The sequence below is a fragment of the Acinetobacter sp. 24-47-62 genome, from assembly GCF_056779765.1.
On the sequence record NZ_JBWYIN010000001.1, the window covers coordinates 57,672 to 112,576 of the forward strand.

Annotated in this window: 73 protein-coding genes (1 of these 73 only partly in view); 20 read left to right on the forward strand and 53 right to left on the reverse strand. The window is 40.0% G+C overall.

Annotated features, from left to right (window positions below):
- Both fumC and AC1M87_RS00255 read right to left on the reverse strand, forming a co-directional pair.
- Positions 1-785: the 5' portion of a class II fumarate hydratase gene (gene fumC / locus AC1M87_RS00250; RefSeq protein ID WP_481592606.1), read on the reverse strand. It extends 610 nt beyond the left edge of the window; only the first 785 of its 1,395 coding nucleotides appear in the window; the start codon lies at positions 783-785; the stop codon falls past the left edge of the window.
- Positions 786-895: 110 nt separating this feature from the next.
- Positions 896-1,897, reverse strand: a complete 1,002-nt coding sequence (locus AC1M87_RS00255; RefSeq protein ID WP_180027829.1) for an NAD-dependent epimerase/dehydratase family protein — start codon at positions 1,895-1,897, stop codon at positions 896-898.
- A gap of 71 nt (positions 1,898-1,968) precedes the next feature.
- Here AC1M87_RS00255 and tusD point away from each other — a divergent pair, with 71 nt between their 5' ends.
- From tusD to AC1M87_RS00275, 4 genes are read left to right on the forward strand one after another with little or no spacing between them, the layout of a single operon-like run.
- The gene (tusD, locus tag AC1M87_RS00260; protein ID WP_481592607.1) at positions 1,969-2,337 is read left to right on the forward strand and encodes a sulfurtransferase complex subunit TusD; all 369 of its coding nucleotides are present in this window, start codon (positions 1,969-1,971) and stop codon (positions 2,335-2,337) included.
- Between the two features lie 44 nt (positions 2,338-2,381).
- Entirely contained in the window at positions 2,382-2,732 is a 351-nt protein-coding gene (locus AC1M87_RS00265) for a hypothetical protein (protein WP_035267809.1), read from the forward strand.
- 5 nt (positions 2,733-2,737) lie between these two features.
- Positions 2,738-3,037: a DsrH/TusB family sulfur metabolism protein gene (locus AC1M87_RS00270; protein WP_035267811.1), complete on the forward strand. Its 300-nt coding sequence runs from the start codon at positions 2,738-2,740 to the stop codon at positions 3,035-3,037.
- A gap of 27 nt (positions 3,038-3,064) precedes the next feature.
- On the forward strand, positions 3,065-3,388 hold the full coding sequence (locus AC1M87_RS00275; protein ID WP_035267814.1) for a TusE/DsrC/DsvC family sulfur relay protein: 324 nt from the start codon (positions 3,065-3,067) through the stop codon (positions 3,386-3,388).
- 247 nt (positions 3,389-3,635) lie between these two features.
- Here the strand turns inward: AC1M87_RS00275 and AC1M87_RS00280 are convergent, their stop codons facing one another.
- Positions 3,636-4,007: a hypothetical protein gene (locus AC1M87_RS00280; RefSeq protein WP_481592608.1), complete on the reverse strand. Its 372-nt coding sequence runs from the start codon at positions 4,005-4,007 to the stop codon at positions 3,636-3,638.
- Complete coding sequence (locus AC1M87_RS00285; protein WP_035267817.1) at positions 4,007-4,357, reverse strand: immunity protein Imm33 domain-containing protein; 351 nt, start codon at positions 4,355-4,357, stop codon at positions 4,007-4,009. The genes AC1M87_RS00280 and AC1M87_RS00285 overlap by 1 nt, the downstream gene beginning before the upstream one ends.
- A 151-nt stretch (positions 4,358-4,508) precedes the next feature.
- Here AC1M87_RS00285 and AC1M87_RS00290 point away from each other — a divergent pair, with 151 nt between their 5' ends.
- From AC1M87_RS00290 to accC, 5 genes are all read left to right on the forward strand, one after another.
- Entirely contained in the window at positions 4,509-5,126 is a 618-nt protein-coding gene (locus AC1M87_RS00290; RefSeq protein ID WP_481592609.1) for a LexA family protein, read from the forward strand.
- Between the two features lie 28 nt (positions 5,127-5,154).
- Positions 5,155-6,486, forward strand: a complete 1,332-nt coding sequence (locus AC1M87_RS00295; protein WP_481592610.1) for a Y-family DNA polymerase — start codon at positions 5,155-5,157, stop codon at positions 6,484-6,486.
- 236 nt (positions 6,487-6,722) lie between these two features.
- On the forward strand, positions 6,723-7,178 hold the full coding sequence (gene aroQ / locus AC1M87_RS00300; RefSeq protein WP_035267826.1) for a type II 3-dehydroquinate dehydratase: 456 nt from the start codon (positions 6,723-6,725) through the stop codon (positions 7,176-7,178).
- A gap of 18 nt (positions 7,179-7,196) precedes the next feature.
- Positions 7,197-7,616, forward strand: a complete 420-nt coding sequence (gene accB / locus AC1M87_RS00305) for an acetyl-CoA carboxylase biotin carboxyl carrier protein (protein WP_035267829.1) — start codon at positions 7,197-7,199, stop codon at positions 7,614-7,616.
- A 15-nt stretch (positions 7,617-7,631) separates the two neighbouring features.
- Entirely contained in the window at positions 7,632-8,996 is a 1,365-nt protein-coding gene (gene accC / locus AC1M87_RS00310; protein ID WP_035267832.1) for an acetyl-CoA carboxylase biotin carboxylase subunit, read from the forward strand.
- Between the two features lie 82 nt (positions 8,997-9,078).
- On the opposite strand, the gene AC1M87_RS00315 is transcribed toward accC, so the two are convergent.
- On the reverse strand, positions 9,079-9,561 hold the full coding sequence (locus AC1M87_RS00315) for a hypothetical protein (RefSeq protein WP_035270703.1): 483 nt from the start codon (positions 9,559-9,561) through the stop codon (positions 9,079-9,081).
- A 252-nt stretch (positions 9,562-9,813) separates the two neighbouring features.
- Between AC1M87_RS00315 and AC1M87_RS00320 the strand changes: the two genes are divergently transcribed.
- Positions 9,814-11,280, forward strand: coding sequence for a GGDEF domain-containing protein (locus AC1M87_RS00320; protein WP_481592611.1), 1,467 nt, complete (start codon positions 9,814-9,816; stop codon positions 11,278-11,280).
- A gap of 4 nt (positions 11,281-11,284) precedes the next feature.
- On the opposite strand, the gene AC1M87_RS00325 is transcribed toward AC1M87_RS00320, so the two are convergent.
- Positions 11,285-12,448 carry an MFS transporter gene (locus tag AC1M87_RS00325; RefSeq protein ID WP_481592752.1) on the reverse strand — a complete coding sequence of 388 codons (1,164 nt, stop codon included), beginning with the start codon at positions 12,446-12,448 and terminating at the stop codon, positions 11,285-11,287.
- Positions 12,449-12,661: 213 nt separating this feature from the next.
- Between AC1M87_RS00325 and AC1M87_RS00330 the strand changes: the two genes are divergently transcribed.
- From AC1M87_RS00330 to AC1M87_RS00340, 3 genes are all read left to right on the forward strand, one after another.
- The gene (locus AC1M87_RS00330) at positions 12,662-13,315 is read left to right on the forward strand and encodes an SOS response-associated peptidase (protein ID WP_481592612.1); all 654 of its coding nucleotides are present in this window, start codon (positions 12,662-12,664) and stop codon (positions 13,313-13,315) included.
- 94 nt (positions 13,316-13,409) lie between these two features.
- Positions 13,410-13,979: a LexA family protein gene (locus AC1M87_RS00335; protein WP_481592613.1), complete on the forward strand. Its 570-nt coding sequence runs from the start codon at positions 13,410-13,412 to the stop codon at positions 13,977-13,979.
- Positions 13,976-15,274: a Y-family DNA polymerase gene (locus tag AC1M87_RS00340; protein ID WP_481592614.1), complete on the forward strand. Its 1,299-nt coding sequence runs from the start codon at positions 13,976-13,978 to the stop codon at positions 15,272-15,274. Before AC1M87_RS00335 ends, AC1M87_RS00340 begins: the two co-directional genes overlap by 4 nt.
- A 24-nt stretch (positions 15,275-15,298) precedes the next feature.
- Here AC1M87_RS00340 and AC1M87_RS00345 read toward each other — a convergent pair whose 3' ends face one another.
- The 47 genes from AC1M87_RS00345 to AC1M87_RS00575 form a co-directional block, all read right to left on the reverse strand.
- Positions 15,299-16,063: an N-acetylmuramoyl-L-alanine amidase gene (locus AC1M87_RS00345; protein WP_481592615.1), complete on the reverse strand. Its 765-nt coding sequence runs from the start codon at positions 16,061-16,063 to the stop codon at positions 15,299-15,301.
- The gene (locus AC1M87_RS00350; protein WP_481592616.1) at positions 16,060-16,374 is read right to left on the reverse strand and encodes a hypothetical protein; all 315 of its coding nucleotides are present in this window, start codon (positions 16,372-16,374) and stop codon (positions 16,060-16,062) included. Before AC1M87_RS00350 ends, AC1M87_RS00345 begins: the two co-directional genes overlap by 4 nt.
- 45 nt (positions 16,375-16,419) lie before the next feature.
- Positions 16,420-16,632 (reverse strand): hypothetical protein, encoded by a 213-nt coding sequence (locus tag AC1M87_RS00355; RefSeq protein WP_481590983.1) that lies wholly within the window; start codon positions 16,630-16,632, stop codon positions 16,420-16,422.
- A complete protein-coding gene (locus AC1M87_RS00360; RefSeq protein WP_481592617.1) occupies positions 16,616-17,095 on the reverse strand; it encodes a hypothetical protein in 480 nt (159 codons plus the stop codon). Before AC1M87_RS00360 ends, AC1M87_RS00355 begins: the two co-directional genes overlap by 17 nt.
- Positions 17,061-17,570 carry a hypothetical protein gene (locus AC1M87_RS00365; RefSeq protein ID WP_481592618.1) on the reverse strand — a complete coding sequence of 170 codons (510 nt, stop codon included), beginning with the start codon at positions 17,568-17,570 and terminating at the stop codon, positions 17,061-17,063. The genes AC1M87_RS00360 and AC1M87_RS00365 overlap by 35 nt, the downstream gene beginning before the upstream one ends.
- A complete protein-coding gene (locus tag AC1M87_RS00370) occupies positions 17,554-17,805 on the reverse strand; it encodes a hypothetical protein (RefSeq protein ID WP_481592619.1) in 252 nt (83 codons plus the stop codon). The genes AC1M87_RS00365 and AC1M87_RS00370 overlap by 17 nt, the downstream gene beginning before the upstream one ends.
- Positions 17,806-17,819: 14 nt before the next feature.
- On the reverse strand, positions 17,820-18,143 hold the full coding sequence (locus AC1M87_RS00375) for a hypothetical protein (RefSeq protein WP_481592620.1): 324 nt from the start codon (positions 18,141-18,143) through the stop codon (positions 17,820-17,822).
- A 45-nt stretch (positions 18,144-18,188) separates the two neighbouring features.
- Positions 18,189-20,675, reverse strand: coding sequence for a phage tail protein (locus tag AC1M87_RS00380; protein ID WP_481592621.1), 2,487 nt, complete (start codon positions 20,673-20,675; stop codon positions 18,189-18,191).
- Position 20,676: 1 nt separating this feature from the next.
- On the reverse strand, positions 20,677-21,099 hold the full coding sequence (locus AC1M87_RS00385) for an NlpC/P60 family protein (protein ID WP_481592622.1): 423 nt from the start codon (positions 21,097-21,099) through the stop codon (positions 20,677-20,679).
- Complete coding sequence (locus tag AC1M87_RS00390; protein WP_481592623.1) at positions 21,092-22,267, reverse strand: hypothetical protein; 1,176 nt, start codon at positions 22,265-22,267, stop codon at positions 21,092-21,094. Before AC1M87_RS00390 ends, AC1M87_RS00385 begins: the two co-directional genes overlap by 8 nt.
- A gap of 17 nt (positions 22,268-22,284) precedes the next feature.
- Positions 22,285-24,018 carry a beta propeller repeat protein gene (locus tag AC1M87_RS00395; protein WP_481592624.1) on the reverse strand — a complete coding sequence of 578 codons (1,734 nt, stop codon included), beginning with the start codon at positions 24,016-24,018 and terminating at the stop codon, positions 22,285-22,287.
- 58 nt (positions 24,019-24,076) lie between these two features.
- Positions 24,077-24,934 carry a DUF2163 domain-containing protein gene (locus tag AC1M87_RS00400; protein ID WP_481592625.1) on the reverse strand — a complete coding sequence of 286 codons (858 nt, stop codon included), beginning with the start codon at positions 24,932-24,934 and terminating at the stop codon, positions 24,077-24,079.
- Positions 24,931-25,584 (reverse strand): DUF2460 domain-containing protein, encoded by a 654-nt coding sequence (locus AC1M87_RS00405; protein ID WP_481592626.1) that lies wholly within the window; start codon positions 25,582-25,584, stop codon positions 24,931-24,933. Before AC1M87_RS00405 ends, AC1M87_RS00400 begins: the two co-directional genes overlap by 4 nt.
- Before the next feature lie 10 nt (positions 25,585-25,594).
- The gene (locus tag AC1M87_RS00410; RefSeq protein WP_481592627.1) at positions 25,595-29,290 is read right to left on the reverse strand and encodes a lytic transglycosylase domain-containing protein; all 3,696 of its coding nucleotides are present in this window, start codon (positions 29,288-29,290) and stop codon (positions 25,595-25,597) included.
- 111 nt (positions 29,291-29,401) lie between these two features.
- Positions 29,402-30,169: a hypothetical protein gene (locus tag AC1M87_RS00415; protein ID WP_481592628.1), complete on the reverse strand. Its 768-nt coding sequence runs from the start codon at positions 30,167-30,169 to the stop codon at positions 29,402-29,404.
- Positions 30,170-30,235: 66 nt separating this feature from the next.
- A complete protein-coding gene (locus AC1M87_RS00420; RefSeq protein WP_481592629.1) occupies positions 30,236-30,553 on the reverse strand; it encodes a DUF4236 domain-containing protein in 318 nt (105 codons plus the stop codon).
- Positions 30,554-30,568: 15 nt separating this feature from the next.
- Positions 30,569-30,712, reverse strand: coding sequence for a YdcA family protein (locus AC1M87_RS00425; RefSeq protein WP_458773076.1), 144 nt, complete (start codon positions 30,710-30,712; stop codon positions 30,569-30,571).
- 106 nt (positions 30,713-30,818) lie between these two features.
- On the reverse strand, positions 30,819-31,055 hold the full coding sequence (locus tag AC1M87_RS00430; RefSeq protein WP_481592753.1) for a hypothetical protein: 237 nt from the start codon (positions 31,053-31,055) through the stop codon (positions 30,819-30,821).
- Positions 31,056-31,081: 26 nt separating this feature from the next.
- On the reverse strand, positions 31,082-31,402 hold the full coding sequence (locus AC1M87_RS00435) for a hypothetical protein (RefSeq protein ID WP_481590000.1): 321 nt from the start codon (positions 31,400-31,402) through the stop codon (positions 31,082-31,084).
- A gap of 6 nt (positions 31,403-31,408) precedes the next feature.
- Positions 31,409-32,170 (reverse strand): hypothetical protein, encoded by a 762-nt coding sequence (locus AC1M87_RS00440; RefSeq protein WP_481592630.1) that lies wholly within the window; start codon positions 32,168-32,170, stop codon positions 31,409-31,411.
- Positions 32,171-32,229: 59 nt separating this feature from the next.
- The gene (locus AC1M87_RS00445; RefSeq protein ID WP_481592631.1) at positions 32,230-32,670 is read right to left on the reverse strand and encodes a hypothetical protein; all 441 of its coding nucleotides are present in this window, start codon (positions 32,668-32,670) and stop codon (positions 32,230-32,232) included.
- Positions 32,663-33,145 (reverse strand): hypothetical protein, encoded by a 483-nt coding sequence (locus AC1M87_RS00450; RefSeq protein WP_481592632.1) that lies wholly within the window; start codon positions 33,143-33,145, stop codon positions 32,663-32,665. Before AC1M87_RS00450 ends, AC1M87_RS00445 begins: the two co-directional genes overlap by 8 nt.
- Before the next feature lie 7 nt (positions 33,146-33,152).
- Positions 33,153-33,341: a hypothetical protein gene (locus AC1M87_RS00455; protein ID WP_481592633.1), complete on the reverse strand. Its 189-nt coding sequence runs from the start codon at positions 33,339-33,341 to the stop codon at positions 33,153-33,155.
- Between the two features lie 9 nt (positions 33,342-33,350).
- A complete protein-coding gene (locus tag AC1M87_RS00460) occupies positions 33,351-33,734 on the reverse strand; it encodes a DUF4054 domain-containing protein (protein ID WP_179998030.1) in 384 nt (127 codons plus the stop codon).
- A gap of 8 nt (positions 33,735-33,742) precedes the next feature.
- Complete coding sequence (locus tag AC1M87_RS00465; protein WP_481592634.1) at positions 33,743-34,126, reverse strand: hypothetical protein; 384 nt, start codon at positions 34,124-34,126, stop codon at positions 33,743-33,745.
- A 13-nt stretch (positions 34,127-34,139) separates the two neighbouring features.
- The gene (locus tag AC1M87_RS00470; RefSeq protein ID WP_481592635.1) at positions 34,140-35,135 is read right to left on the reverse strand and encodes a DUF2184 domain-containing protein; all 996 of its coding nucleotides are present in this window, start codon (positions 35,133-35,135) and stop codon (positions 34,140-34,142) included.
- A gap of 6 nt (positions 35,136-35,141) precedes the next feature.
- Positions 35,142-35,612, reverse strand: a complete 471-nt coding sequence (locus tag AC1M87_RS00475) for a structural cement protein Gp24 (RefSeq protein ID WP_481592636.1) — start codon at positions 35,610-35,612, stop codon at positions 35,142-35,144.
- Positions 35,613-35,626: 14 nt separating this feature from the next.
- The gene (locus AC1M87_RS00480; RefSeq protein ID WP_481592637.1) at positions 35,627-36,811 is read right to left on the reverse strand and encodes a DUF2213 domain-containing protein; all 1,185 of its coding nucleotides are present in this window, start codon (positions 36,809-36,811) and stop codon (positions 35,627-35,629) included.
- A gap of 3 nt (positions 36,812-36,814) precedes the next feature.
- Entirely contained in the window at positions 36,815-37,231 is a 417-nt protein-coding gene (locus AC1M87_RS00485) for a hypothetical protein (protein WP_481592638.1), read from the reverse strand.
- Positions 37,232-37,304: 73 nt separating this feature from the next.
- A complete protein-coding gene (locus tag AC1M87_RS00490; RefSeq protein WP_481589990.1) occupies positions 37,305-37,601 on the reverse strand; it encodes a hypothetical protein in 297 nt (98 codons plus the stop codon).
- A gap of 47 nt (positions 37,602-37,648) precedes the next feature.
- A complete protein-coding gene (locus AC1M87_RS00495) occupies positions 37,649-38,458 on the reverse strand; it encodes a phage head morphogenesis protein (RefSeq protein WP_481592639.1) in 810 nt (269 codons plus the stop codon).
- On the reverse strand, positions 38,433-39,791 hold the full coding sequence (locus AC1M87_RS00500; protein ID WP_481592640.1) for a DUF1073 domain-containing protein: 1,359 nt from the start codon (positions 39,789-39,791) through the stop codon (positions 38,433-38,435). The genes AC1M87_RS00495 and AC1M87_RS00500 overlap by 26 nt, the downstream gene beginning before the upstream one ends.
- Before the next feature lie 8 nt (positions 39,792-39,799).
- On the reverse strand, positions 39,800-41,326 hold the full coding sequence (gene terL / locus AC1M87_RS00505; RefSeq protein WP_481592641.1) for a phage terminase large subunit: 1,527 nt from the start codon (positions 41,324-41,326) through the stop codon (positions 39,800-39,802).
- Positions 41,304-41,786, reverse strand: a complete 483-nt coding sequence (locus tag AC1M87_RS00510; RefSeq protein ID WP_168396906.1) for a DUF2280 domain-containing protein — start codon at positions 41,784-41,786, stop codon at positions 41,304-41,306. Before AC1M87_RS00510 ends, terL begins: the two co-directional genes overlap by 23 nt.
- A 46-nt stretch (positions 41,787-41,832) precedes the next feature.
- Positions 41,833-42,477, reverse strand: a complete 645-nt coding sequence (locus AC1M87_RS00515) for a putative metallopeptidase (protein WP_481592642.1) — start codon at positions 42,475-42,477, stop codon at positions 41,833-41,835.
- Positions 42,478-42,529: 52 nt separating this feature from the next.
- A complete protein-coding gene (locus AC1M87_RS00520) occupies positions 42,530-42,934 on the reverse strand; it encodes a type II toxin-antitoxin system HicB family antitoxin (protein WP_481592643.1) in 405 nt (134 codons plus the stop codon).
- A gap of 47 nt (positions 42,935-42,981) precedes the next feature.
- Positions 42,982-43,164 (reverse strand): type II toxin-antitoxin system HicA family toxin, encoded by a 183-nt coding sequence (locus AC1M87_RS00525; RefSeq protein WP_481592644.1) that lies wholly within the window; start codon positions 43,162-43,164, stop codon positions 42,982-42,984.
- Positions 43,165-43,251: 87 nt separating this feature from the next.
- Positions 43,252-43,425, reverse strand: a complete 174-nt coding sequence (locus tag AC1M87_RS00530) for a hypothetical protein (RefSeq protein ID WP_481592645.1) — start codon at positions 43,423-43,425, stop codon at positions 43,252-43,254.
- Positions 43,426-43,544: 119 nt separating this feature from the next.
- Positions 43,545-44,423, reverse strand: a complete 879-nt coding sequence (locus AC1M87_RS00535; protein WP_481592646.1) for a hypothetical protein — start codon at positions 44,421-44,423, stop codon at positions 43,545-43,547.
- Positions 44,424-44,583: 160 nt separating this feature from the next.
- The gene (locus AC1M87_RS00540; protein WP_346792894.1) at positions 44,584-45,084 is read right to left on the reverse strand and encodes a hypothetical protein; all 501 of its coding nucleotides are present in this window, start codon (positions 45,082-45,084) and stop codon (positions 44,584-44,586) included.
- The gene (locus tag AC1M87_RS00545; protein ID WP_481592647.1) at positions 45,081-45,488 is read right to left on the reverse strand and encodes a DUF559 domain-containing protein; all 408 of its coding nucleotides are present in this window, start codon (positions 45,486-45,488) and stop codon (positions 45,081-45,083) included. Before AC1M87_RS00545 ends, AC1M87_RS00540 begins: the two co-directional genes overlap by 4 nt.
- Positions 45,488-45,784: a hypothetical protein gene (locus AC1M87_RS00550; protein WP_481592648.1), complete on the reverse strand. Its 297-nt coding sequence runs from the start codon at positions 45,782-45,784 to the stop codon at positions 45,488-45,490. The genes AC1M87_RS00545 and AC1M87_RS00550 overlap by 1 nt, the downstream gene beginning before the upstream one ends.
- A complete protein-coding gene (locus AC1M87_RS00555; RefSeq protein WP_481592649.1) occupies positions 45,766-46,035 on the reverse strand; it encodes a hypothetical protein in 270 nt (89 codons plus the stop codon). Before AC1M87_RS00555 ends, AC1M87_RS00550 begins: the two co-directional genes overlap by 19 nt.
- 3 nt (positions 46,036-46,038) lie before the next feature.
- Positions 46,039-46,797, reverse strand: a complete 759-nt coding sequence (locus AC1M87_RS00560; RefSeq protein WP_481592650.1) for an ATP-binding protein — start codon at positions 46,795-46,797, stop codon at positions 46,039-46,041.
- Positions 46,794-47,696: a replication protein gene (locus AC1M87_RS00565; RefSeq protein WP_481592651.1), complete on the reverse strand. Its 903-nt coding sequence runs from the start codon at positions 47,694-47,696 to the stop codon at positions 46,794-46,796. The genes AC1M87_RS00560 and AC1M87_RS00565 overlap by 4 nt, the downstream gene beginning before the upstream one ends.
- A 49-nt stretch (positions 47,697-47,745) precedes the next feature.
- Positions 47,746-48,198, reverse strand: a complete 453-nt coding sequence (locus AC1M87_RS00570; RefSeq protein WP_481587469.1) for a phage regulatory CII family protein — start codon at positions 48,196-48,198, stop codon at positions 47,746-47,748.
- Positions 48,199-48,221: 23 nt separating this feature from the next.
- Positions 48,222-48,473: a hypothetical protein gene (locus AC1M87_RS00575; protein ID WP_481587470.1), complete on the reverse strand. Its 252-nt coding sequence runs from the start codon at positions 48,471-48,473 to the stop codon at positions 48,222-48,224.
- A 132-nt stretch (positions 48,474-48,605) separates the two neighbouring features.
- Here AC1M87_RS00575 and AC1M87_RS00580 point away from each other — a divergent pair, with 132 nt between their 5' ends.
- The 7 genes from AC1M87_RS00580 to AC1M87_RS00610 all read left to right on the forward strand — a co-directional run bounded on the left by AC1M87_RS00580 (position 48,606) and on the right by AC1M87_RS00610 (position 54,880).
- Positions 48,606-49,271, forward strand: a complete 666-nt coding sequence (locus tag AC1M87_RS00580) for a LexA family protein (RefSeq protein WP_481592652.1) — start codon at positions 48,606-48,608, stop codon at positions 49,269-49,271.
- A gap of 51 nt (positions 49,272-49,322) precedes the next feature.
- Positions 49,323-50,819 carry a DGQHR domain-containing protein gene (locus tag AC1M87_RS00585; protein ID WP_481592653.1) on the forward strand — a complete coding sequence of 499 codons (1,497 nt, stop codon included), beginning with the start codon at positions 49,323-49,325 and terminating at the stop codon, positions 50,817-50,819.
- Between the two features lie 2 nt (positions 50,820-50,821).
- Complete coding sequence (locus AC1M87_RS00590; protein WP_481592654.1) at positions 50,822-52,171, forward strand: hypothetical protein; 1,350 nt, start codon at positions 50,822-50,824, stop codon at positions 52,169-52,171.
- Complete coding sequence (locus AC1M87_RS00595; protein WP_481592655.1) at positions 52,168-52,995, forward strand: DNA adenine methylase; 828 nt, start codon at positions 52,168-52,170, stop codon at positions 52,993-52,995. Before AC1M87_RS00590 ends, AC1M87_RS00595 begins: the two co-directional genes overlap by 4 nt.
- Positions 52,996-53,190: 195 nt before the next feature.
- Complete coding sequence (locus tag AC1M87_RS00600) at positions 53,191-53,619, forward strand: hypothetical protein (RefSeq protein ID WP_481592656.1); 429 nt, start codon at positions 53,191-53,193, stop codon at positions 53,617-53,619.
- Positions 53,619-54,740, forward strand: coding sequence for an ATP-binding protein (locus tag AC1M87_RS00605; RefSeq protein ID WP_481592657.1), 1,122 nt, complete (start codon positions 53,619-53,621; stop codon positions 54,738-54,740). Before AC1M87_RS00600 ends, AC1M87_RS00605 begins: the two co-directional genes overlap by 1 nt.
- Complete coding sequence (locus AC1M87_RS00610; RefSeq protein ID WP_481588176.1) at positions 54,737-54,880, forward strand: hypothetical protein; 144 nt, start codon at positions 54,737-54,739, stop codon at positions 54,878-54,880. Before AC1M87_RS00605 ends, AC1M87_RS00610 begins: the two co-directional genes overlap by 4 nt.
- The last annotated feature ends 25 nt before the right edge of the window (positions 54,881-54,905 follow it).

The following is a 54,905-nucleotide window of genomic DNA, read 5'->3' on the forward strand; positions in this document are numbered from 1 at the left end:
TTTGGTGCAGTCACAAAAGGTAAACCCGTAAGCTCAGCCATTTTTTTTGCTGCATTTATAGCATAATCAGGATGAGCATTTAGACCTGTACCGACAGCTGTACCACCTAATGGCAATTCATATAACCCTTCTAAAGCTTGCTCTAGACGCTTTAATCCATGATCGAGTTGGGATACGTAACCACTGAATTCCTGGCCTAAAGTTAACGGCGTTGCATCTTGTAAATGTGTACGCCCAATCTTAACGATATTTGAAAATTCTTGAGACTTCTGATGTAAAGTTTCACGTAAAGCTTGAACTGCTGGAATCAGTAACTCATTGATCTGTAAACTAGCAGCGACATGAATCGCTGTTGGAAACGAATCATTTGTAGATTGAGCTCGATTAACATGATCATTTGGATGAACGGGTTTCTGTGCTCCAAGCGGATTACCCAGTTTTTGATTCGCAATATTTGCAATGACTTCATTACAGTTCATATTACTTTGAGTACCAGAACCTGTTTGCCATACTACTAATGGAAATTGACTGTCCCATTGCCCCGTAATCACTTCTTCTGCAGCACCCACAATATAATTCGCCAATTCAGCAGGAATCTGATTTAACTCAGCATTAGTAAGTGCAGCCGCTTTTTTGACCAGCCCCATACCACGGATCATCGCACGAGGAAGTCGCTCACCACCAATTTTGAAATTTTGCAAACTGCGCTGGGTTTGAGCCCCCCACATCGCATCACTTGGTACTTCTACATCACCCATCGTGTCGTGTTCTATACGTGTTTGCATATCAGCCTCAAATATTTCGCTATTTCTTGGAAGAATCATGTTTGATTCGGATTCATCCACCGTTGATTTGATGCTAATCAAAAAAACCATAAATGTAAATGATTATCATTTTAATTATTAAAGGTGCTTTGATAGTATCGCCATTGATCTTCAATCATTTGTTCTAGTGATCGATGTGCTTTCCATTTCAATAATTCAAATGCTTTTAAACTATTCGAACCAATTTGATCTAATTCTTGGAAAACATAATCAGTTTCCTCAATTCGAATTTTTGTTTCAGTCACTTTTTCTACCGTATTAATCAAGTTTTGAATTGAAGTTGGCTGACCTGCGATATCAAATGCTTCGCACGTTGATCTTTGATTAAATAACCACTTTAAAGTTGCAATGACTGCCTCACACACATCAATGACATGCACAAAACTTCGTTCAACCGTTTGGTCTTTTGTCTTGGCATTCTTTTGTAATTGAATGGAATCGCGCTGCATGGCTGCGACTTGTAACACCAAAGGCAAAATATTTTTAGGTAAAGGGGCAACCACTTCACCCAAAACTCCATGTTCAAAAGCACCAGCTACATTTGCTAGTCTCAGGATCGCAATACTCCATTCTTCGTCCGTTTTAGAGGTATCACGGATGATCTCTTCAATCATTTGCTGGGATTTAATATAAGGGTTTGGATTGGCAAAATTGAGAGGATGTTCTTCATTTAGATTCAAACTCGAAGTGCCATAAACCGCCATACTTGAAAGATGCAATAATGTTCGTACACCAGTTCGTTGCATTGCACGCATCAGACTCATAATGCAACTGACATTATCATTATAATATTCAAGCGGTTTTAAGCGAGACTCCTCTAAAGACTTAAATCCTGCAGTATGTATAACAGCACGGATTGAGTACTGCTCAAAAACTTTATTCAGAGCAGGCGTATTTCTAACATCTAGCTTTACAAAAGGTACATACATTCCAGAAATGTATTCAAGACGTTCAAGTGTTTGTAAATTCGCATTGGCAAGATTATCTACAATGACGACTTCTTGACCATGTGCCAATAAGCTTAAAACAACGTGTGAACCTATAAAGCCTAATCCACCTGTCACTAAAATCATTGTATACTACCTTTTTGTTTAAAAGCCTGAACAAGCTATTTTCAGTTTGATCACCCTATGCGAAGTTTTAAATGAGTATGTTATTACTAATTACCTCGGCACCTAGCTCAATCCATGCTTGGCATGCATTAGGACTCGCACAATCATTGCAAGCGAAAGGCGAAATTTTTCGAGTTTTCTTTTATCAAGACGGCGTTCAAGTTGCAAACAACTTACAGTGGTCGCCAGATGATCAAAGAAGTCTCACACAAGAGTGGCAAAAATTAAATATCAAACTTCCTGTTTGCGTAAGTGCTGCCCTAGCACGTGGAATCACTGATGCTGAAAATGCTCAACGCCATCACATTGAGTCCCATAATCTGGCTGAAGGTTTTCAGCTGGTAGGACTCGGTGAATTGGCAGATGCTGTCTCATCTTCAGCACGTCTAGTTCAATTCTAAATTATTCATTTTTCATTGATTGTTGCAATTGAAAGGTAAATTGTGTGAAATCTGTACTGGTTATATTAACCCAATCAAATCTCAACTCGCTACAAGTTCATGAGAGCCTTTCTGCAACCATGGTTTTAGCAACTTTTGGCGCTGAAGTAAAAGTTTTATTGCAAGGCGCAGCCTTAAGTTTACTCCGTTCCGAATTAAGCTTCGAACCCATTAAACATGCGTTTAAACTGGCTTCCAACCTCGTCGATAGCTTTGAGTTTTATGATCTAAGCCCTATTTTGGTTGAATCAAATCAACAAGATAATCCCTTTGTTCAACATACTACGCATGAAATTAAATTTATTGAATTTAATAAAGAGTTAATTCAAAGCTTTGACCATGTGCTGTATTGGTAACTCATATGACCGATAAAACGCTTTATTTAATACAATCTCAATTTGCAAATACTGAACATTGTATTCAACAGGTTCAAAAAACACTGGATACCAATGATGCTTTAGTGCTTATGGGGGATGCGGTGTTGGCATTGTTTACACCATCTGTACTTACGATTCAAAACAAGGTCTACGTTTTAGATCGAGATGCTGAGTTATTACCTTCGCATCTATTGAACGGCGAGTATTTTCAAATTGAAGTGATTGATTACACCACTTTTGCAGATATCATTCTGGGCTTTACACGCTGTATTAGCCTTAAATAAAACAAATTTATTGACTTAGGTTTTACCATGACCACTGAATTATCCCTTGAACTCGATCAAGATGGTCATTTAGTTGACTATACCATTTGGAATGAAAATGTAGCGCAAGTACTCGCGAATACGCTCGAGCTTGAGCTAACAGCTTGGCATTTCGAAGTATTGCATGCGGTGCGTCAGTTCTACGCTCAATTTGGTCATTCTCCTGCAACTCGTCCCTTAATCAAATTTTTAATGAAACACGTCAGCGCTGACATTGATAATGCAGTATTGCAAGAAAAGTTTAAAACAGGCCTAGTTGCTCGCCATCTAAGTCGATTAGCCGGAATACCAAAGCCTGCCAATTGTTTGTAAACCAAAACTACTTTTTGATTTACATAGCATATCGAGTCAGTTCGTAGCTTTAAAAAATGAATTAATCAGTGAAATAGACATTAAAAAACCCGCTATTCAGCGGGTTTAGACATCACCTAGACTAATGATGGTTAAGATGTCGCGTGTCAATCAGGGAAATTGGAATACGTCAACTCAACGCAAAAAATTATAATAAAGTTCGAGTTATCAATTCAGTCCAAATTCATATCAATATCTGACAAATTTGCTAGTTTGCGCTACACCAATCATCAATTGTCATGCCCGATTGTTGAAAACTCGTAGATTGTTGATTTAAATAAAATTGCGCAATACGTTTCATTACATGTGCTTGTTCAACTTGAATAAACTCGTCTGCTAAACCAACAATGTTTTGATAGGCCTTTAACCTTCCACATAAAGCAAGTTGTTGCTCCATCGCTGTGGCTGTACTGTGTTCATCATCTAAAATCTGCTTGGTTTGTTCGATCAGCAGCATTTCATGATCCAGTTTTTGCTGATACGACACTTGTTGTGCATCAATCAAATCATTCGCTACAACCTGTTGTGATATAAAAAAACTTAAACCTAAAAAAATCAACCTCACCCATAACATGCGCATTAGATTCCTAAATCAGGCTCAGCTTTCCAAACATCCTCATAATCATCTCGATCAATCATAAAACGGAAACCTGTTTCCAATGCAAGAAATGGAATGGCATCGGGTAAAATTTCTTCAAGCTCTTTCACCGTCATCGTCTCAAAAAAATCTTCGCCCTCGCCTAATTCACCACCATAAATAAACCATGCCACTTTCTCACCTGGTTCAGGCTTATTACGCAAACCGACGATTGGCTCTTGATCTAAAGTATGCTTAGCCACAGCAACAACATCATCTTCATTCACTTTGATGTAAGCAGAATCAAACTCCTCACAGACTAATTTTTGCTCTTCAATAAAATCTTGCAACATGGATGATTCCATTTTCATCATAAATTCAGACCTAATTTTAAGCATAGTGTCGTATAAGCACAATCAATCCGACGAAACAATCTGTTTTTACAATGTTTTTTTGCTATCTTGATTTTGTTACATATTCAAGATTAAATGGGGGGAATTTCATATGAGCAGCAATTCAAATATTTCAGCAACAAATACCGCTTCTCTACATGGTGGTAAACGTGCCAATGCAGGTCGAAAATCACAGTTTTCAGAAAAAACAGTAGTAATGCGTGTTCCTGAATCAAAAGTGATTCAAATTAAAGAATGGTTAAAAATACGACCTGAAGATGATTTCAATCAACAAATTGAAATTTCACCAATCCAATTTAGAACACGTTTAAAAATCGCCTATCCTATTGAATCTGTGGCAGCAGGCTTCCCTTCCCCAGCACAAGATTATGTAGAAGGACATATTGATCTAAATGAATACTTGGTTCACAACGTAGCTTCTACTTTTATACTACGCGTAAATTCGTTATCAATGAAAAATGCAGGGATTGAAGTTGGTGATCAAATCTTGATTGACCGGAGTTTGAATGCAGAACATGGTGATATCGTCTTGGCGCTGATTAATAATGAATTCACAGTAAAAAGATTAATGTTAGAAAAACAAAATGATAGAACGATCCTTTTATGGTTAAAAGCCGAGAATCCAGACTACCCTGACATCTATCCTCGTAGCGAAGAACAAATCATGGTCTGGGGTGTAGTGACTTGTATTTTAAAAAAACTGAAATAAATTGATCTAAGCAGTTCACCCTACTCCTATGCAAAATATTTATCATCAAGAGATTTTTGCGCTCATTGATATTAATAACTGCTATGTCAGTTGTGAGCGTGTATTTAATCCAAGTTTAAATGGTCAACCGGTCGTTGTTTTAAGTAATAACGATGGTTGTGTCGTATCCCGTAGTGAGGAAGCGAAAGCTCTCAATATTGGCATGGCCGTGCCATGGTATGAAATTGAAAAAGATATGCTTAAAGCTGGTGTTAAAGTATTCTCAAGCAACTATGCCCTCTACGGCGATATGTCTAGTCGTTTTTTCACTATTTTAGAGCAACACTTTCATGCAGATTCAGATCTAGAGCCCTATTCAATTGATGAATGTTTTATTCGTCTAACACATTATCAAAGTCTTTTTGATTTAGAAAAATTTTGTCGAGAATTAGTCGACCGTATTCAACAATGGATCGGTTTACCTTGTTGTATCGGGATTGGTTACAGTAAAACACAAGCTAAACTCGCCAATCACTTTGCCAAAAAACGTTCTGGTTTTAACCGAGTGTGTTCTTTATTGGATTTGGATCCATGCAGTTTTGATCAATTACTTATAGAAACCTCAGCATCGGAAATTTGGGGCGTAGGTCGAAAAATTAGTAAACAACTTGAAAGTTACGGTATTTATAATTGCTATGACTTAACTTTTGCCAATGAACACTATTTGATGAAGCAGTTTTCAGTGCTCATGGGGCGTACCATTCGTGAGCTAAAAGGTCAGTCCTGTATTTCACTAGAAGATCCTGATTTACCGTCTAAACGAATCTTAGCATCACGAAGTTTTGCATCAGCATTAAAGGATAAAGCATTAATCAAGCAAGCCATGATTTTTCATTTAAGTCGGGCTCATGAGCGTTTAACCAAGCAAGAACAATTATGCGCCTGTGTCCATGTGTCTCTTTATGAAAAAATTCCAGTAAAACCATTCAAGAAATCACATTCTCATGTAATTGGTTTGGAATATCCGACGGATGATTTATTAATCCTGACGCATGCAGCACAACAGCAAATTGATGTTTTATTTAAAGAAAATATACGTTATGTAAAAGTTTCCGTCATGTTTTCTGCTTTGAGTGCTAAAAAAACACATACACACGACCTTTGGCAGCCTCATGATTTAATCCAGCAGCGAGATTCACTCATGACAACAATTGGCGCTATGAAAAACCGCTTTGGAAAGCATTGTATTCAAGTGGGCTATCATACCAATCAACAACAATGGAAAATGAAGCAATTGCACCACTCTCCACGCTATACCACCTCATGGTCAGAAATGCTGAATATTGATGACTCACATATGGCGGTTACACAAAACAAATGAATACTTTTGGTCAATTCGGTTTAAAATAGCAGACTCGAAGAATTAAAAGAAAAATGTAATTTTTTAACATTGCCAATTGACTGCAAAATTCTCAAAATACAGCTCATTGACGACATTGTTTTTTTGCTATTTTTGAAACAAAATATAAATGAAAAGCTTAAAAACATGCCATAATATGCAAACTTTGCAGACATCTCGCAAGGTTATATTGCAACTTTCATATTGGAGCTGTCTTCATGAGTTCGACCATTTTGGTCATACATGGACCAAATTTAAATTTGCTAGGAAAGCGAGAACCTGAAGTTTACGGACATTTAACTTTAGACGATATCAATCATCAACTCATACAGCAAGCTCAAGAAAGTTCAATTCAACTTGAAACCTTCCAAAGCAATTGGGAAGGTGCCATTGTCGACCGAATTCATCAAGCCCAAATTGATGGTATAAAATTTATCATCATCAATCCTGCTGCACTGACCCACACCTCAGTAGCAGTACGTGATGCCCTATTAGGTGTTGCGATCCCATTTATTGAAGTTCACCTTTCAAATGTTCACGCACGTGAAGCATTTAGACACCACTCTTATCTCTCAGATAAAGCTGTCGGTGTCATTTGTGGACTAGGCGCACAGGGTTATTCATTTGCATTAACTCATGCCGTGCAAAAAATTCAAACTTCTACACATCTTTAACCTTAGGAATACGAATTCATGGATATTCGCAAAATTAAAAAGCTCATCGACTTAATGATTGAATCGGATCTTCAATCTATTGAAGTAAAAGAAGGTGATCAATCCATTGCTTTAGCGCGTCGTAATCCTATCGTAGCCGCTGGTGTTGCACCAATACAATCTGCTGCGCCAGAAGCTCCAGTTGTGAAACCAGCTTCTCGTGGTGCTGTTGAAACCTCACCAATGGTTGGCGTGTTCTATGCTGCACCAAGTCCAGGCGAAGCACCATTTGTAAATGTAGGACAAACTGTTTCAGCAGGCGAAACGCTTGGAATTATTGAAGCAATGAAAATCATGAACCCAATTGAGGCAACTCAAAGTGGTGTGATTGAAGAAATTTTAGTTAAAAATGGTGATGTAATCCAATTCGGTCAACCTTTATTCCGCTACCGCGCGTAATCGTTGGGGGTTGGTATGTTGCAAAAAGTTCTCATTGCCAACCGAGGTGAAATTGCACTGCGTATTACACGTGCTTGCAAAACACTCGGTATTAAAACAGTCGGTATCTACTCGGATGCCGATAAAGATCTCATGCATTTACGCTTTGTTGATGAAGCCGTTTGTATTGGTCCTGGTGCAAGTAGCGAAAGTTATCTAAATATTCCTGCAATTATTACAGCAGCGGAAGTGACTGGTGCAGATGCAATTCATCCAGGTTATGGCTTTTTATCAGAAAATGCTGAATTTGCTGAGATTGTAGAAAGTTCTGGTTTTATCTTTATTGGTCCACGTCCTGAACATATTCGCCTTATGGGGAATAAAGTGTCAGCGATTATGGCGATGCGTAAAGCTGGTGTACCAACCGTTCCAGGTTCAGCTCATGCTGTAACACCAAACAATGCCTTGGCCGAAGCAAAAGAGATTGGCTTCCCACTTATCGTTAAAGCTGCTGCTGGTGGTGGCGGTCGCGGTATGCGAATTGTTGAACGTGTTGATACACTGTTGGAGTCTGTACAAGCAGCTCAACGTGATGCTGAAATGTGGTTCGGTGATGATACGGTTTACATGGAACGTTTCCTTCAAAAGCCACGCCATGTTGAAGTACAGGTGATTGGCGATGGTAATGGTCACGCCGTACATTTATATGATCGTGACTGTTCATTACAACGTCGTCATCAAAAAGTTCTTGAGGAAGCTCCTGCTCCGAACCTTCCAGAAGAAGCTCGTGCTGAAATTTTAGCAGCTTGCGTAAAAGCATGCGAATTAATGCAGTATCGTGGCGCAGGCACGTTCGAATTCTTATTTGAAGATGGTGAGTTCTTCTTTATTGAGATGAATACACGTGTTCAAGTAGAACATCCTGTGACAGAAATGGTAACGGGTGTCGATATTATTGAACAACAGCTTCGTGTAGCCGCTGGTCTTGGTTTAAATCTAGAACAAGATCAAATCAAAGTACACGGTCATGCAATTGAATGCCGTATTAATGCAGAAGATCCAACCACCTTCCTCCCATCACCAGGTAAAATCGAGCAATTCTACACACCAGGTGGTGCAGGCATCCGTTTAGATTCTCATATCTATCCAGGTTATAGCATTCCACCTTACTATGATTCGATGATTGCTAAATTAATCGCACATGGTAAAGATCGCGAAACCGCTTTGGCTCGTATGAAACAAGCCTTAGATGAAATGATCTTAACTGGAATCAAAACCAATATTCCGCTACACAAAGATCTCATCCTTGAAGATAAGAACTTTGCAGAACAGGCTATGGATATTCACTACTTAGAGAAACATTTGTTGAAACAGGTACAAGGACATAGCGAAGCTGAGTAATTACAGCTTTACAAGATGAATAAAAAAGCCTCTTTTTCAGGAGGCTTTTTTTTATTGAAGAATACGCTGCAAAGATTTTAGCTCATGGCAATATACGATTAAGTTTTGCAAAACATTGTCCACCCTTTTCAGATGCACAGAAATTGATTTGATTCGGATTGTCCCATTTTACAAAATATTGAGACAAATCTCCTGCCTGATCTACTTGATTACCAGAGCAGTCTTTTTCGTTGTTCTCATAATTGACTTGCATGACCAAGGTAGGCAACAAACCCGAAGAGCTGTCTTGAGATGGTTGATACTCAAATAAACCGACCGACCACTCTTTAGCACTATTCACGACCACCTCATTGTTACCACGGAAATTATAATACTCAACACATTTTTTATTATTTGGAATTTCCATTCCCCATAAACCTAAAATTTCTGGGCGCATGTTGATTCGAATATTATTTTCAGGCTGTTGTAAATCAGCACCTTTAGCTTGCGCTTGGACATTTTGATCGGCAGAAGAAAAAGACGTCATTAATAAAAGTAAAGGTGCAAAAAAAACTGTTTTTTTCATACAACATCTATAGGTCAACGTTTAGAGCTAAATTAGCACATTTCAGCAAGAAAACTTATAGAATTAACGTGATAAGAACAATTTTATATAAGAAAATGAATTCCCTATTGATGAACTTTAAATCATCAGCAGTTTAATGCGATCTATTGATTTATTAGTGCAAAAATATATTCTTATCAGAATAATATTCATTCTATACCTCACAGAAAGCTTAAAAATATAAGATTTTATGCAAGGGAATATACGTTAAGTATGACCATATGGATACGAACAGAGCTGATTAAAAACAATGCACAATCTTTTTTGATTGTCATGCTCATCATTACACTTTGTGCTTTGGCTGGAATACTTGGTCGACCTCTCTCATTTCTTGCAATTTTCTGGCCTGCAAATGCCGTACTACTAGGTCTTTTTTTAAGATTTAGTTATCTCAATAATCTTGGTGGCTGGCTTGGGGCCTTTTCTGGGTATATGCTTGCAGACCTAGGTACTGGCAACACTTTACAACTTACTTGGTTGTTAACTCTTGCTAACTTGCTAAACCCATTAGTGACCTTATACCTACTGAACCGGTTAAAAATCAATTATCAAGAATTCAATAAAGGTCTTACATTTGTTTACTTATTTTTAATTAGTGCTTTTGGAGGGTGCCTAGCGAGCCCAACCTTTGCGATTTTAACCATCCCTTATGTTCCTAACAGCTTTATGGAGCTCAGCCGTATTTGGGTTGATTTTGGCATGTGGTGGAGTGGTGAAATTCTTAACTTTGTCGCTTTTTTGCCTATTGTTCTCGCATTACCAAGCAAAACTACAGTTCAACAATATTTTGTAAATCAAAAAAATCAACGTTTAAGTTTACCCCTTGTCTTACCCTTCGTATTTGTCGTTGTATCTGTAATTCTAACTCACTTTTTTATTGGCCCTGGCGCCATCATGTTCCCGATTGGAGCACTCATCTGGGCAGCATTAACCTACAATTTATTGTTGGTTGCAATCATCAACTGCTTTGTATGTATGTTCTTATACAACAGCTTAAGTGCATATTATCTAACAGAATCTCCAGAGGCATTTATTTCGACAACACTGTCTGTTCGCATCGGTCTTTTCATGCTGGCTTTAGGCCCACTAACATTATCAATTATTAGTTTGAATCGCCAAAAGCTATATCACCAAATATTATATTTAGCGAACCATGACAGTTTAACAACGACTATGAATCGCCGATATTTTTATGAAGAAAGCGAAAAGACGATAGACTCAACTCATAGGGAGGTGAAATCCAATATTCACAGCGTGTCTATTCTACTACTCGATATTGACCACTTTAAAAAAATTAATGATCAATATGGACATGAAATAGGTGATATTGTTCTCAAAGACTTTAGCAATATCGTCAGATCTCAAATTAGATCAAATGATTTATTCGGTAGAGTTGGCGGTGAAGAATTTGCCATCTTAATTAAAGATAGTAACCTACCAGCCTGCATTGAAATCGCACAGCGTATATGCGACCGCGTGGCAGAAACACCGATTATGATCAGGCAAAATCAACATCTCAATATTAGTGTAAGCATAGGTTTAAGTTATCAACAACTTCCGTCTAGCACCCCATTCCAACAATTGATTAATCGTGCAGACGTTGCCCTTTATCAAGCGAAATCTGCAGGACGAAATAGATTATGCGTGGATCCGCAATTACTATTTACTCAAACATCATAAGTCACTATCTTGCTTCAGTGGGCTTGAGATTTGGTAAAGCGGATAAAAATATGAAACCAATCAACGTTGAAGCTCCTGCAATGATAAAAATATAGCTGCCAGAAATCAGCTCCCAATATTGTCCTGCCAATACGCTTCCAGATGCCACACCCAAGCCCCACATCGTACTATACAAAGCTTGAGCTCTACCCTGCTGCCCAGCAGAAAAGTGCTCAAAAATAATGCGCATCGCCAATAAGTGAAATAAACCGAAACTGAATGCATGCATTGTCTGGGAGAGAAATTGGAGAACAAAACTTTCAGGAAATAAACCAACAATCAAAAACCTAAGCCCAGTCATCCATAAACAGATCGCAACCAACTGACGCCATGTAAAACGATTTAAAAAAAATGATGCATAGGCAAACATCATGATTTCAGCAATAACACCTGTTGACCAAAGAAATCCTGTTGCTGTGGTACTAAATCCAGATGACTGTAAGTAATTGCTATAAAAACTATAGAATGGTGCTTGAGCAAACAACATAATGAACTCAATTAAGAAAATTACTTTCACAACTGGTTGTTTTAAAACTGGAATAATGGATTCAAGTGTTTTTTGGGCTTTTGGTGCGCCCTTCGGTTCTTTTACTGTAAATGACCATAAGAACGCTAGAAATGAAATACTCAGTAATAAAATCGGGAGATACTGAATATCGATGATTTCAAGAATTAGACCAATAAAGAAAACACCAACAATAAACCCAATCGATCCCCATTTTCTCACTTTGCCATAAAGTTCATTTCGATTTTCGCCTAACCAAAATAATGTAACGCCTTCAAATTGAGCAAGTATCGCATTTTGAAAAAAGCTGAAGATCAACATTAACAAGGCAATTGATTGAAAATTATTGGGTATAATAAAAATGAGGAACCATATACTCGCTTCCATCCATGTTGCGATTCGCACCAATAGCATTCTTTTACCCGTTTTATCCGCCACCCAACCCCAAATAAACGGCGCAAAAAAACGTGTCATGATTGCAATTGCACTAAGCCACCCAATCTCTAAAAAGCTAAATCCCTGATCTTGCAGATATAGACTCCAATACGGCATGAAGGTACCGACAATCGCATAGTAGAAAAAGTAGAATCCACCTAATTTTGTTTTAATTGGCAACGCTTGTATCATATTGCAATTACCAGTATTTTCAATAAGTTAATATCATTCAATAGTTGCATACATTTGTTACCACTTAGGTGTAATTGCACTTCATCAGTCTACAAATCAGTCTACAAATTTATTTTTTTGTAGACTCTTCATTTTTTGTAGACTGCTCTAAACTCTAATTCTGATATTCTAACAACACACAATCAACTAAACCTATTTAAGGTCCAAAAAATGTGTTCAAACTATCAATTTCCATCACGTAAGCAATTGTCGCTCTTAGACATTCACAATGAACAACTTGAATTAGATTTAAAAGATCATGTGTATCCACTATATGACGCACCAATCATGTTGAATGGCGCAGATCATTTTGAACTCGATGTAGGTAAATTCGGTTTATTACCACATTGGTCCAAAGAGCTTAAATTTGGTCGGCATACATACAATGCACGCACAGAGACAATTGCAGAAAAGCCCTCTTTCCGCAGCGCTTGGAAGAACGACAAGTTTTGTCTAGTGCCTGTACAAGAGTTCTACGAGCCAAAGTACATCGATGGGAAGCCACATTGGTACGGTATATCACGCGAAGATGGTAACCCTTTTACTGTTGCTGCCTTATATGAGGATGCAAATATCAATGGGCAAAGAATCCGCTCTTTCTCGATGCTGACTGTCAATGCTGAGCATCACCCCTTTATGAAACAGTTTCATGGTCCAGATGATGAAAAGCGATCTATAATTGTTATTCCAGAGAAGTATAGAAAAGACTGGTTAACAGTTTCCCATTTAGATGCTCATGAACTTTTTTTTGAAATGGATGATGAATATATAACCAAACCTTTCGACCGTTCATCAGAAAATAAACAGCAAGACTCTCTATTTTAAAGCCTTTTTAGCATTGGCTAATTTTTATATGTTGAAATAATTTAAAGCATGAATACAATCTTGATTATGTAACACAATCAAGGGGAAATTAATCATGTCAGAAATTATATCAGGTCACGGTGGAAAGCGCGAAGGTGCTGGTCGAAAATCTAAGTTTGATGAACCAACAAAAGTTATTCGTGTACCAGAGTCTCGAGTTGTAGAAATTAAAAATTATTTAAAAAAATCACCTAATCATGAAATTTCTGATATTCGATTATTAGATCCATTAAGCCGTATAGAAATTCCTGTAGCTACAGAGCGTGTCCAAGCTGGCTTCCCTTCTCCCGCTCAAGATTACATCGATAAAAAACTAGATTTAAATGAATATTTGATTAGTAATGATCACGCAACTTTCATTGTAAAGGTTAACTCTTTATCTATGCTCAATGCTGGCTTAGATATTAACGACTCTTTGATTGTTGATCGTAGTATTGAGCCTCAACATCGAGATATTGTTATCGCATTGATTGATAATGAGTTCACTGTGAAGCGCCTCATTAAAGATGCATTAGGCTGTTGGCTCAAAGCTGAGAATGAAGGTTATAAAGATATCCACCCAATGGAAGGTCAAACTTTTGAAATTTGGGGCGTAGTTACTAGCGTTATCAAGAAGTTCAAATGAAGTCAAAACAAGAAATTTACGCGCTCGTAGATGTAAATAATTGTTATGTCTCATGTGAGCGTCTGTTCAATCCTTCTCTTATAAATAAACCAGTCATTGTGTTATCAAATAATGATGGCTGTGCAGTTGCTCGATCTCAAGAAGCTAAAGATCTAGGCATTAAGATGGGTGTACCTCTATTTAAAATTAGAGATATTGTAGAGCAGCATAATGTTCAGGTCTTATCAAGCAATTACGCTTTATATGCCGAGATGTCACATCGTTTTCATTCAATCCTTGGACAGTATGTTGCACCGGATGAGCAAGAAATATATTCAATTGATGAATGTTTTCTAAAATTGACGGCGTATGCAGAACATTATGATTTGGATGATCTTGCTAGAGAAATGAAAGACCGAATCCTTAAATGGATTGGATTACCTGTGTGCGTTGGAATTGGCCGTACTAAAACAGAAGCTAAAATTGCCAATCACATGGCAAAGAAAGGCAAGCGTTTTAACGGTGTCTGTAACCTTGTCGATATGGACGTACGCCATCGTGAGTATTTTTGGAGCCTGATTGATGTTTCTGAGGTTTGGGGAGTTGGTAGAAAACATACGAAATGCTTAAATGATATGGGGGTAAATACTGTATTAGATTTATCCAAATGTAGCCCACATCAAATTGGAAAATTATTTTCATCTGTTATGCAGCGAACAGTAATGGAGTTACAAGGGATTTCATGCATCGGACTTGAAGACACACCTCCTCCAAAAAAGCAGATTGTGGCTAGTCGTTCGTTTGGCGAGAAGATTACTGACATCGGGGATATGAGAGAGGCGATTTGCAAATACGTTCAGGATGCAGTCAAGCGCTTACGAGATGATGGTTCACTTTGTGGAGCCTTAATTGTGTTTGTTCAATCCAATCCATTTGACAAGAATGTTCCATACTATGGAAAGTCCACTTCTATAGACCTTCCAGAGCCAACTGACAGCGTGACTGTTTTAGCTCGTTATTCCTTAAAATTATTGGAACAAATATATCGACCAGGTATTCAATTTAAGAAATGTGGTGTGATGCTTTCTGATTTAATTGATAAGGACAGTTATATCCCTGAGCTTTTTGCTGACCACGAGAGTATTGAAACTAATGAGAAGTTAATGGTGGCTTATGAGCATATTCAAAAACGTTTCGGTAAAACCAAAATCTCTGTAGGACCATGTTATTTACCCAATCGTAAATGGGTTGGTAAAAGAGCCAGTGCTAGTCGTAATTATTTTAGTTTGGATGGTATGCTTACAATTGATAAATAAGCCCTCATTTAGAGGGCTATCTCTTTACTGATTAGCAATAATTACTTTTGAGATTTCCCTGGCAATCAACCATGCTTGATCTTGAATTAGCTTTGCTTCAGCATCATTAGAAATAAAACCAACTTCAAGGATTAAACCTCCATTTTGTACGAAAGCCAATTTGCCTCGAGCCGATTTAGATTGATCAATCCAGCCGCTATCTCCACGAAGTCGTGAACCTGTGATTTTCTGAACGGCTTTAGAGATCTCTTGAGCCAATTTCTTATCTTTAGGTAATGAGATTGTTTCAATACCAACAGCAGTTTTGTTTGCTGCTGCATTCATGTGAATCTCTAGAGCAATTTTAGAGCCTTTGATCAATTTGAGTGCTGAAGACAATGGATCGTTCTGAGTACCGATACCATCAGTTTTTACCTGTAAGCCCGCCTGCTTTAGGTAATAAGCTAAAGCATTTCGAATGGTTACAACAAAATCGGCCTCTTTAAGATTGCCATTTACCGCCCCAGGATCAGAATTTGAATGCCCTGCTGTTACAGTTACAAACTGATTTACGCCATGCAGTTCAGGTTGAGCTTTTAAGCGCGCAAGAATCATAGCTACACCCACAAAACACCCGACAAATTCTTTCCATTGTTCGGGAATGTAGGTTTTTAGCTCTGGTGGAATAACATTCCAGACCTGTACAAACTGATCACAGAATAAAATTAAGGCATAAAAAAAGGCGCTAAATGCGCCTACTTGTACTGACTTGAGTTTCCAAGCCTGTTTCCAGTTTTCAATTAATTTCATTTTCTATCCTCTCTAAGGCTTTTCATAATAGCCACATCTTGTTTGAGTTGATTGATTGTATTAATGGTCCACGAAGCACTAGTTATAGAAATGCCGAGTAGAATTGTTGATGCCCATTTAAGTAAACCTATCGCACCTTGAGCACGATTGTTTTCACGCTCAAGCGCCTCAATCTTGATCCGATGCTGATCAAGTGCTTGGTGATACCCTTTGTTAATGGCATTTGATTCAATAAGTTGTTCAGACACTTTTTGGAGTTTGTCTGTTACTTCATTTAATTTTTTCCAAATTGATGCACTAGGTTCATTCACTAACGCCCCCTTAAAATCGGCAATAAAAAAACCACCCAGAGGTGGCTATACATTAAATGGGTTATAGTCCCATTCAGTAAATTCAGATATTGGCTTTTTATATTCCAAAATCCATTGATCAGGTGGTGGTAATGCTACCCATTGCTGAAAATTAAAAACAAACCAAGTTCCGTTTTCTTCTTTAAGATAATAATGTTCGCCAATTTGACTGCGATAATAATCTGAAAAAAACTGGGTACCTTCAGGCGGCAAGTGCATACTGATCTCCTATATACGGCTTACCAATAGCTATAAATTGAACAATCGCCCCAACTGCATTGGTTAGAACCATAGCTGCCAGCAATCCAGCAGCATTCGCGGTTTTTGCTCTACCACGTGCACGCGTAGTTGTAATACTTGATGGGAATAGGCAAGCAAATGCAGCATTCCCGACAGCAGTATTTGTTTCGGGATTTAAAGCAAATCCTGTGATGAATATTTTGGGTGGTTCAGCAAATATGTTTTCAGGAATGTTGATTGTAAAGAAAGCATCCGATTCGTCTGCCACAACCTCACCTTCGTAAACAACTCTAGGCCCACCACTCGAAGACTTAAGAACATTACCTACCCGATTCCAATCAACATATAGTTGATTGTTATGCAGAATAAAGTCATCCGAAAATTCTTCAAGCTCAGGTACTTTTACTTCACTCGGAAACAATATCGGGTTGTTCTGGCTCATAAGGTAAAATCCATCCTTTAATATCACCTTTTAAATTTCTCAAGGCGACCGTAAACATACTTTTAATCAATGCACGCACATCAGCTTCACTCATAAATTGTGTCAAATCAATTCGCACTTGATCACCTGCAGTATCAGTGAGCACTAACACCTTTCCCTCAACCACACCACCATTTACGTGGACATCAGTCATAAATGCTGAAAAATTTAATTCTGTCGTTTGACCAAGCTCATTAACATAAGTGATAAAACGTGCACCTGACTCTGCATCGACTCTTGAAGAGAGAGCTGTTAATGTTTGATTGGCTTTAATAGCATTAATAAATAATTGCGATTCAAAACTTAAGGCAATGGTTCCGTTTGGTTTGATATGAATAGATTCATTATCGACATTTACTTGTAGTTGATTATTCGCATTGATTGCTAGACTCGGATGCAGATCATCCTTTAGTAAGATATCAAGTATCTGAACCATATATATTCCCCGCTAAATCTCTGAACAAAATTCTATTTTCATTAATTTTTTGATCAATTCGATCATCAACCTCATCTAAAGTTAGTCCAGGATCGCCTTTGGGTCCTTGACGACCAGCTTCATTTACTTGAACGACTTTGATGGGCATTTTCGCAACTATTGCTTTATTTGATGTGCTGACTGTCACCTTAAGCGCTGAATTTTTCACAATGACTTTCTGTGTGTTTTGACTCATAGAAATACCCTCCATTAAGAGATTCGTTCATCAACAATCCATTTGCTTACACCTTTGTCTGGCATAGGAAATACATGACCATCTTTCAAATAAAAGTAGACATCCCAAACATGTTCTCCTATAGGCCAATCATCAGTAGGACCTGTTTCTATAATGAGTCGACCAGGTGTTTCCTCAACAATGGAAATGATGAGTTCTGCAATAACCTCACGACTAATATTTCGTATCTTGCTGCGGATCTCAGTCACATCACTAAAGTCATATGGTGTGCCATCACTATTATTAACGTCTAATGGAATAGGCTTATTCGTACCCTGTTTAATCACGATATCTCGCAATTCATTACCCCTTTAAAAATGAAACCACCCGAAGGTGGTTTGTGATTAATCCGCAGTGGCTTGTGTGATTCGTGTTGAATAGTTCCACGAGGTCGGCTTCCATACGTCCCGTGCAGCAACACGAACATAATATGTTGTCGTTGATTGCAAGCCCATAATCGTGCAAGCATTTTCGGTACCCGTCCAACGTGCTGCCGTTGTATCAGGATCAAAGTTCGCATTGGTACTAATCCACACCTGGTAATCTTTCAGATCCGGTACTTCACTTGGAATCCAAGTCACTGTGATCGAATCTGCAGTTGCCGATGTGTACACGTTCAACAATTGTGGTGGCACTGGATTACTGATATTCAGCTCTGCAAAAGTGCTGACAATCGAACCGTTTTTACTTGCAACACGTACTGTATAAGCACGTTGAATACCATCGATTTTTGCTTCATCCATGCTGTAACTGTAATCAGTATTTGTCGTTTCAACTTCACGTAGCAATACACCACCTGACATGATTTGAACGATATATCCTGTGGCACCAGCTGCACTTTGCCATTGGACCTTAAAGCTTGTACCTTCAAAGGCTGACTGAAGGGATAGACCTTTTACGCCAGATGGACGGCTGCCAGTAATGGTATGACTATAAGCCGCCACCTCATCCAGAGTCTGTTCTTTTTGCTGCAATCCATTGAAGCTGGTGAACTTCAGATAAATCTGCTTTCCAACCATATTTTCATTGTAATCATGGCTAAAAATGGCACGATCAATACGAACAAATGATTCACCTGCATTATGTGGCCCTGCATCATCGAAACGTCCACGAAGCATGCCACTTAATGTATAACGCCCTGATCCATCCAAAGTTGCATCGATGTAGTTGATATATTCATCACCCACCTTACATAAGGTCGCATCAACTTCAGCATCCTGCAAGGTACCACCAAAAATCTGACTCGATGTATTTAACTGGACTTGCATGGATGTTGCACTGGCACTGATGGCAGAAGCCAAAGTACCGTAACGCGCAGAGCCGTAGATTGTTCCAATCATTTCGTAAGTCGTATTATCCAGGCTGGCCCAAACATTACAGCCACCCCAATTAATTCCTCCCGACACTGCAACCCAAACCTGATTTTTACCATCGGTCAAATCTAAAGGGGGCTCAAAAATATTCGGTGCATTCACGTTTCCTGGTTCTTCATTTCCACCTTGGTACCCATTCGATGACTGAAGATCATATTCAACTGCAGAACGAGATCCAACAGCCAGTTCTTCAGCCGTAATCGAGAGCATTCCGTCTTCATCTTCTTCAACCCGGGTGATCCGAACTGGAAACTGATTTAAGCCTAGTGATTCATCTGTGATGGTCACAATGTCCATCGGCTCTAAACGGCAGTACTTCCAGCCCAATTCAAACTCATATTCATTACGGACATAAAGTTTTCGCTGCAATAGCAACTGCACTGCATGACGGGCAATTTTAGGTTCACAGAAAAAATCATGCTTGACCGGATCTTGCGTACGTAGGCCAAACATTTCAATATTTGCTTGGTCCTTTGCTTCAACCGTTTCAGTATTGTATTGATTGAAGCGGTTTACATATTCAATCTGGCAATGATTATAGGCATCGGTATCACGACTTCGGCGTACCCGAACTGGCTGATCTTCACCTAGAAAATCGTCATCAGTAAGGTGATAAACCGGCTCCAGATCAGGTACGAACGTTACCCCATTTCCACTGACGACACTGTCACCATAAGATCGGATCTTCAAACCGTCTGGACTAGGTACCACGGCACAATTCACCGCTTCAACAATTTCATTGATGATTTCGAATGCTTCACGCTGTTCTGTCAAAGCAGGACTGATCAACAAATTGGTTGCTGTACAATAGGTCCGAAATTCAGACAAATCTGCCATTTGCAAAGTTGGTGATGCGCCATATCGTGGATTGGTAATGAAGTCTTCAATTACATCTGCAGGATTGGCATCTTGAATCGTTTCTGAGAATGTAATGTCGCTGATCACTTCAAAATTGTGATTCGATAAGCTGGCACTCCCCCCCAGATCGTAGTTGGCACATGCGACATAACCGAGAAATGGATAGTGCAATGCCTGGTCAGGATGCTTTGATGTGAGATAGCCCCAAACAGGATTATGATCACCATCAAATAATTCAAACCCTAGCTGATCAATGGGTTTAAGCTGAATACCACCTTCCGTTTTAGGAACAATCTGTTCTTTGTCACGCCAGATAATCCCAATATCTTTGATTTTATTTTCACAAAGCCCCAGCATGAAGGACGCGCTGTAGGTATAAGTCGTGTTTTTGGTTTTTACGCCACCACCCTTACCACCTTGCTTTTTCGTTGTTGTGTGGGCCGTGGCTGTAAAATCCCCATACCAGAACATATTGGCAGCGACACGGTTTTTACCGTAAACCAGAGGCTGGCAAAGACCATAGGCTGACTGCTGGATACGCATTGAATTGATACGTTTGTCAGATGTACTGACGGTACCACCACCAAAAACACCACCCATTTTATAGCCCTCTTAAACGATAAAACCCGGCAATTCGCCGGGCTAAACTTCCTTTGGTTCCATCCTGGAAAATGACCCCCTGATGGATATATGAGTGGATAATCGTTGGCCACTCAACGACAATTGCAGCATGACTGATACACTTGCCAAAATGATAAAGAACAATATCGCCTGGTTGAGGTCTTGCAACTTCATCGCAAAATTGTCGGACATGCTCTAAATAACGCTGCCCCATCTGGTGCATGTGCCAGTCAGGTGGATATGGACCTGGATCGTAATGGTTAATTAACCCTACTGCTTGATAAACCTCGCAAAGCAGTGTCGCACAATCCACACCCACACCTTTGACACGCCCTTGGTGATGGTATGGTGTGCCGAGCCAAGTCATGGCTTCGGTGACGGCTTCTTGTGCTTTATTAATCATAATAGAATAATCGCGGATTAGACACAGTGATCGGCTGTGGATCTATGCGACTCTCAAAAACACCACTTGCACCCCACGAAGGGAAAGCTAATCCGTTAGTTGGTATAATAAAAGAACCACGTTTAGCAGGCGTTGGTGATGTAGTTACAGCAGGTTCGTTGATTAGACCAAGATAACGTAAGAAAGCGACTACTTTTGCAGGTAATGAATCATCAAATGCCAAGTTTCCAACTGAATAATAACCGCCTGACGATGATGTTGCTGCCGTTAGCTTTACACTGTTGATCGTTGTAACTGTATAACCACGCCTGTCAGTATTAGCACCTCCAACTAACAAACCACCTGTGTATGTTGGGGTTTTAAGCTCACCTGTGGTTGCATCAATTGCATACCAGTTTGTCATAAAATTAGGATTATCGCTGACTGCTAGAACACTAAGAGAGTAATTACCTTCTGCATTATCAGCTGTATTTTTTAAAGTAGGGTCTGCGTAAACTTGAACCTCACCTTTAATAACTCGCACCCCTCGAATTGGCGTAACATAACCTGCACCTAAATCTGATACACCAACTGGACTATTTTCAGTTCTAAATCCTGATGTGCCACTACCTGTCAAAATTGCACCTGATAGCTGCGCCCCAATGGTTGTCGTTGTTGTTGTGTTAGCAGCACCAACCGCTAAACCATCTACACGGACACCTTTCTGTTTACTATCTACAGTAGATAGACCTTTGTACTCATCATTCCCATAAGGATTGAATGCACTTTTACGAATCAATGCTTTAAGTAGGTTAAACTCTGCAACTGTTGCGACATGAGCATTTAAACCTGTGTTATTAATCCAAGTCTGCATTTGTGCGCTTGTTTCAGATATACTTGTAATACCTGTTGCTGCTTGCCAAGGCTGAGAAACAAGCTCGTTATTTACTAGCGACGTTGGGTACGTGCCAACATAAATCTTATCAAGTGTACGACTTCCAACTTTAAACGCTGGATGATCACCACTTGTAATCCCCATTGTGGCTAAAAGAGGATCATCAGACGCTTTAAAATCCTCACGCTTTAAAATATTAACAAAGGTTGGTTGTCCAGATGGTGTAAACAAAACTGTCTGTTTTCCACCGCTTGCGGCTTCTACTGCCTTTTTTAAATCTGATTGTAAAGTCATTTCTATGCCCCTTCGCATTAAACTTTCAAAGTGATCTTTGTACGTTTGCCTGTGCCTGTTGTGCGACTATCTTTACTGCGCATGATGACTTCGTTACGTAGTGTTACACCACATACGAAATCAATTCCTTGCGCTGTGGGCTGAACAAGTGAATCTTCCCACAGCTTGAAGAATTTAAAGCCGTCATACGTTGCGATTACGCAGGATTTTGCTGCCGTTGTTTCGGCTGTAAATCCGAACAGTACAGGAGAAAAATCTGTGTTTTTTGCATAACTAATAGATGAGCAGACGTAATTGATTGATGACTGGCCGTTGTCAATGAAATAGGCACTATCAATTGGGTACAAGCCGTTTGCTGTATGTTTGCCGTGTTTTCTATCGATGCGCTGCACACCGTCTGGAAATCCATCTGTGCCAAACAATACGCAACCAGGTAGAGCAACGATGCCGACATTTTGGTGGCGATATTCAGGTGCAGTGTTTGTCCCATCTATTTTTTTATAGCGATGTGCGTATGTCCACGTTTCGCCTAAATCGTCACTATAGAGCGTTGCTGTTTCACCCCAAAAACCATCACCATGTGTTATCCAGATGCGGTTCCAGTACTGGTCATAGCAAACACCATGCACATGCAGACCCTCGTTATTCGGAGTTTCTGATCTTTCGTTTAAGTCGAAAATAATTTTCCACGTTTTGCCGTAGTCAAGCGACATCCGCACGTAACGAGCATTATCCCCATCCTCGACAGGTTTGCCCGCCCAAGTTGGTACTTTTGCACCATACTCACCGACTAAGACAATATTGTTATGAATGCTCACACTCCAAGCGTGATGGGCAAAAATGCCTTCTGGCTCAATAGCAAAACACTCTACAAGAGTCATTGATTCCGTGCCTTTACCGCTTGTTCTGTAGATGCTGTAGCGATCTCTTACTTTTGTCTGACCAGAGTACACAAAGTAAATGACTTGTAATAATAGCTCACCGTTATCTAATTCTTTAACCCATTCAATAAAGTGCTGACCTGAAAACGTGTGGAGAACATTCCATGTTTTTCCACCGTCCGTTGATTCTCTTAATACATTATCGCCTTGCGTCCACAACTTAGTTCCATCGTTGCTAATGCTTGCGGGAATGACGCTGCGATCTACTTCTGTATCGACAGTTACAGATTGAGCGACAATTACTTTTGCACTTGCGTTGTCTTTTTGATCAATCTCTTTTTTGATGTCAGCGATGATTGCAACGGTTTTGTGCATCGCTACTGTATGACTAGACAATATATTGTTTTGCGTATTGGCTTGAGGTTGAATTTTCTCAACATTACTTAAAAACGATGCAATTTGATTTTTTAAACTAGCAGACTCATTGCTTAATGACATAGATAAACTGTGCAAACCGAGTACAAGATTAGCAATGCTATCTCTATTTTTTTGAATATCCTCATCTATTAATTTTTTGATCGCATTGACATACAATTTAGCCAACTCTAAAGGATCATAATCACTTTTTGTTAGATTCGTAGCACCTGCAGATGCTTTATAATAATCCCCGCCATCTGTTGCACTTAAAACTCTGACAGATACACCCAATGGAATGTTAGCAATATCAGCATTTGCTTCAGACAATGACAAATAAGATAGCGCTGTTTTAGATTTGTCTTGTACGTTTTCAGCCAGTTGCGCAAGCATTTCGCGCACTTCAGAGTGTTTTTTGGTTTTATTACGGAAGTCCGCTGGTGATGGAATAGGCATATCTTTACCCCATAAAAAACCCAGCTCAATGGCTGGGTATGGATTAATACAAATTTGTTTAAACAGCTGTTTCTGGTACCGGTATAAATGGCGCACCACGGAAACGGCTGAAGTTATTAAAACGGTTTTGGCAAGTTTCCAAACGCTTATCACATCCTGGATAAACTTTGATTCGCTGCCCCGCTTGCGGTGCTTCCAACAATGGCAAAGTCAATAACAAAGCACCCGATTCATGCAGTCGAATTGTCCGTTTCAAGCCGGAATTACCACCGTCTAAGAATTCAATTACACCCTGAGTAAACCACCCTTGAGGCTGATTCACCTGGCATAGAATTCGTGCTGGAGTACTGCCTGATTCAATTAGCGTTTCGACCATGAAATTTTGACGTAACAGACCACACGCACTATCAAACAACGTATTCGTGCAACTTGGCTGATACAGGTTTCGTGGCATTTGCACGTTCAATTCATCTAGATCCGATGCAACACTCGCCTGAATAGAATTGCGATCTAAATCAGGCTCAATGATCCGACCTTCAAAAAGCTTGATAGCACCGGCACTGGTGTCCGTTGGCGTATCCATGTCCATGAAAATCCGTTCCAACTTAAATCGAGCACCATCTAGCTGGCCATTATGGAATGCCTGAACAACGTTGATGCCGTTCCATTTATTATCATCAATACAATCAATATTGATCGATAAATTATCGACTTCAATACCGAGTGAAAGACTGATTCCATCACGACTGATGATGGGACCACTTGAACTATATGTTTGACCTGCAACAGTCAAATCAAAGTCATAATTGGTATATCGAAATACATCACCTTGAACTGTCGTGATCGTATACAGATCTGCCATCACAAACTGATCAGCATCAAGTAACGCAATTAGTTTTGCAGAAGCTGCTCTCATACTTTATTTCCTAGAGATCCAACGAGATCAACTCTTTTTGCATTCCAAAGTTTATGCATGAAATTCGTAAACTGTTGTTCATCATCAGCAAATCGACAGCGGTAGTAATATGTTCCATCGACTTCAAACTTAATGCCTTCATCTATTGGTTTGGATAACGTGATCTTTCCATCTTTTGAAATAATTGCAGTTGTATCATCCCAAAACAGATCGTCGTCGTTATCACTCCAAAATTGCTGATTGTCATTTTCATTCCAAAATGTTGGATCCACATCAAAAATTGTCTCAGCCTTAGTGTGAGCCAAAGGTATTACGGATGTATGCATCTGCTTATAAAGTTGATAGCTTGTTGTCGTACCATCACCTTGAAAAGTGCAATTAAACTCATAATCATCAGGCATTTTGAAAAGAAATGAATCGAAAGCACCACGGCGCTCTAAAAAGAAACTTTCAAGTTGCTGTAATTCATTCCTACCATTGTTTTCACGTAAAAATGCAAATGACATTGAGATTTCATACTTAGGAATGGCTTGGTAACTTGCGCGAAGTTCCCGACCGTTCACAGACGTCATTATTTTGGTATTAAAAATGGGAGTTTTTGACAACTCCCATTCAAGACCAGGTAATTCAGGAAATAATACATCAGACACAAAAACCTCCTTAGGTACCGAAATTACGGCGATGGCCCTTTAATCCACTCGCCAATTCACGACCATGCTTTTCAAAGAAACGCTTTACGTCACGTGAGTCAAAGGCTTGAATTGAGAAATGGTTACTCACTTGCTGACTTGGAGTTTGAGGTGTTCCAAAGCCTCCATCTGCACTTAGAGACTTACCTAAGGCACGAATCGTATTCGCGTGCTGTTTGGGTAAAACCATTTCTTCTTCGTGAAGTTGTGTCATAGGGTTTACACCAGCAGGAATATCGTACCCGCCTCGAGCAGATGCCACTTTTCCCACAATTGCAGATACACCAGCAAATGCGGCAATACCAGCAGCTACACCCAATGCAGGGCCTACAATTGGTATTGACGAAAGCGCCGCCCAAGCACCAGCCATAGCCTCCCAAGCTGACATCATGATTGACTTTAAGACTTCCATGAGCTTTAAACCTAAACGAGCAATTACACCTGTTGAAGTTGCAGCGGTTTTCATGCCTTCACCAGCTACCACGGCGCCAGTCTGTGCAGCTTGACCTGCTACTTCAGCAGCAGTTTCAGTTTTGATGAATCCTAATTTAATCGCCATACGAGTTGCTAAACTTGCAGCGTATTTTTTCAGTGGTTCACTAATCATGCTTTGAATAAATGCCCCTGCCAGTTCTGTAAAAATGGCATTCATGGCATTTTTCCAAGTCAGTGTGCCATTCATCATGGACTGAATGCCTTTATCCCATAGACCAGACATTCGTGACGTTAGATTCCCAAACTTATCTTCAAAGTCTTTCATTTGGGCATCAGAAATCATGCCTGGTACTTGGATATCAGACACCGATCTTTGATGATCTAATGCACTGATTTCATTGGTTACGCCACTTACCCCAGAACTATTCCCAGTGAGTTGACTTAGCTCTTGTTCAAGATCTAGGCGCTCCTCCAATCCAATACGCTTGATGGCATACAACTGTTCTTCAAGTTGCTTTGCAAGACGTACCTTTTCAGCATTATTGATTCTTCCAGCATCAAGATCAGCATCTAAACGTGCCATTTCTAGCTCGAATATTTGCTGAGACAAAATCATTTTGCCTTGAAGCTCTTCCTCATGAAGCGCCTTGAGTTTTTCAAGCTGTTCAACACGAATCGCTTTGATTTTGTCGGCGGCTTCCTGCTCAGCTTTGATTGAAAAAGCTTTCTTTTCTTCAGCTGACAATATAGAAGAATCAATGTCACTTAGTTCTTTCTTAAGATCTAAAGCAACCTGCTTGCTTTCATCTGCATATTTATACTGCAGTGCTAGCATTTCCTTTTCAGCTTCTTCAGCTTTGCGGATTTGCTCTTGAAGTGATTTATCAAAATCTGAAGATTCAGTCCCTGCTTCTACACCGTTAACGCCAGCCATGTAACCCTTGACGTTTTTCACGTACTGGCGATTAATTGGACCAATACCGGTACTACGATCAACATTCCCTTCACCTGCATGATAAGCAGAAATAGCCTTGTTGATATCACCATACTTATCTAGCAAGAAACGCATGTATCTGGCTGCGCCTTCAGCAGCTTGTTTTGTGTCGAATGGATCAGATACGCCAAAGCGCTTGGCGGTCATATCCAGCATTTGAAAGTTGCCTTTCGCCGTGCCGTATTTAGTCTGAACGCCTTCAACATTTCGCCCCTTAGTCTCTTGCATGTTAAGAGCTGATAGCATGCCACTCGGCAAGCCATACTTGGCTTCAAAGCCCGAATAGTTAAACTTTTCAGCATTCGCTTTTACACGCGCATTGACCTGCAAGATCTGTTGCTGTTTTTCAAGCTCCTTAGTTTGACGTTTTTGAGTTTCTTCAGCCTTTTTCTCTGCATCTTCACGCGCTTCAGCTGCTTGCTTACGTTTCCAGTCCGCCTCTTCAGCCTGTTTAACAGCTTCAGGCATTGCACCGTCTTTAGCGGTGTATCCCATACCAGCCTTATCACGAGCATCTGCCATGTGCTCAGCACGCTCACGCGACACACCACCAACTTTCATGTTGTGTTGAATATAGCGTTCTCGTTCAGACTGTTTGTTGGATTCACGAACATACTCCATTTGCTTCGCAGTCAAATTGGCTAATGCATTTGCTTTATCGTTGATGGAGTTGGTGTGTTCCTTATTATCCTTAGTACCTTGTGTCACAACTTGGTTATAAGTCTTTAGAACACCCTGAGCATCAATGACTGCTTTACGCTCTTTATTAACGGCAGCAGCTTTCTCATCAATTCCAGCCTTATGTTTAGACTCAACTGTTCGTAGGTTATTAATACCTGTGGCTAGTTGATCTGAATTCAGCTTGCCTTGAATATATTGATCGTGGAGCTCTTTAGCTGCTTTTTTATCAGCATCTGATGCATCGGAATGATTAACAACCGCACGCACCAAGCCAAGTAATGCAATTTCCTGTTTACGGAAACCCTGCTCAGCTTTGGATAGGTCTGCCGTGGCTTGTCGCGTCAATACACGCTGTTGGGCTTTATCAAGCTTTTCATATTCCTCACGAAGTTGAGCAACACTTTTACCTTGTGTGCTTAAAGCAGGTAGAGCTTCATCACTGCTTCGTTTCATGTAAAGAAATGCAGCACCTGCCGCTACACCTTGAAGTGCTAACATACCTAGGCCAGCAGGTCCACCAAGCAATGCGGATGCGCTTCGCAGTACACCCATCGCCGTAGCGGTACGCATTGCCTGTCCTTGAAGCGCAGACAATTGCATTTGATAAGCCATGCCTTGGGCAACACCAATCAAAAACTCTTTAGCTAATACGGCGCATTGAAGAACCAGTTTAGCTGAAATAGCTGCACCTAAAGCGATGACCACAGCTTTGATATTGTCAAAGTTCTGCGCAATAGCAGTCACTGCAGGCGTTACTGAATTGATCAGCATTGCCTGGAAGCCTTGGAACTGAAGCTCTAGTGTGTAAAGGTTTTCTTTGGCTTTACCGAGGTTGTCCACCATATCCTTAGACATGATAGCGCCAGCATTCTTGGCTTCTTCACCCCATTTTTTAAAGCCTGCACCGCCGTCTTTGAGTAATGGAATAAGCAAACTGCCATCATTGACGATCTGCTCCATGTAAGTGATAGTTTCAGCGTGCGATAAATTGGCTTTTTCCAATCCATCGTAATATGCCTGGATAACTTCTGGACCACTTAAATCTTTGAACATATCGATGGTCACACCAATCTTAGGCGCAACCTTTTCAAAGAAGTCCATCATTTCGCCTTCACCACGGCGTGCTTCACCGAGCCGATCTAGCGCGTCCTTACCCATCATGCCGAACTGTTCTAATGACAATCCAGCTGTTTGAGCACCTTTGGCAAAGTATTGGAGGTCTTCTACCGATTCACCCAGCATGTCAGACATTTTCTGAACTTCTGAAGCGGTGCTAATTGCATTGCGAGTGAAACTGACCAATCCATCTACAGCTAAGGCAGAACCAATACCAGCAGCAATTTTTTTACCTAGGCCCAGCATCTGCGTTGAGATATTGCTTGAAAGATTATCAAAGGTCTTTTGCACACCAGACACGTCAATCTGAAAGTCCACTTTTTTACCTGTGACTTCAATCTCCTGCGCCGTATCTTTGACAATACTTTCAGCTTCATTCATGCCTTTTTTAAGTTCGGAAGTCTTCGCACCAACGTGCACTTCCACTCGATTGTTGCTCATAATTCCTATCTCGCAGGCATAAAAAAACCGCCGTGAGGCGGTATAGAAAATTTTCAGGTATTAAAAAGCACCCTAAGGTGCTTCTTTAAGTAAGTTTCAAAACTATGGGAGTTACTGTTTTGTTCCTAAGTACAGTACTGCGTTCTGCCTATTGCTATTTTCTGCCACTGCATAAAGTGATTTAATTGATGAATCATAATAAACCACACCCTTTACAGACTGTCCCGCTAAGAGACAAGGTGAATAACCAAAAGCTAAATCAACATTGTAGTAAGGTGCATTTTCTTCAACTGCTATTTTCCCCGAGAACGTGCAGCCACTTTGTCCCTTACCTGAAATCACTCCCGTATTTGAAATTGTTAAGGTTGCTTCTTCAATACCTTCAACTATCGCTGATTGACCTATATAAGATCCTGCGATTGTCGTGAGATTGGCTACCGAATTATTTAATTCAGCATCATATAAAGTGTCAAATGTAACCTGATTTGAAGGCGTATAAGTGATCGTTCCATTTAGGCTCTTTTTAGCTTCAAAAGTACCATCAATAGATGTGTCGTAAACTGCACTACCACCAAAATAAAAGTCTTTCCCTTTTATCGCTTTTACTGTGTTACCAGAAACAGTTAAGTCACCAGTCATGAAGCCAGTAATTCCGTTAGAATAAGGTGGTGTATATAGAAACCAGAATTTATTATTTTTATCTACCAACCCAATAACATTTTGCGCTTGATTGGTCTTGCCAGTGTAAACACCAGTGATTTCAGCATTAGCTACAGGTGTTTTATCTCCCTCATTATTAGAAGAAGATGAATTACCCCCGCCACCACCGCAAGCAGTCAATGCCAAAGTTAATAGACCCAATCCAATTACTTTTTTCATGGTTATATCCAAGTTGTTATAAAGTTCCCGCGAACTTTAACCAACTCAAAAGCTTTAATCAATTTATTAACTTATAACCCAGATAAATATCATTAAAATAATAAAGCCGACTATTCCTATTACTATCCAATCAGGCTCAGAAGAGTTGGTTGAACTCATAAGATTATTTTGCGGAGTTTGTTTTTGTGCTTTGCTTTTGTGCGGTTTATATGATGAGTAGGACAATCCAGTACCTGGTGCTGAGATTGTTGTTCTCGTTCCCTTTTTTCCTACGCTCACACGAGCACCTTTGCCACCGACTGATACACTCGAAATGCCTTTCTTTCCAACATTAAGCCTAACACCAGGTGCGACTTTAAAACTCTTTCTAAAATTAAGTCCCATATCAATCACACCCTGTTATCTACAAATTTTCTTAGATGCGCTAATAGAACCATCATTGCAGACAAACTTTGTTCCTTGGCAATGACTAATACCACCCTTTTTTCCTGAACAAGGTTTACGCCCCTTTCCCGCTTCTGCAGTACTCGTAAAAGCAAACATCAAGACAAAAGTTAAACCTAAAATATTTTTCATGTTATTTCCGAAGTTTTTATTAAGTACATCAAAACTTTAATCAAACTTCGTTTAAAAATCAATCAGGGCAGCCTTAGCCACCCTGAGGAAAGTTCTGCAGATCCGCAAACAAATCATCTTCATCATCGCTTTGAGTATCATCTGAACTGGTACTGTCTTCAATCCCCATAAATGCCTCAAGGATCCGACACAGACGCTGAATGCCAACATGGCTGGGAGGACACTGCTTGTGATACGCATTCAATGCTTTGACTCTTGGAAAATCCAATTCATTACGCACATAGTCGTAATCCTTGCCCAATGTAAGCACCAAATGCGTGTACAGCTCCTCCCAGTCTATTCCCCCGAATCAGTGGCCTGCTCGTCTTCACCTGTATAAACCAGACCAGAAGCCCCCATGACCGTTTCAAATACGGCGTTCACGTGACCAATATCAAGTAGTTCATCAGCAATAAATTCGCGGGTAATGTCAGGATAGTTACGCTTTAAAGAGCTATGTGCTACATCTGCCACTAAAGCAAAGTCACTTGGATCAAAGGTTTTAAGCTTTGGCATCAGCTTTTCAGCAGCACCCAAGGATAACGGCGCAAAAATCCAAATCTGGCCATTAATTTTAAGCGGATTACCACGTGGGTTTTCGACCTGGTTAAATTGCATATGGTATTACTCCGAAGTAGTCCATTTGAACACACGGCCTAAATCATCGGCCATTGGCTGGAATTCAAACTCAGGTAGATCGTAATCATCCTGTTTTGAGCTAAACGCAAGCTTATTGCTGACACAGCGGAAGAATTCAATTCCAAAGAATTTACCTTTGTAATCACGCATCAGATCAACACTGAATTCAGGCGTATAACCCATATCCAAGTTACTTACCACACCTGATTTGGCACCTGCCACCATCGCTGTGTATTTAAAGCTGATAAATACCGTTTTACCCACATCAGCTGCTGCAAAGGTATAAACGCCTGTCGCTTCATCCACACTGTATTGACCTGCAACTGGTGCACTCGCCACACGCTTTAATGGAATAGCTTTGGCATCAGTAACGCCTAAATCCTTCATGAATGTACCACTGTTCGGAACGACTGGTGTTACTGACGCTGCAACGACTTCGCCATTGATGGTTTGAGCGACTGCAGTAATACCACCTTCAGTGACCACGCCACCAAAGAAAATGGAATTCAGTAATGCGCCGTTGATGCGACCCATGGTTGCTTTACACTTAATCGAACCTTTACCGCGTGCGGCATCCACGGCGAACTGACCACGCCCATAGAGTTCTTTCAAGTCATAGCTGATATCAACTGACGTTGACTGCAGTACACCCACTTCAACGGGTGTGCCATTGGTGATTGGATTACCGTGCACATCCTGTAATGGTGTGGCAAAGATTTTACCGGCACCAAATAAATATTGAGCCATATCGACCTCTTAAAAATGAAAAACCGCCGTATTGGCGGTCATGGAATTTATAAATTGCTTTAGGTAGTGGTAAGGATCCGAATCGGAATAATGGCAATCCCTTGGTCATCGAGCATGTTTTCCACTGCTTCAAAAACTTCGATAGTGCCTTCGATCCAGCAATGTTCGACCAATCCCCCTAAGGTTTGGTATTCGCAGATATCAGGATGATCAGGCTCAAGCTTGGCACGTACTTGATCAATCATCTGATTCAACTGGACCGACGGCGGTATGGATGGATCTGATTCATGAATGTAAACGTACACTTCCGCTTCAAGTTCAACCTTGGCATCCAAGCCTTTCACTGGCACTTCGGTTTGATTACCTTGCGTCACGAATAAGGCAGGACGGTCATCAGGTGCTACATGATTAAAATGCTTCAAGCGTCGACTGGTGGTTTTAATCCCATCAATACATGAAAGTCGGTCAAACAATGCATGGTAAATGGCTTCACTATTCACTGCTTAATCCCCTTTCAATTGCAGCATCAATATTCTTCGGCACGATCTTCGCCACTTCATCCAATGAATCACGCATAAAACGGCGCTCTTGCATATCGACTTTACGCGAATGAGCCTTAATCATGATTTGACGAGGTGTAATCGGCTGACCAAAGACTTTCTTGATTGTACGCAAATGCGCCTTAATGGCCATCGCACCTTTAAGCCCAAATTCATGAGCAAAGGCATACGGTACCAAGGCACCACCAGCTCCGACTGTACCCTCGATCCAGTCCTTATCCTCTTCCACCTTGGATGAAACGGATCCTCTTAAACGCCCAGACTGCACATTCAAACGCTGACCTGTCAGCATGTCTTCCTGAATGGTGCGCTGAAGTTTAAGTGTGAGTGCATTTACCGTGCGCCGTATTTCAACACGTACACGTTCATTGACCTCGTTAAAATCAACATCAGCATCAACACGGTAATCACTCATACATCACCTACTTTGCAGCAGTTTCCTTTTTAGGTTCTGCTTTGGTTTCAACCGCACGTTTAAAACCATGCGGTGCCAGAATGTGTGCAATATCGGTATCCGACTCAATCACACTTTTTTCAACCTTGTATGTGGTGCCTGCAATTTCAAGCGAAGTCGCTTTAAAGTTTTCAGGCGCTTGATACTTAAATGACATGCCTAGCTCCTAAACAACGAAAGCACCAACACCGATACGATTGGGATTGGTTCCATCATTGCCAACTGGAATTGAATTTTTTAATGCCAGGTAACGCTGACCATAAATACTTTGATTATAAAATGCATCGGTACCAGAACGTGAAAAGCTCACACTCTGACCTGCAATAGTCATACTCGAAGCATCTGAAAAGCTGTTACCAGACTTTGATTTGTGTGCAACTCTGAGAATATGTGCTGCATATAGACCCACAGCACGTTCTTTCAGATCACCAAATTCAAGCGCCGTTACAACAAGACCAGCTTCTTCTAATGCATCGGCAATTTCAGCATCAGAAGTATTTAATAATGTTGTGTCGTACTTAAACTTTAATTTAAAAGCTTGTGGGTCCATAGTTCACCTTATTCAGTGGCTTGAGTAAGTTTTTCTTGCAGCTGTTCAAGGGTTTCATCGTCAGCAAAGGTGATTTCAAGATCAGTCAACGCTTTACGCACATCATCAATCGTGAGCTCAGCAGTTTTGGATTCATCCTTGCCTTTACCTTCATCAGTTTTACCTGATTGTGCACCTTTACCACGACCTGAAGCAGGTTTTTCAACCGCTTCTGCAATTTCTTCAACAGCCAGCTCACCAGCATCAATCAAATGCTTAGCAAACTTATTTTTTTGAAGTGCTTTGTGGTGATTGGCTTCAACTACTACGGCGATACCTTTAGGTAAAGTCACCAGGCCTGCAAAAACAAAAGCGGCATTAGAGCCGCTGTATGTGTATGAATATTTAGCCATGAGGTTTTAATCCTTATGCATGATCAAGGTAACGAAGTGAATCAACACGCTTCAACCAAACGCCCTGGTATTTGTAGTGACCAGGTACAAGTACATCCAGTCCTTTCGGTTGCGCCGTCAGGAACTCAACGCTGTTACCTTTGAATTGAATACATGATGGATCACGGCGATAGATGATTGAACGGTCAGCGCCTGCAGTACCTTTGCCATTACCACGACCAGAACCACGAATCGTTAATGGCTTACCCTGAGTGGTGAAGATGTTGTTTTCTTCAATGTACTTCAGGAATGTTTTACCGCCAGAGTTTGGTACCACACGTGTTGAAAGGTGTGTGTACTGCGCTGATGCCATCAAGTAGGTATCAGGCTCAATAGACGCATCACCGTCAAACAGGTTTGCTGAGTCAGCCAGCGAATTATTGAAGTCGGATAATACCTCTTCAATGGTCGCCGTAGACCAATCATGCTGACCTGTCACAATAGTGACGCCTGTTTGGTTTAAGAAGCCATTCACCTGTTCAAGTTGACCACTCGCATTGGCTTTGGTGTAACCATACCAAGCCACATTCGACATGTGCTTTTCAGCTGCCAAATTTGCAGCCTGAACTTTATCCGCTTCAAGCGTGAGGTTCATTTGCTGTGCGGTCGCCAATTCAACCACTGAATATTGGTAGCCAATCACACCGACTTTCACTGGTAGGCTTACAGTATCGTATTCAACTTCTGCAAGCGGAATATCATCACCTGTACCAGCATAGTCTTCGCCGATACCCACGCCTTTTTTACGAGACAGAATTTCACCACCACCATAAACCGCATTTACATTGGTCACTGGGATGAACTTGGCATAGTCAAGGACCTGTGCAAGCTGTGGTGTAATTTCGTTTTGTTCTTCGATCTTTACGAAGAGCTGTGCTAATGCATCCATGTTGAACGCATCACCAACTTGTGCCTGAATGGCATGTGAAATCGGCGTTAAACGCGCTTTCATTTTTGCTAATTTGCTCATGTTTAATTAAGCTCCACGAAGATTAAGAAGGGCTAAACCATCGGCACCTGTCACGGTTTCCCATGCTGCACCTGGTAATACTGTTCCGTCAGTTGCTGAGCTCGACAAAGAACCCAACGGCGCCGCTGTGGTGCCGTTTGCAGTTTTTACATAAACCACAGCAGTAATATCAGTGATTGGCGCTGTAGGCTTGACCCAAATTGCACCTTCAAACATCACAGGCACCATATCAGCCGCTTTATAGGCTTCTTTACCAGCCGCCGTTTTGCCTGTCTTACCAACGCCGTGGCGTACCACCACACCAAAGCGTGTAGGTGTAGCACCTGCCACAGCCGTTACTGATTTGCCGTCAGTCGTGCGGACAACTACGTCACCGTCATTAACTAAAGTCAGACCTGAAAGCGGTAATGACAGTACAACTTCTTTGGCAGTTAAGCGGCCACGCTGACCGACCACCGCATTTAATTGCTGAACCATGATTCAAGTTCCCCTTAAATTGTTTTGTATGCAGCAGACTTGTCATAACCCTTATTTTCTTTAGGGTCCTGATTATTGTTTTGCTGTTGTTGCTGTTGATGTAATGCATCGCCGACTGCATTGCCTGGTGTGGTCGATTTCACTGCTGACAGTGCACGGAATACCGTGTCGATCTGTTCAGGTTTAGCATCACCCACGGCGACACCACCCAGTACAGCGGTCACCAATGTGTCACCTGCTTTGGCTGCAATCACATCACGTTTGATTTGCTCACATGAACAGCCTTCGGTTTTGATACCTGGTACCAATGCAACAGCATCCGCAACCACTGACGCACGTTCAGCCACGACCTGATCAAGTTTTTCAGGTGTGATTTGGTTTTTTTCAAGATCACCGACTTTTTGCTTCAGTTCGGCATTTTCAGTCTGCAAGGTATCAACCACTGCTTGTACAGCTGGCAATTCATCACCGATGGCAAATTGTTTATCACCGACTTTAAGTTTTGCTGCTTTTAAGTTTTCAAGCTGGTCTTCTTGTTGCTTTACAGCATCAGCTAGCGCTTGATTGTCACCAATCTCAAAGCGAATACCGTTTACTTTAATTTCCATCTTTTTCCCCTTTGGGTTTGGTTTATGGTCACCGACGCGACAATCACCGCCACAGCGACCGTATTTCACCAGCGCCACGTGATTGCCTTTAAAATTGATAAATTTGGCTTGATACGGCGTACCATCAGGTGCCGTGCCTTGTTCAAGGACAAGATCAGCCGCGTAGCCCAATGAGATCTCAACGCGCTCATTGTTTTGGATTAGACCGATACTGTTTTGATCTTTAATGATCAGATCACCGACCAAGAAATCCCCCTCTTGGCGCACATTGAAACATTCGCCAATGTGGTATTCCTTCCAGTTGGAAGCATTGATTTCATTCTTAGGTGGGTGATAGTCCGTTGTATCTACGCCGTCGAATCCTTTAATGACTTCAGGTTTGAATAGATCCTCTGCTGCCACATAGACATTGATGACCTGATCTGCTGAATAGCCTTCCAAATTCGGAAATTCATAAGCGTAGTACTGACGTACTTGAGGCGCTTTGGCCAAACGCACGTTGACGCATTTCAGATACCCTTCTTGAGTAAATGAGCGTGTACTTTCGCTTGGTGCAAAGTCACCAATTTTGAGTTGGTAAATGAGTTTCATGAGTTAATGACTCAGCTTTTGTAAGATTCCACATAAAAGAAGTGCACAAGCTACGATTGCTGCCATGTGTAATAAGCATTGACCAAACAATCCTGAGTCATTATTTGGCTCTGATGCTCCAATTTTTTCCAATGGTGGAGGTGGCACAAATTCAGGTTTAGGCTCAGGTTGCTTAGGTGGATTTCGGGCATTAAAAAAGGGCTTTTTAGCCCTTATTTCTTCCGCTTTCTTTTGTATGTTATTAGCAATGATTTCTAAATCTATTCGATCCATACAATTACTAAAATCTGGATAAATTTGGCAGTCTGAGTAACCACCCTTCATAACATCCCAATCCGTTTCTGACTTGGATACTGCTTTTTTGTTTTGAGCTTCCAGACGGCGATAAAAACGCTCCTTGGAAAATTTCTTTTTACGCATGACATCACCTTTCTGTGGGCAATAAAAAACCCACCGAAGTGGGTTAAATTAGATAAAACATCAAGTGACTTTACTATTGATCTTTAAGTGAATTCATCATTACCGAAGCATCTGCTGCCCAACACTCTAAAGCACAATCTTTATCAAATTTACTTAAACCAATCCCTTCACAACAATTTTTAGTCACTTGTAGAATTTCAATTGAATCCATATTCAACAGCAACTCGATATCGAAGTTCGATTCTTTAAAAACATCAAATAAAGGCTGAAAGTGGGGATCAACCACATCCATAGAAAGATACTTTCCAATCCATTTATTTGCTCTATTTTTTACATCCAACAAAATATCTAGTTTTTGGTCTTGATGCATCTGTAATCCCCTGCATATCGCAAGATACTTTAAACCAACCTATTAAATCAGTCGATCAAAATATCCTCATAATTCGGCAACGCCGTGCATCGGCATTTGATCTTCTGCCCAGGATGCCCACCCTTAGGCGGTGTATCCCATCGAAAGGTTTTACCATGATGGCTTCGGCATAACGGACGAACCTTTTCATCCTTTGATGTTAAATAATCGTAAGTCGTTACACCTAAAGACGTCTGACGCTTCTTATTGATAGCGCCGTTGATCTTACCCATCTGATCGGCTGCAATCAGTCGTGCACGATTGTCTGTGCTATGACCGAGTTTTTTTATTTCCTGAGCCAGTTCCTGATTAGTTTGCCCTGTCTGCAAGGCATTCATCACCAACGCTTCAAGCTTATCAGTGTACTGACTTGGAATCGATTTAATCAAAGATACGTTTGCAGCAATCTGATTATCGATTTCATCCTGAATATCAGCGCCACGGAAAAACGGAGTAAGGTCCACACCAAGAATGGTCTTGGTATGACTAGCAATCTGCTTATCAACATCCTTGCTGGTATCCATAACCACTTTAGTGGCCAAAGATACCGACACTTCCATGGTGTACTTGATCATCTTTTCACGTAACGCCGTGAATAGATCCGTCACCCAGCTATCACCAATATTCCGCCCTACAGTGGGTAAAACTAGATCCTTGGTTTGTTCCTGGCAATATTTGGAGATTTCCAAAAGCTGACGAGTATAGAACAGCTCAACACGGCGATTTACCTTGACTGCCTTAGGTTTAGCCTTGCGTCCTTTCTTACTTTTCTTGATCTGCTGAAGCTGAGGCTTAAGGATCTGTATGATCGTCGTCATTGGCTGTCACCATGGTTTCCAGCAATTTGATGTGATCTTCACTAATCACAGAGTAAACGCCATCAATATTAAGCTGACGTGCGATCTGAGGCTCAGTAATGATTCCCATATTGAGATACTTTTCATCACGCTCAGCATTGGCTTTTTCCACCTCTGCACGGACTTTCGCATCTAATTGCCAAAGTGGATTAAACACGACATTTAGTTCAGGAAATTGGCGTCCAAACGTAGACTGACAGATCACGCCAAGGAACCTCATCAAGATCGGCTTGAGGTCCCATTCCTGCTTAGTGGCAATTGAGTCGTAATAGTTGCGAGTATCATGCTCACCAGTGGCATTCATACCTGCAGGTGATTGGCCAAACAGAATCGTATATGGGATATCTGCGGCACCCGCCGTCTGTACTGAAAATTCACGCATCATGTCAGGCAGGCCTGCGAAGTTATACGTCTTGGAGCTGTATTCTTCTTCGGCATCAAGGACCAACATGCCGTTTAAGCTTTTCATCAGCCCCACAGACATGAAACGTTCCATGACGCCTTTCATATCCTCTCTAATCTTATCGACCAAGTTCGGCGTTTGAATGACATCAATCTTTGATTCATGAATAAGGCTAGCAGATCCACGCTTTACACTGGCATGGTCAAGTAGATCCTCATAGACTTCTTGCAGAATGCATTGAGGCTCTTCATTCACCACATCAGCATGAGCAATGCGAATTAGACGAGTATGATGAATGCGCTTTTTCGCCTCACTCCCCATTTTCATTTCGTAAAATTCAGGCTGCTTCAATAGTCCACAGCATGCCGACGGCGGCAAATACGAGTTCTTATCTGGTGTGATGTATTTCTTTTTCACGACCGTGAAGAATTCCAAACGACCTTGGCCAAGCTTAGAAATATCTAAAGGTTGATCTAATGCAGCGCCGTCAGCCGTTCCAAGCAGGATATACACAACGCCGTAGAGGCGAGACTGGATTAAGCCTGATAAAAGTACATGCTCTAAGTTAAATGCCTTACACGCTTCCTCAAGGCGTTTTAAATCATCACCTTGAATGCCTTCATAGAACCATCCAGCACGAAGCATGTCCGATGCGGGACGATTGACAATACGGCGTGCAAGCCAATTCTGATACACCGCTTCAAGTTGATCATCGTCAATGTCTTTACGGACGAACTTGCCACCTGTGGCTTTGTCACGCTCGGTACCAATATTGGATACCAAATTGGTATATGCACCAGCATCACCAATAGCGTTGATTGCCTGTTTTACTGCATCTGCTACAAGCGTTTTAATTTTACCGCCTGTATCAGACTTTTTATCTTTAGCCATAAATACCTCTAATCAAATACAGTCGGCTTTTTCGCAAGTGAGTCATTAATCGCATCGATGGTAGGGTCCCATTGGTCATCATGCTCATGTGTGAAGTCGGCTTTAAGACCCTCGATTTCTTCAACATAATTCAATAACCATGGTGCACTCACAGGTAGAACAACACGGCGATCTTCAACATAGAACACCACATCCATAGTACGAGTCAGCTTGTCTGTATCACGCTGAATCGCTTTGATCGGTAAAGTGGTTTCACGCGAAATGTTTTGAATCAGCATCGTTCCAGATGCTTTATCCTCGATGGCCATGTATCGAAGCTTGCCGATCTTGGTGTTGCTTTCCTTATGCTTATTGATGAAATCCTTGGCTTCCTTAATCAGCTCAGGGGCTTCCCATTTGCCACGGCGCACGTCGATGATGTACAGGCGATTGTCATAACCAAGCCCTGCACATAAGAACACTGAATAGTCGTTATGCTCTTTGGTTTTTTGCGCCGTATCTACCCATATCGCACGCCACTTGAGTACTGGTAACTCATGGTACCGATCGAACCATTCAGCCTTAACAAGGTCACCACCGAGCTTTTTAGGCTCTTGCTGATACTGACTGCTGAACGTATAACGCGACACTGTAGCGCCGTCTTTATCCTGACCGCCTTTCTCTAACTGCAGTAATGACTGTAACGACTCTTTCAGCGGCCAGTAGCTTTGACGTCCTTTCTCATCACGTTCGACATCACGTGGCACTTTCTTACGAATATGCTCAGGCAATGAGTTGATATAGTCATCATCAATCAGTGCTGGTATCGAGATCTGATGCCATTTCCCTGGCACGTTGCCAGTCATCACAAAGTTGGTCGGATCCTCAACGTGTAAACGCTGCATGATCAGAATAATTGGTGTGGATGATTTGGCTTTACGTGAGTTGACTGTGTTCAGAATCTTACGATTTGCCTTGTTACGTGCCGTCTTACTAAATGCATCTTCAGGCTTGAGCGGATCGTCCAGAATAATCGCACCGGTAAATCCAGCATCTGCCAAAGTACCTGCACGGCGGCCCGTAACCTGACCACCCATTGAGGCACTATACACGTGCCCCGCTTCATATCCATCTACAGTCGTTTTCCAACTTGCCTTAGCATCGGTACTGGTTGAGATCTTCACAGGCCATAAGCCCTGAAAATCAGCCGATTTCACGATGTTTCGCGCCGTAGATGACACATCCTCTACAAGTGACTGCGAGAATGATAAATATAAGAATCGTGAACGCTGATTCCGTGCGATACCACGTGCGATCAAATTGGTCAGTAATTCAGTTTTACCTGAACCTGGTGGGACGTTGATAACCAAGTTTTCAATGCGACCAGCAATGACTTCATCAATTGCCCATGCAATATATTCATGGTGCCAATTGACTGAGAACTTAAACCCCATACGAGGCATGAAAAAACGGCGTGTGAAAAATAGATGTTCACGTTCGCATTTCTCACGTTCAATCTTTATCTCAAGCGGTCTAGTATTTACTTTCGAGTTCATCTAACACCTGCTTCACTAATTCAGGGCTAGCATCCACGTAGGTAACATTTTCGCTTTGTAATGGTCCACCACCTGCGCCAGTCAATTCTGTTTTATTGGTGTACTTGCCACCGACATCTTCAGCCACCTGTTTAAGAATGGTCAGCTGTAAAATCGGATTGCGTTTGTTCTGTGGGTTATTCAGCAAATTCTCATAATGACGTAAGCGCACGGCGAGATTCGCCAAGGGCATTTCATCTGTGTTTTTACGGAACTGCTCCCGGGTTTTATAAAACTCGTCAGCTAATGCTTTACTGAGGTTTTGCCCTGTCCGTTTGGTTGGGTCGTATGCCTCACACTGCTGACGTGAAATAGTGATGCCAAACTCTTGTTGGACAAGCTCAACGGTTTCAGTAGGTGTATTCCACTGCGCTAAGCTACGCACGATAAAGAGTTTGTGCTTTTGATTTAGCGTTGCCATTGCTCTTTATCCGTCCAACTTCGTCCAACTTAATGGACAAAAAAATTTAAACGACCTTCAGGAAGCAAGTACCACACGCATGGTAAATATCGGCTCTTGAAATTTCAGGTCGCTGTTTCGCTGCATCAATCATGGTTTGAACTTCTTCGCTTGCACCATAACGGCGTACCACACCAGTGAATTCCTCCACGTCATGCCCTTTGATCTCAAGCTTTGGTAAACCTGTTTCACGGTTAAATTGTGGGATACCCCATTCATCACGCTTATGTGCAATGTGGTAAAGCTCATGCTCAACCAGTGCACAAAAGGCAATATCATTCGCCACTTGGGCAAATTTGGCATCAACCGTAATGAGATATTCAGGAACTTGACCAAACCATTGTTCAAATTGTTCTTCTTGGCGTGCTTTCTTCCATCCACCCATATTGATCATGACTTTTTCAGCTTGACCAACGACAAAGCGCCCCTGTTTTATAAATCCGCCGTTTGCCCACATCACGGCGATCTGTGGCCAGTAAAATGAGTCCAGGTGAATATGATCAGGGTTAAATACTTCAGAATGTTCATTTAGGAATACAGCTTTAATCCATGCCCATAGTTCTGGTGCCGGCATAAAGTTAGGTGTATCCAAATCGAATATTTCTTTTGGTGGGTATGGTCGAACTGGTATGGCTTGTCCGAGGTCATTCATAGATTCCACCCATTAAAAAACCCGCCATAAGACGGGTTTTTTTGTATACATATTAGGCTTGAAGCATCTTTTCTGCACTCGCAGCTAAAAATGCTGAGCGTGATTTATAACGATTATCTTTTTTCACACGGTCATCAATTAAATGAATTAATCGACTTGGCAATGTAACGTTTACTTTCTCAGCCTTACCTAAATAACGACTGACATCTACGTCTACAACCGCCCAAACCATTCCTTTATAGTCATCATTGTCGAAAAAATTAACAGCTTCTGAAGCTAAAGGAATCTCCTCTCCATCTTCTGCTAAGATTTCTAAATGACCTGCAATTGCCTCTTTGACATTCTCCAGAGCCTCTTCAAAAGTTTCTCCTGCTGAAAAACACCCTTGAATATCAGGGACAATCACACCGAAGGCTTCTTTATTTGAGCCTCTTTCAACTGCGATTGGGTATAACATGTAACTTCTCCAAAAAAAGGGTCAATCTGTCTGGGAAATGCTGCGGGTCACTTTAGACCCGCTTGCTTCAGAATGCTATTCACAGTGCCTGGTGGTAAATCCTTTATAGGATGAGGAATTGTGACCAATCCCTTTTTAGTTGGATGTTTAAAGTGATGATGATCACCTTTACATCTAACCTGATACCAACCGTCTGCTTCAATCATTCTGATTAAATCCAGACTTTTCATTTAACCCTCCATATTTAAATTATGGAGAAAGTATAACCCTAGAGTTATCCGTGAGCAATAACCCTAGAGTTATATTTATTGTTATTTCTATGTAACTAATATATTCCTTAAGTTTCGAATGCGCTCCTTGAGCACAATCATGATTTCATCAATCGCAATCATTTGATGGCGCTTAAGTCCTGAATGGCTGAGGTTTTGATATTTAGCCAGCTCCGCACAACAGAACTTCAAATCTTGTTTAGCTTGCACACGATCTTTCATTTCAATCTCCGCACGGCGCTACTGTATAAAATAAAAACCCTGCCAATATCTAGAATTGAGCAGGGTTTTGTTTGCATTAATACGGTCGGAGAATGAATTTTTAACTAGTTATATCTCTATCACTTCTTTAAAAAATCCCTAATTAATTCCAATGAAGAATTTGTATTATTTGAATTAATTCGCTCTTTCTCAAGTTCTATAGTGGATTGCCCATTTTCTAAAATAAAGTTTCGCTCAGTTTTAGAAAGGTGCTCCAGAACAGTTGATAGAAGCTTATGATTTTTGATTGATTTCGCTAACTGTATCGATAGGTATTTTGCTTCCATGTTTGTTATTTCATTTTGAAAATATTTTATATCGTCTAGGCTTTTTTTATATAAATTTAGAAAGAAAAAGACTAATAACGCAATTAAAACAAACAAGGATATCCGTGGAAATGAATAACTTAATAGTTCTATAGTGCTACCTACAGTAGGCAATCTTTGAATAAATAAATAGGCCATATAGCCACCTAGACCACTTATTAAAACTCCAATAACTAAATTAAAATTTCCTCTTTTAAATAAGCTATCTTTTTCACCCTGAAGTCTACTTATTGACCTGTAAATATTCTCGCTCAAAATTTCATCGATAAAATTCTGTTCAACTTTTTTTTCCAAATTTTTTAAAAAGACATCAGTAGATTCATTAAATATTTTTTCCTGAATTTTATTGACAATATCCTGCCTTTCTTCGGGAGTCATTATCAAACTTAGGCCTTTAATGTCATCAATTTTTTTTTCTAATTCTGAAATTTTTTTAATTTGATCTTTAAGCTCTTCAGATTCTTTCTTATAAATATTGTTAGATTTTAACTCTATATCAAAATTCTCTATCTTGGTTTTTTGATTTGAGTAGTTTAAATATGCAATCATGCCAGAAGCTAAAGCAATAATAGAAGTTAACATTCCCAGCCATGGGAGAAAATCCGGAATCAACAACTCAGTAACTACACTCATGATTTGATAAAACTTATAAATATTTAATTAAATTGTAACAACATCATATAACCTATGCCATTAAAAAAGCCCACCATTTGGCGAGCTTTTAAATCAACTTAGTGCATCAACGTACACTTCGGTCACTATATCACAAATATGCCATACCCTGTGCGCACATTCAAGCTGATTTTTCAGCCTTTTTCTCGAATATATCTATCTTGAATCGAGGATAACGAGACTTGATAAATGCCAATCCGCACTTAATGTCCTGGCGAATTTGCAGAACCGATGTGTCGTTACTTTCAGCGATATCACGTAATGAATTGCCCATCACGTAATGTGACCAAAGTGCAGATACCCACTCTTGTACAATTTCATCATTGATGGCTTGAATATCTAAGATCAACTTATGAATCGCACGTGCTTCATTGTTATCGATCTGACAGCATGTGCCACGGCGTTGTACACATAATCGATCTTTAAGTTTTTCATCCTGCATGTACATCGCAAGCAATTTTTCACGCTGTTCTTGAGTAATGCGTTTGGTCGGCATAGTCTTCACGACCATCACCATAGTTTCACTGTCTCCATTCATCCATGCCCCAAACTGGCGTAACCAGTCTTCAAAGCTAAACTTAGCCCAATTTGTTGCTTGCATAATTGTCAGCGCTGCATTCATCCTAAATCCCCTACCATCTTCTCAATTTGCTGGATCGCGTGACCTGACTTCACTTGCTCTGTACTAAAACGTATTACCTGATAACCCAGCATCGTTGCTGAGTTATATTTTTCCATGTCACCGATATACCCCTTGCCTCTGGTATGGCGTCCACCACTCCATATACCGCCTTCAACCTCAATCAATATTTTCTTGCCGATTAGGTGAAAATCAGCTTTCCATTTGCGTTTGGGATGGAACCTAAATTCCTGCTCAAACTGAATTTTCACCGCACGCAATTGCATGGCCAAAGTGGACTCACCTACACTTTCACGTGCTGCTTTAACCGTTGGACGCTTACGCCCCTTTTTCGGTTTTTCGATTCCTAACATCTTGTAGTATTCAGCCAATGAGTAACTCGTCATTAATCACCACAAGTCCTAATAGTAAAAATTTTTTTTGTTTTTTCTGTCGGCGTAAATCCAGCTGGATTCGAATCATCTCGGGTTACATAGCCAGCTTTTTCCAACTGCGTTAAGTAGCGCTGTGCGGAACGACGAGTTTTGCCTGTCCATCCTAAGACATCGCTAGTGCTCGTTTTTCCTCGCTTAATCATCATTTGGCGTAATACCACTAACATCTGCTCAGCTTGCGATAAAGCTTGTTTTGATCTACACCAATCCATCGTTTGAAAGTCATACTCTACTTTTTGTTGTGCCATATCCTTTCCCCATCAACAGATCCAAAACCACAGATCAAACATGCAACGTCATAACCGTGTTCACATGCTTCAAGTTGAATTACTTCGACATCACTTGGTGAGCACATAAACGGCGTACCGTCATTCAATCGACCAAATACACGACCATCTTCCAGACGATCTATAACGCCGTGGCCAGTGAAGCGATTACCTGAAAACTCAGTACGTGATTCAGAAACAAAATCCACTTTTACGTTATTACCTACTTGCATCGTTTAGCCCCCAAACTGATCTACAACGCATGATTTGATTCGTGCATCTTGCCAATTACACTCAACGATATTTAATCCCTCGTGCTGGAATCGAGACCACAGTCGGTCACCTAAATCTTCTTTAAGTTTTTGTACTGTCAAATTAGAAATTAACATTGTGGGTTTGGCTTCGTCGTACCGTGAATAAAGAACCTTGTGAACCAGCTGGAGTCGATTTTCATGGCGATCATGCAAACCATATTCATCAAGTATTAAAAGATCAGTATCGGTGAATCGGTAAATCGCTGCAGCTTCACTGTCATCAGCTTTCTTCCAAGCATTTGCAATTTCATTAGCCATATCCTCTGACGTGATGTATCTAACAAATAAACCCTTGTTAAGCAGTGTTCTTGCAGTCGCACAGCCCAAATGCGTTTTGCCTGTACCAGTCTTACCAGACAAAATTAAATTTCTTTTTTCACCTTCAATCATTGCTTTGGAAAACGATATGCAGCTTTTGAGTGCAAAACTTTGTCCAGGTAATTCTGTCGTATAATTTCTAAATCCAGAATGCATGTGACGATGTGGAATCATGGCACCAGCGAAATGAAGTTCACGAACTCTTTGATCAACTTTCTCTTGATGGTTTTTATTTGATTCCGCTACTAATTTTTTGGCACATTCAGGACAAATTTGATTCGGTCCTGCCTGAATTTTTTGGATCTTGTGCACAGTGCAGTAGGCTGCAACTTGCTTGAACTTCATTGAAAGCATGTGGTTCATACGAAATCCTCTGGTATTTCAACCGCTGATACTTCACCCTGATACTGTGGAATATCAGCCCAGGCATCATTAACGTTGCGTCCATGATTTTGTGATAGTCGGCTGCCTAATTTTTCAGTCTCTCTCACAGCTTTCGTAATTTGTTTTTCAAACTCCTGAATCAACCAAGCTGCAAATTTTCTCGTTTTTTGGTTTTCAGTAAGATTTATTTTGTTTTCCCAATGAGCATTAAAATTTCCTAGGTGAAAATTGAAATCAGGAAGTGCGATTATTTCATCTGCTCGATTACTGAATTTTGTTTGAAAGATTACTGTCTTCAAAAAATTTAAATTTGGATTCCACTGTTCTACGAAATCGTTTTTTTCGTGCACGTTTTCTTGTGTGTGTGTTTCTTTAATATTTTCTTTAAGTGTTTCTTTAATAGGGTCCCGTTTGGCGGTACTAGTCCCGTCACCTTTCACGGTACTAGTCCCGTCCCGTTTAGAGGTACTACCCTCAGATGGTACTAGTCCCTTTTTGCGGTACTGGTTAAGCGTCAAGAAATACTCATTTAAACATCCTGTTTTTCTCTCAACATGAATTAAAAAACAGTCTTCAAGTTCTTTAATCGCTGACATAGCGGTATCACGTTTTTTTAAACCGCAATACTTTTGAAATTGAGTGATTGAAATAGTGTGAGATTCACGCCCAAAACCTACAGTTTGGCGAACAATGAACATTAAACATTTGAAAGCTTTATCACTTAAATCAGCCATAATCTCGCCATCAATAAGCAAATTAGGCATTCTTGTGTAGCTCTCGTCTTTGTCAGACATAGCATGTCGCTCTTTCTTGGGGAATTGAACCACTTCACCTTGCGAATCAAATGGATCATGTGCTAAATTTGATTTCATATTCATATTTGATTTACCTTGAATTGAATAACCTGAAGAAGCCTGACCTCGACCGTCAGGCTTTTTCGTCTACGCATGCATGAATTTGCGAATCCAGCTTTGCTAAAAATAAATGCAGTTGATGTATGACTTTGGACATGTCCAAGGCTTCACCTTGCGTAATTCGACCATCTGCCATCATTTCTCTAAAGACTTCACATACATCCCCACCACCCTTACCTATGCTTAAAACTAGATCTGTTAGCGCCGTATCTCTACATTCGGGAATCTGAGGAAGATCAATTGAGACCTTTCCGTGTTCAGCATTAAATGCTTGCAAAATTCTGCAATCCCCCGTGATCGCGATTAACTTTGAAGCTTCGACCAGCGTTAGATGATGTGTTTCCGTATTTGGATTGACTTTACTGTTCAGCACAGCAGGACTTTTAATACCAAGACGTGGCGCAAGTGCATTTGCTCCGCCTGGATAATCGTGAACTGTGTTATATGCAGCATCAGTGATGTTCATTCGTATTCCCTTTGAACGTGTTTTTAGGCAGATGCTTTATTACTATTTTGGTTGTTCACTTCATTTCTAGGAATCAACCCAAAATGTTGCAAAATCTCGGTTTCCGATACTTGACCATTACTTGCTTGAGCCAAAGATTTTCTAAGATTTTTTCTTGGCTCTTTATAGCCATAAAGTAAGTGTGTTTTTAAATAACCCACTGTAGTACCAGCATTTTTTGCATAGATCTCTAAATCACTAGGATTTAATTCATTAATAAAATCTCTAAAATTCATAGATTGACCCTCTCATATGAATTCAAATATTACCTTTTAGGTAATGTAAATACAACCTTTTTTCTTGTTTACCTTTTTGGTGATAAATCTACAATTGATAAGTGTGTCTCGTCACACTGAAATAGGAATACTATGGACAGCAAATCAATCAGATACAAAAACACTCGCATCCTTGTTGATCAAGTCGGCGGAGTATCCAGTTTTGCTGAGAAAATTGGTAAAGGACAATCCCAAACCAGTCAGTTCGCAGGTACAAATCCCATAAAAGGAATTGGTAATAAGGTTGCTCGTGAAATCGAAGATGCATTCGATAAACCACATGGTTGGTTAGACATTCCGCATGTCGATGAAAAAGCAATATTAGTATCAAATATTTCTTCCCCAATCCCTATCGCTGGTCGCCTAGTTCCAGTTATTTCATGGGTTCAAGCAGGATCTTGGACTTCAGTTGACTCAGTACCTAATGGCACACAATTTGAAGAATGGTTGCCCCCTAATCCTAAGTGTGGAAAGAATGGGTATGGATTGGAAGTCGTTGGAGAATCCATGATGCCTGACTTTAGACCAGGCGATAAGATTTATGTAAATCCCGATTTTCAAACGGCGGATCTAAGAACTGGAGATCTTGTAATCGTAGCTTGTGAGGGTGATGCTGAGGCCACGTTTAAAAAACTAATATTAGAAAGCGGTAATGTTTACCTTCAACCGTTAAACCCTAACTGGCCTGAGCAAACAATTGCTTTAGTTGATGGATGTAAGTTAGTAGGTAAGGTAGTTGGGTTGTATCGGGATGTTTAATATAAAAGCTCAATAGTGCTTACAAGTAATACTAATTTTAGGGGTCGAAAAATGAATATCAAAGAATATCCAGCTATTAAAATTGATCAATGGCAGCATCATTGGGATGATGTTGTTTGGGAAGATGCAAAATATAGACGTCAACCAAATAAATTTTTCTATACGCTCTCTATGAGTGCTAAAGACTTAATTAAATTATCTGATGTTTATGAAAGGAATACTGATAATTCAGAGACTAGATCTGGTGATATCGGCATCCAACGTATGCACAATAAGAAACGTTCAAATAAAATTAAAGAATTTGTAAAGTTTGGATACCCCTACTGCGAATTTAATGACGCCGTTAGACATGAACGAAGTCATATGAAAAAACCTGGTTGGTTACCAACGGGGATCGTTGTAAATATTATTCAAAGTCCCAAAAAAGCTGATTCAATTTCGCTATCTGTAGATAAAGAGGATATGGTTGAAGTAATTGACCATGAATCCCATCCAATGATGGCTACCTTTAAACTCCCACAACAATATTGTGATGATACAGAGAACTGGAAAGCGAAAAATTTAAATCCTATCGAAATCATTGATGGTCAACATCGCCTTTTCGCATTTAAAACAGAAGATGGTAAAGATTGCATTCCAGAAGCAGAAGATTTTTATTTTCCAGTAATTGCCTTTATAGACCTAGATATTAGCTGGCAAGCATACCTTTTTTGGTCAATTAACGTATCACCTGAAAAAATTAATGCAAGCTTAGCATATGATATGTACCCACTCTTAAGAACTGAAGATTGGTTAGAAGAAAATCCATCTGTACATAGAATCTATAAAGAAGCTCGTGCTCAAGAAATTGTTGAAACATTGTGGTCATACAATAACAGTCCTTGGCACAAAAAGATTAATATGCTTGGCGAAAGAGGCTCTCCATTTGTTAAACAAACTACATGGGTGCGTGCCATAACTAACAACTTTTTCAAAGAAGGTGGATTATTTCAAGCTTTCCCAAATAAAAGAATTTTACCTTGGACTCGACCACAACAAGCAGCATTTATAATATATTTCGGCAAATGTCTTCATGATGCCTTAGATTCATTAATAAAAAATGATTCAAATTCATGGCCACACAAGTTAGAAAATAACATTGATTTAATATCAACATCAATATTAGAAAAAGTTTGGAGTGGTGATAAATCATTATTAAATATGGATAGCGGTATTAATGCATTGTGCATGGTAATTAATAGTTATTTTTGTGATGATTTAAAATTTGACATGCTAAACTCCTGGTTTCAGGAAGAAGAGTTTGAGGATAATTTAAGCAATATTAATCATGTATTAGAACTTTTAGATAGTGCAGAACTACTTTTTGAAAATTTTTCTTTGAAGCAACATATACACAATCTAGCTGATAAAATTGCTAGCTTCGATTGGAGAAGTGCAAAAGCGGATAATTTAACACAAGAACAAATTATTCAGAGAAAAACCTATAGAGGCTCAGGTGGTTATAACTCATTACGTGATGCAATAATCGAACATATCAAGGAGTGTTAACAGTGTCCTCAATGCCTTCTATTAGCCAGTTAACATCTCATTTGCTAAGCTTAAATTATTCCAACCAAGTTCTTGGCAATTACTTTCCAAATGTAAGAAACTTTAATGATAAGTACTGGAATTTCAATGTTTCAAACAATTATTTTAAAAGCAATGATATTGATCAGACAATAAAGCAAAAATTGGATTCTGCTCAGAATAACTCCATTACAACTAATGATTTTGGAGAGTTAGTAAATTTGACAGCTTTTAATCACTTCTTTGATGGCTTCAATTATTTTAAATGTTTTCTTAAATCCCTATTAAATAATGATTTCAAAGTTTCTACACATTTGCTGTATTACTCTGAATTAAGGTGGTTAAATTCCCTTTTAACATCTCAAGGGTTCATTTGCTTTAATAAAAACTATTTAATATCCACTCCCAATGGTTTTAAAAGTATCGGAAGAATAATTAAGGATTATGGTACATCGCACAATAAAGCCTGGTCACTATTTCAGGCTTGGGCTGATTTAAGCCAATCGGACGATTTACTTAATAAAACTTTTTTGTTCAATGGTGTACCATATAAAACATGGTTAAGTGCTGGTGAGGCTCCTTACTCATCAAAATTATTAATGGGTTGGTTGACAGAATTACACAACCAAGAATTACCTTATACACATGATAAAAATTTAAGAAATGAATTTAGTTACAGAGCGCATCAGGATTTTTCCATTTTTGAAACACCTAATTTAGAACATGGTGTAAATTTCTTATTCAAAGATCTTAATCAAATTTTCTCTTTAGACGAGAATAGTAATTTTTTTGAGTATCTTGATAAAGAAATTTTTTTTATGTCTGTTCAAGCACAATTCTCAAATCAAAAAAGAGAAACTCGAGCTAATAATATCAATCTTTTTTTTCAAAAAGCCTGTAAAAACTTATCAATGGATGAATCCTACGCATCCATTTTAGCCAATCAAGCTAATCAAACTTCTGATTTATCAATGAAATTGAAGAATCTTGCAAATTCTTCGGATATAGATTCCATTAAATTTATGTTTTATAGGGCTATTCTTCTGATGAGATTAGCCTGTTCCTCATTGAAAAGTAATTTACAGTCTTCTGGCAAGAAAAATGAAGATATTCAGGTTTGGTTTCATACGAAGTTAAATAATAGTCCTTGGATACGAGAAACAGTGGAAGAAAGCTTGATAGACTATTCTTGCGAACTTGATGATTTTCTGACGATGAATTCATCCATCTTTGCTGATTTACCCAAAACTTTATGGGAGTTACCCGCTGAAACCTATTCAAATCTGCTAAAATTAACAGATCTAGATGTTGCTGCAGTGTGGAGTTTCAATTGAAATCTTCTGTTAAGGATGAAAATGTTTCATGCTTACCATTTCTTAAATGGGCTGGTGGAAAAAGATGGTTTGTAAAGAATCATCTACATACTGTTCCTGAGGATTTTAATTTGTATATAGAGCCATTCCTTGGCGGCGCCTCTATGTTTTTTGCGTTGTGCCCTGAAAAAGCAATTTTATCAGATTACAATATAAATCTTATAAATTGTTACTCAGCTGTTAGAGATGCCCCCCAACGTATCAAAACATATCTAGAGGAACATCATGCTCAACATACTAAAGAGTATTACTACAAAATTCGTGCTGCAAAATATACCGATGCTGTTCAAAGAGCCGCTCAATTAATCTATTTGAATCGCACCTGTTGGAATGCCCTTTATAGAGTGAACCTCAAAGGTGAATTCAATGTTCCTATTGGTACAAAAACAAATGTGCTCTTAGAAAGTGATAATTTTGAGAATCTATCTGAAAAATTAAAGAATATTTTGCTAATTAGTTGTGATTTTGAAGAAACAATAAATAAGGCTTCTGCTGGGGACTTTATTTTTGTGGATCCCCCCTACACTGTTAAACATAACAACAATGGTTTTGTAAAATACAATGAAACAATGTTCTCTTGGGATGATCAGATTAGACTTTCTAAAGCACTAATCGCAGCTCACGACAGAGGTGCAAAATTCTTAATGACAAATGCCTACCATCAATCTGTAATTGAGTTGTATCAAGATCATTTCAAGTTGTCTAAAGTCTCTCGCCATAGTGTGATCGCAAGTGAAAGCGCTAAGCGAGGTTTATATGACGAACTATTAGTAAAAAACTATTAAATTATTCACTATTTGAAAACCCACCCAGTGTGGGTTTTCTTTTGCCTATTACAAAATAAAAACACCTTAAAGATAATAAAAAGATAATTTAATAGTTGCAATTAATTACCTTTTAGGTAATATTTATCTCACAGACAACAAAAAAGCACCCCTGCCTTCGAACTCATGGGTGCTTTGCAAACTGCGAGATCAATTATGAATCTAAATTTCACCCCATTCAATACCGTCGCGGTAAGTTTATTGGTTTCTAGTGTAACGATTGGTGCATTAGTCTTCACTAAACAACCTCAAGCGACAGATTTAAATCTTAGCTATTCAAGCTATGTACCTAATCAAACATCAGTTGCAGCACTAAAGCTGACCTCTGAAACGACTGGCTATGCAGTAGTACGTCTTGATGAATATACGCTAGATGTGTCATTTGACTACGAAAAATTTACGGATGATTACGGCGTACCTGGTAGTGAATTTGATGATGCAATGATTACATCGCTGACGATCGATAAAGTTCACGATGTCTTAGGTAACTCAGTATCAGATTTCACAGATCACAATGACCATTACAACATTAATCAAATGTTGATCACTCACATGCATAAGAATCGCATGTTAGGGGGTGTGTAATGGGCCTTCCTATCATTGAAGCGAACCAAACACTATTGGTTCAAGCCATCATTGTTTATCTCTATGCGGATCCAGGACTTGGCAAAACTTCAATTGGCTTTACAGGTGATAAAGCAATTTCCTTTGACTTTGATAAAGGTGCACATCGTACTGGTGAGCTTCGTCGTGGTGCAGTAGTTCAAGTTCAACAATGGTCGGATGTAGCAAATCTCACACCTCAAGATTTAGCACCATATAACACAGTGGTTATTGATACTGTTGGCGCCATGCTTGAAAGCATCAAGACACACTTGGCTTTGAACAATACCAACAAACAAAAAGATGGTTCACTCAAACTTAAAGCTCAAGGTTTAGCGAACAATATCTTCAAACAGTATGTAAATACATTGATTGCTTCAGGCAAGGACGTAGTTTTCATTGCACATGCTTCTGAAGATCAAAACGGCGATCAAATTGTATATCGTCCTGATCTAGGCGGTAAAAACCGTAATGAGCTTTACCGTATTGCAGACATTATGGGTTATTTAACGACTGTGACCACTAGTGAAGGTAAAAATGCTCGTGTCATTAGCTTTAAGCCTTGCCCTACTCATCATGCAAAAAATGCTGGTGGCTTAGGTGGTGAAACTGGTGAGGTGTGGGTACCTGACTTAAAACAGAATCCTACTTTCTTGGCTGACATCATTAAACAAGCGAAAGACCATATCAACAGAATGACACCTGAGCAGTTGGAAACCATCAAAGCCGATGAAGACTTTGAAAATTGGAAACAAAGTTGCACTGAAGCTCAACATGCTGGCGATTTAAACCAACTCACTGAATCATTACCTCAGGGCCATCGGTATGTAATGGATATGTGGTACGCAGTTCAACTTCGGGCAAAAGAATTAGGCTGTCCTTACAACAAAGATGAAAAGAAATGGCTCAATTCACCTGAATTCAATGGCATTTCAAATGAGCAACTTGCTCATCTTCAAGACTTCATTGCAGAACGTGGCTTAGACACTAAAACCGTTTGTGAATACTTAGGCTTAGATGCCTTGGCACAGATTGAGGTAAAGCAATTTGCAGCGGTTAAAGTCGATATAGATAACTATGCGAAAAGTATGGTGAAAACATGAAATTTAATTACTCCTCTATTACCCGAACACTGACAGTGTTTGGGACGCGAATGACCCATATTTTCGAAAATGTTGGTATTGGTGAAATTGATACGTTGGTCATCAATGCAAAGTTTAAAGAAGCAACTTGGAGAAAGTAATGAAAAAAATTTGTGTATCAGATTT

Excerpts from the sequence above, each read along its gene's own strand:
- AC1M87_RS00585 (WP_481592653.1), top strand. The coding sequence starts at position 49,323 with ATGAATATCAAAGAATATCCAGCTATTAAAATTGATCAATGGCAGCAT.
- AC1M87_RS00560 (WP_481592650.1), bottom strand. The coding sequence starts at position 46,797 with ATGAACCACATGCTTTCAATGAAGTTCAAGCAAGTTGCAGCCTACTGC.
- AC1M87_RS00335 (WP_481592613.1), top strand. The coding sequence starts at position 13,410 with ATGTCAGAAATTATATCAGGTCACGGTGGAAAGCGCGAAGGTGCTGGT.
- AC1M87_RS00450 (WP_481592632.1), bottom strand. The coding sequence starts at position 33,145 with ATGAGTGATTACCGTGTTGATGCTGATGTTGATTTTAACGAGGTCAAT.
- AC1M87_RS00495 (WP_481592639.1), bottom strand. The coding sequence starts at position 38,458 with ATGACGACGATCATACAGATCCTTAAGCCTCAGCTTCAGCAGATCAAG.
- AC1M87_RS00500 (WP_481592640.1), bottom strand. The coding sequence starts at position 39,791 with ATGGCTAAAGATAAAAAGTCTGATACAGGCGGTAAAATTAAAACGCTT.
- AC1M87_RS00420 (WP_481592629.1), bottom strand. The coding sequence starts at position 30,553 with ATGGGACTTAATTTTAGAAAGAGTTTTAAAGTCGCACCTGGTGTTAGG.
- AC1M87_RS00480 (WP_481592637.1), bottom strand. The coding sequence starts at position 36,811 with ATGAAACTCATTTACCAACTCAAAATTGGTGACTTTGCACCAAGCGAA.
- AC1M87_RS00580 (WP_481592652.1), top strand. The coding sequence starts at position 48,606 with ATGGACAGCAAATCAATCAGATACAAAAACACTCGCATCCTTGTTGAT.
- AC1M87_RS00485 (WP_481592638.1), bottom strand. The coding sequence starts at position 37,231 with ATGCGTAAAAAGAAATTTTCCAAGGAGCGTTTTTATCGCCGTCTGGAA.
- aroQ (WP_035267826.1), top strand. The coding sequence starts at position 6,723 with ATGAGTTCGACCATTTTGGTCATACATGGACCAAATTTAAATTTGCTA.
- AC1M87_RS00290 (WP_481592609.1), top strand. The coding sequence starts at position 4,509 with ATGAGCAGCAATTCAAATATTTCAGCAACAAATACCGCTTCTCTACAT.
- AC1M87_RS00380 (WP_481592621.1), bottom strand. The coding sequence starts at position 20,675 with ATGGGTGGTGTTTTTGGTGGTGGTACCGTCAGTACATCTGACAAACGT.
- AC1M87_RS00280 (WP_481592608.1), bottom strand. The coding sequence starts at position 4,007 with ATGCGCATGTTATGGGTGAGGTTGATTTTTTTAGGTTTAAGTTTTTTT.
- AC1M87_RS00455 (WP_481592633.1), bottom strand. The coding sequence starts at position 33,341 with ATGTCATTTAAGTATCAAGCGCCTGAAAACTTTAAAGCGACTTCGCTT.
- accC (WP_035267832.1), top strand. The coding sequence starts at position 7,632 with ATGTTGCAAAAAGTTCTCATTGCCAACCGAGGTGAAATTGCACTGCGT.
- AC1M87_RS00320 (WP_481592611.1), top strand. The coding sequence starts at position 9,814 with ATGACCATATGGATACGAACAGAGCTGATTAAAAACAATGCACAATCT.
- AC1M87_RS00460 (WP_179998030.1), bottom strand. The coding sequence starts at position 33,734 with ATGGACCCACAAGCTTTTAAATTAAAGTTTAAGTACGACACAACATTA.
- AC1M87_RS00425 (WP_458773076.1), bottom strand. The coding sequence starts at position 30,712 with ATGTTTGCTTTTACGAGTACTGCAGAAGCGGGAAAGGGGCGTAAACCT.
- AC1M87_RS00570 (WP_481587469.1), bottom strand. The coding sequence starts at position 48,198 with ATGAACATCACTGATGCTGCATATAACACAGTTCACGATTATCCAGGC.
- AC1M87_RS00575 (WP_481587470.1), bottom strand. The coding sequence starts at position 48,473 with ATGAATTTTAGAGATTTTATTAATGAATTAAATCCTAGTGATTTAGAG.
- AC1M87_RS00440 (WP_481592630.1), bottom strand. The coding sequence starts at position 32,170 with ATGGCTCAATATTTATTTGGTGCCGGTAAAATCTTTGCCACACCATTA.
- AC1M87_RS00605 (WP_481592657.1), top strand. The coding sequence starts at position 53,619 with ATGGGCCTTCCTATCATTGAAGCGAACCAAACACTATTGGTTCAAGCC.
- AC1M87_RS00315 (WP_035270703.1), bottom strand. The coding sequence starts at position 9,561 with ATGAAAAAAACAGTTTTTTTTGCACCTTTACTTTTATTAATGACGTCT.
- AC1M87_RS00360 (WP_481592617.1), bottom strand. The coding sequence starts at position 17,095 with ATGAGCCAGAACAACCCGATATTGTTTCCGAGTGAAGTAAAAGTACCT.
- AC1M87_RS00520 (WP_481592643.1), bottom strand. The coding sequence starts at position 42,934 with ATGTTATACCCAATCGCAGTTGAAAGAGGCTCAAATAAAGAAGCCTTC.
- AC1M87_RS00355 (WP_481590983.1), bottom strand. The coding sequence starts at position 16,632 with ATGCACTTGCCGCCTGAAGGTACCCAGTTTTTTTCAGATTATTATCGC.
- AC1M87_RS00370 (WP_481592619.1), bottom strand. The coding sequence starts at position 17,805 with ATGAGTCAAAACACACAGAAAGTCATTGTGAAAAATTCAGCGCTTAAG.
- AC1M87_RS00275 (WP_035267814.1), top strand. The coding sequence starts at position 3,065 with ATGACCACTGAATTATCCCTTGAACTCGATCAAGATGGTCATTTAGTT.
- AC1M87_RS00545 (WP_481592647.1), bottom strand. The coding sequence starts at position 45,488 with ATGACGAGTTACTCATTGGCTGAATACTACAAGATGTTAGGAATCGAA.
- AC1M87_RS00390 (WP_481592623.1), bottom strand. The coding sequence starts at position 22,267 with ATGACTTTACAATCAGATTTAAAAAAGGCAGTAGAAGCCGCAAGCGGT.
- AC1M87_RS00600 (WP_481592656.1), top strand. The coding sequence starts at position 53,191 with ATGAATCTAAATTTCACCCCATTCAATACCGTCGCGGTAAGTTTATTG.
- AC1M87_RS00490 (WP_481589990.1), bottom strand. The coding sequence starts at position 37,601 with ATGCATCAAGACCAAAAACTAGATATTTTGTTGGATGTAAAAAATAGA.
- AC1M87_RS00400 (WP_481592625.1), bottom strand. The coding sequence starts at position 24,934 with ATGAGAGCAGCTTCTGCAAAACTAATTGCGTTACTTGATGCTGATCAG.
- terL (WP_481592641.1), bottom strand. The coding sequence starts at position 41,326 with ATGAACTCGAAAGTAAATACTAGACCGCTTGAGATAAAGATTGAACGT.
- AC1M87_RS00435 (WP_481590000.1), bottom strand. The coding sequence starts at position 31,402 with ATGCAATTTAACCAGGTCGAAAACCCACGTGGTAATCCGCTTAAAATT.
- AC1M87_RS00345 (WP_481592615.1), bottom strand. The coding sequence starts at position 16,063 with ATGAAATTAATTGAAAACTGGAAACAGGCTTGGAAACTCAAGTCAGTA.
- AC1M87_RS00395 (WP_481592624.1), bottom strand. The coding sequence starts at position 24,018 with ATGCCTATTCCATCACCAGCGGACTTCCGTAATAAAACCAAAAAACAC.
- AC1M87_RS00550 (WP_481592648.1), bottom strand. The coding sequence starts at position 45,784 with ATGGCACAACAAAAAGTAGAGTATGACTTTCAAACGATGGATTGGTGT.
- AC1M87_RS00415 (WP_481592628.1), bottom strand. The coding sequence starts at position 30,169 with ATGAAAAAAGTAATTGGATTGGGTCTATTAACTTTGGCATTGACTGCT.
- AC1M87_RS00295 (WP_481592610.1), top strand. The coding sequence starts at position 5,155 with ATGCAAAATATTTATCATCAAGAGATTTTTGCGCTCATTGATATTAAT.
- AC1M87_RS00285 (WP_035267817.1), bottom strand. The coding sequence starts at position 4,357 with ATGTTGCAAGATTTTATTGAAGAGCAAAAATTAGTCTGTGAGGAGTTT.
- AC1M87_RS00270 (WP_035267811.1), top strand. The coding sequence starts at position 2,738 with ATGACCGATAAAACGCTTTATTTAATACAATCTCAATTTGCAAATACT.
- AC1M87_RS00385 (WP_481592622.1), bottom strand. The coding sequence starts at position 21,099 with ATGATTAATAAAGCACAAGAAGCCGTCACCGAAGCCATGACTTGGCTC.
- AC1M87_RS00365 (WP_481592618.1), bottom strand. The coding sequence starts at position 17,570 with ATGGTTCAGATACTTGATATCTTACTAAAGGATGATCTGCATCCGAGT.
- AC1M87_RS00510 (WP_168396906.1), bottom strand. The coding sequence starts at position 41,786 with ATGGCAACGCTAAATCAAAAGCACAAACTCTTTATCGTGCGTAGCTTA.
- AC1M87_RS00565 (WP_481592651.1), bottom strand. The coding sequence starts at position 47,696 with ATGAATATGAAATCAAATTTAGCACATGATCCATTTGATTCGCAAGGT.
- AC1M87_RS00330 (WP_481592612.1), top strand. The coding sequence starts at position 12,662 with ATGTGTTCAAACTATCAATTTCCATCACGTAAGCAATTGTCGCTCTTA.
- AC1M87_RS00255 (WP_180027829.1), bottom strand. The coding sequence starts at position 1,897 with ATGATTTTAGTGACAGGTGGATTAGGCTTTATAGGTTCACACGTTGTT.
- AC1M87_RS00535 (WP_481592646.1), bottom strand. The coding sequence starts at position 44,423 with ATGAGTGTAGTTACTGAGTTGTTGATTCCGGATTTTCTCCCATGGCTG.
- AC1M87_RS00410 (WP_481592627.1), bottom strand. The coding sequence starts at position 29,290 with ATGAGCAACAATCGAGTGGAAGTGCACGTTGGTGCGAAGACTTCCGAA.
- AC1M87_RS00515 (WP_481592642.1), bottom strand. The coding sequence starts at position 42,477 with ATGAATGACCTCGGACAAGCCATACCAGTTCGACCATACCCACCAAAA.
- AC1M87_RS00555 (WP_481592649.1), bottom strand. The coding sequence starts at position 46,035 with ATGCAAGTAGGTAATAACGTAAAAGTGGATTTTGTTTCTGAATCACGT.
- AC1M87_RS00465 (WP_481592634.1), bottom strand. The coding sequence starts at position 34,126 with ATGGCTAAATATTCATACACATACAGCGGCTCTAATGCCGCTTTTGTT.
- AC1M87_RS00530 (WP_481592645.1), bottom strand. The coding sequence starts at position 43,425 with ATGAAAGATCGTGTGCAAGCTAAACAAGATTTGAAGTTCTGTTGTGCG.
- AC1M87_RS00340 (WP_481592614.1), top strand. The coding sequence starts at position 13,976 with ATGAAGTCAAAACAAGAAATTTACGCGCTCGTAGATGTAAATAATTGT.
- tusD (WP_481592607.1), top strand. The coding sequence starts at position 1,969 with ATGAGTATGTTATTACTAATTACCTCGGCACCTAGCTCAATCCATGCT.
- AC1M87_RS00610 (WP_481588176.1), top strand. The coding sequence starts at position 54,737 with ATGAAATTTAATTACTCCTCTATTACCCGAACACTGACAGTGTTTGGG.
- AC1M87_RS00525 (WP_481592644.1), bottom strand. The coding sequence starts at position 43,164 with ATGAAAAGTCTGGATTTAATCAGAATGATTGAAGCAGACGGTTGGTAT.
- AC1M87_RS00470 (WP_481592635.1), bottom strand. The coding sequence starts at position 35,135 with ATGAGCAAATTAGCAAAAATGAAAGCGCGTTTAACGCCGATTTCACAT.
- AC1M87_RS00475 (WP_481592636.1), bottom strand. The coding sequence starts at position 35,612 with ATGGTTCAGCAATTAAATGCGGTGGTCGGTCAGCGTGGCCGCTTAACT.
- accB (WP_035267829.1), top strand. The coding sequence starts at position 7,197 with ATGGATATTCGCAAAATTAAAAAGCTCATCGACTTAATGATTGAATCG.
- AC1M87_RS00540 (WP_346792894.1), bottom strand. The coding sequence starts at position 45,084 with ATGAATGCAGCGCTGACAATTATGCAAGCAACAAATTGGGCTAAGTTT.